Origin of the sequence: Clostridium bowmanii (assembly GCF_018861315.1) — a bacterium.
GTDB lineage: Bacteria > Bacillota > Clostridia > Clostridiales > Clostridiaceae > Clostridium_AD > Clostridium_AD bowmanii.
Window position 1 is genome coordinate 1 of sequence record NZ_JAHLDL010000028.1, and the last position, 57,671, is coordinate 57,671.

The following is a 57,671-nucleotide window of genomic DNA, read 5'->3' on the forward strand; positions in this document are numbered from 1 at the left end:
TACTTGTATTTTCAACAATACTACAAACTTTTAACAAATTATTTAACTTAAATATCTATAATTATTTTTTATTCTAGAAAATGAATTATTAAATACAACAATTTTATAACATCCTATTTTAAATATTGTTTATCACTAAAAATTTACATGCATTTGTTTTATTCATTCCAACAAAATACGCATTCAGATATGCCTAGATATTTTAGCAGTTTTTTATGAGTTTCTGAAATTGGACGAGCGAAGGAACGATACTTTTTACCTTCAAAAGTAAGCACCTTAACACCTAGCCCCGTGTTGAAAACGCCTAATATTGCGACCAAAGATGGTTGCTTCATTTTTATGCCGCCAGGCCCTATTATCATTTCACCTTCTGCCTTCATTTCTCGCCTTACCACATTTTCAGCAACTGATAGTATCATCATCGATATTAAGATAAGGTACGTCAGTGCCTCTATACGCTCTGGTGTATCTAAATATAATGAATTAACAAAATGGGGTGATTTAAGCTGTTGAAACTTTTTTTCAACTCCGATTTGTGTTTTATATTCCCTAAGTAAATCCTCAGCTGTTAAACTAAGATCATTGCTACACAGTATGAATGTACAGGCTTGTTCAAAGTTTTTACGAATTTTTTCTTCATCTTCGGTTACCTCTATTTGTAAAAAATGCTCCATTATGTGTTCAACTTTACTTGTATCCTTGGGTTTGCGACCTTTCTTCTTTTTTTCTGTAACTAGTATTTGCATACTTACATTGTGATATTTGACTTTCTTCAAGTCCTTTTTAAGCAATCTTAAAATTTCTTTGTTAGCATCTTCTTCACATGCAAAAGCAGTCTTTAAATATGCTTTTGAAAGTTTTCGCAATACTTCTTTTTCTTTGATTACTTGCTTCGCAATTGTTCTTTCCTTAATTTTTTCAAGATTTACAGAATAACATACTGCACATTTTAATTTGGTATCTTCATAAGTACAATCTTGTTCTAGTACAGAATATTTACTAACTTTACCTTGTGCCGTTTGAATTTCTATATCTCTCATTTCAGATCTACGATTAAGAGTTTCTCTTATAAAGTCCTTTGCAAGTGTAGTAGTCTCAGGCATTCTTGTTATAAGCTTAATATTTCTACTTTCTGCTTTCTTCAAATTCCCTGCTGTAAAAAGTGCACTATCTGCTATATAATGAAAATCTTCATTGGAAATGTTGAGTCTTTTAAGAACACCTTCAACGTCTTCGAGAGTTTCGCTGTTGTATGTTTTATCATCTTTGTTCCCTGATAATACCTTTGCATCAACTATAACTCCGTTGGCTACGCCTATACCCATTTTTATTTGTTTTTTATCTTGCCTTTTTTGCTTACTGTGACCAAAATCTATTGATATTACACCTTGCTTAAGTTCTTCAGTTTCATATGTTCCCCACATTACCTTTGAAGTTGTGTCATAATTTATATTTATTACTTTTATCCCATAATTAGCAAATGCTTGAGCACTTAGCTCCCCGAAGATTTTCCTTGGTCCAGCTTCATAAAACGCATCTAGAAATTTACCAAATCTATCATCATTAATTTGGCTTAAATCTATAGGGCAATGAAATATTCCTTCAAGATCTTTTTCTTTATAGTATTCATTTAAAAGATATAGTGGATGATGGTCATCACAAATATTTACAATCATCATCTCAGCCATTATCCCGTAAGGGATATCCGTCTTTCTTCCTAAACTTTTCTCCAAATTTAAGTTAAACACTTCTCCTAATTTAAGTTGTTCGCAAAGACCCACCATGAAATTCATTTTACTATCGTAGTACGTTTCAATATCAAGAGATAACATATCATTCATATCCATAAGTTTACTCACCTTCAAAAAGTATTTTATGAATATATTCGACATAAAACTAAAAATTCCTTTTTGTAAATAATTGTAAATAAATATCTTTTAAGTAAATAATTAGTTTCTAAATTCATTCAGCGGAATATAAGGTATAAAGTGTGTTTAATTAACTAATAATAAACCCTATAAATAATTAAAATATAGGTAATAAAATAATTAAATTCGTATCTAAATAAATTAAATTTTTATAAAAAGCACTCACTTTCTTCAAATAAACTAAAAAATATCTGGTTATTAAGCTATATACAGTTATCTAGAGTATATGCTCGACTAACTTAAATGCTTGTGTGTCGATTTTTGTCATAAATTTGAACTTCTTGGCTAAGTTTGTTATGATGTTCAAATGTGCAGTGAATTTAAATAAATGTGTTTACATTTAGTACACACATTGGAAAATAGAAGAGGTGGATAAATGTTAAAAATTGAAGTTAAAGGATTAACCAAAATTTTTGGTAAAAATCCTAAACAAGGAGTAAAGTTTTTACAGGAAGGAAAAACAAAAACGGAAATCTTAAAAGAAACAGGAATGACCGTAGGTGTAAATAGAGTATCCTTTGAAGTACACTCAGGAGAAATTTTTGTAATCATGGGATTATCCGGAAGTGGAAAATCTACTCTTGTAAGATTAATCAATCGTCTAATCGAGCCTAATGCGGGCAGTGTATTAGTAGATGGTGAAGATTTAGCCAAAATGGATAAACATAAATTAAGAGAAACCAGAAGAAAAAAACTAAGTATGGTATTCCAAGGCTTTGGATTGTTTCCCCATCGTACAGTATGGGAAAATGCTGGTTTCGGATTAGAAATACAAGGAATGAATAAAAAAGAAATAAGGGAAAAGGCTCTTAAATCACTGAAAATGGTAGGTCTAGTAGGCTATGAAGATCAATATCCTAGTCAATTATCTGGTGGAATGAAGCAAAGGGTAGGTCTTGCAAGGGCCCTGGCTAATGATCCAGATATTTTATTAATGGATGAGGCCTTTTCAGCACTAGATCCTCTAAATCGTAAAGAAATGCAAGATGAGCTTATAGATCTACAATCATCTATGAGAAAGACAATAATATTTATTACACATGACTTAGATGAAGCACTTAAAATTGGAGATAGAATTGCAATTATGAAAGATGGATTAATTGTTCAGGTTGGTACTCCAGAAGAAATTATGACAAACCCAGCCGATGATTATGTTAAAAAATTCGTTGAAGATGTAGATAGATCCAAGGTATTCTCTGCACAACATGTTATGAAGCGTCCTGAGACTATCGATATCGAAAAACATGGTCCTAGGGTTGCGCTGCAACGTATGAGACAAGCGGGAATTTCAAGTATTTATGTTATTAATAAAAGCAAAGAGTTCTTAGGAGTTGTAACCGCAGATGCTGCATCAGAAGCCGTTAAAAATGGAAATAAAGATATTTATGATATTATGATTACAGATGTTCCTGTGGTTAGTCCAGATTTATCATTAAATGATTTGTTTGAGGTTATACACGATTCTCCTGTACCTGTAGCTGTTGTTGAAGATAAAATATTAAAAGGAATTATAGTTCGAGGCGCAGTACTAGCGGCTCTTGCAGGAAATGAGGTGAATCTTGATGACACAAATACCACAACTACCAATAGTTAAATGGGCTGACCTGCTTGTAGCATGGCTTAGAGAAAATGCTCAATGGTTCTTTGAACCAATTAAAGATACACTTGATGCTGTCGTAAATGGTTTAAGTGATTCTTTAATAGCTATCCCTCCATTAATTTTCATTTTAATTATTGTAGTCTTAACTATATTCTTAACCAAGAAAAAATGGGGCTTACCCCTATTTGCACTAGTAGGACTATTAATAATACAAAATCTTGGATTTTGGGAACAAACTATGCTTACTCTTTCACTTATCTTAACAGCTAGTTCAATTTCAATTTTAATAGGTATTCCTCTTGGAATTTGGATGTCCAAAAACAAGACGGTACAAAGTATAGTAACACCAATATTAGATTTTATGCAGACTATGCCGGCCTTTGTATATCTAATACCAGCTGTTTCTTTCTTTGGAATAGGAATGGTACCTGGAATTATTGCATCTGTTATATTTGCAATGCCACCAGTAGTAAGGTTAACTAATCTTGGTATTCGTCAAGTTTCCGAGGAGTTAATTGAGGCAGCAAATGCCTTCGGTTCAACTCCAATTCAAAAACTATTTAAGGTTCAACTACCACTTGCAAAAAATACAATTATGGCAGGAGTTAATCAAACCATTATGTTATCACTATCGATGGTAGTTATAGCTTCTATGATTGGTGCCGATGGATTAGGTGTTGAAGTTTTTAGAGCTGTTACAAGAAATGAAGCCGGACAAGGTTTTGCTTCAGGCCTGGCAATTGTTATATTAGCTATGATATTGGACCGTATAACTCAAGCACTAAATAGAAAAAGAAATTCTTAAATAATAAATTATTTGCCTGAATTTTCAGCAAATTATTACATAATATAAGGAGGAACAATTTATGATTAAAAACAGTTGGAAAAGATTAAGCATAGTCGCTTTTTCTCTAGTAGCCCTAACTTTTGTAGGCTGTGGTAATAAAAGCGGAGATAAAGCGCCGAAGGCTGGTAAAACTATTGGTGATAAAATGGATTACAAAATCACTGGTATAGATGCTGGTTCAGGTGTAGTTCAAGCTTCAGAGCAAGTTGTTAAAGACTATAAATTAGATTATACAGTGCAAACTAGTTCAGGTGCTGCTATGACTCAAGCACTTGCAGATGCGTATAAAAATAAAGAACCAATTGTAATTACCGGTTGGTCGCCTCACTGGATGTTTAGTAAATATGACTTAAAATACTTAAAGGACCCTAAAGGATCTTTTGGTGCTGCCGAACATATAGACACAGTTGTACACAAAGGCTTAAAAGAATCTATGCCTGATGCTTATAAAATATTAGACCAATTTGTTTGGACTCCTAAAGATTCCGAATCTGTTATGCTTAAAATTAACGCTGGCGGAGACGCAAAGAAAATTGCAAGACAATGGATTACTGACAATAAAGACAAAGTAAGTAAGTGGACAGAAGGTACAAAAAAAGCAGATGGTAAAGAAATCAAGCTTGCTTACGTTGCTTGGGATACAGAAATCGCATCTACTAATGTAATTGCATTAGCATTAGAAGATATGGGATACAAAGTTAGACTTACACAAGTAGATGCTGGACCAATGTGGGCTGCAGTAGCTAGTGGAGATGCAGATGCTATCGTAGCAGCATGGCTACCAAAAACTCATGCGAAGTTTATGTCCGACTACAAAGGTAAAGTTGAAAATTTAGGACCAAACCTAGAAGGAGCTAAAATAGGTTTAGTTGTTCCTTCTTATATGAAAATTGATTCTATAGAAGATTTAACTAAAAAATAAAGCTCCAGTTAAAAACTAAATAAAAAAATGTGATATATTGCTATATATCACATTTTTTTTAGTTCTAAACTATTTAAAAATTTCCAAAAAATAAAGTTATAATTATTAATTAACAATGGAATAATAATTTAAGAATAATAAAAATACTACATTTTACATAAAATCGCATTCTTTACAAAGTAACAACTTAATGTTATAATCAAGTTGTTACTTTGCGATAAATAAGGAATAATTAAGGAGGCTACACTTTGATCGAGTTTAAAAACGTAAATAAAAATTTCAATGGAAAACCTATACTAAAAGATATAAATCTTACGATAGAAAAGGGACAATTAGTTGTTTTTATAGGACCCAGCGGTTGTGGAAAAACTACTACACTAAAGATGATTAATAAATTACTAACCCCCACTTCAGGTGAAATTTTAATTAATGGTGATAATATCAACACTAAAAACACTATAAAGCTTAGACGTAACATGGGTTACGTTATACAACAAGCAGGACTTCTTCCTCATTTAACTATAGGTGAAAATATTGCCTTAATAGCTTCTATAGAAAAAATGCCAAAAGATCAAATAAAATCTAAGGTCATTGAATTATTAAATCTAGTAGGACTAGATCCTGAGGATTATATAGATAAGTACCCTAAGCAGCTCAGTGGAGGTCAGCAACAAAGAGTTGGTGTTGCAAGGGCTCTTGTGATGGATCCTGATGTAATATTAATGGATGAACCTTTTAGTGCATTAGACCCTATAACAAAAGGTCAACTTCAAGATGAGATATTTAATATACAACAAAACTTCAAGAAAACCATAATATTTGTAACTCATGATATGGATGAGGCATTAAAACTAGGGGATAAAATTTGTATCCTAGATGCTGGATCTATAGTTCAATTTGATACTCCAGAGGAACTACTAAAGAACCCTATTAATGACTTCGTACGAGACTTTGTAGGTAAAAACAGAATATGGAATCAGCCTGAACTAATTAAAGCAAAGGATATTATGATAGAAAGCCCTATAAAATCTGTTGAAGAAAGAACAATACTTCAAGCAATTGAAATAATGACCTCGAATCATGTAGATAGTTTACTCGTAGTAGATAAAGCTAATCTTTTACTAGGACTTGTTACCTTAAAGCAAATCAGAAAAAACCCAGATAAAACTAAAAAGCTTAAAGACATAATGATACAAGGAATTATAACCGTAAATAACGAAGATTCTATAATAAATGTATTAGAAATTATAAAAAAAGAAAAGATAAGCTTTGTACCTGTAATAGATGAAAACTTAAAACTGTCAGGCCTTATTACTAAGAGCAGCCTTTTGTCTATATTAAGTAATCAGTTTATAGATGAGGAGGAGGAAGACGATAATGAGTAATATAAATTCTTTTGTAAATTTCGTAATAGCTAGAAAAACTGAAATAATAGATTTATTCTTGCAACATATTCAATTAACTATATTTTCTATTCTACTAGCTGTGGTAATTGCTATACCCCTTGGAATACTTATAGTTAGGTATCGAAAGCTTGCAGCCCCTGTTATTGGGGTTACAAATGTAGTTCAATCTATACCCAGTTTGGCCTTGCTTGGATTTCTAATTCCTGTACTTGGTATAGGAAGCAAACCAGCAATTATTATGGTAGTTATGTATTCACTTCTACCTATTGTAAAAAGCACATATACAGGACTAACTAACATAGATCCTTCGCTTATTGAAGCAGCTAAGGGTATGGGGCTTACTGAAAGTCAAGTACTTCTCAAAGTTAGGTTTCCACTAGCTATGCCTATTATAATGTCAGGTGTTAGAATATCTTCAGTAACAGCAGTAGGACTTATGACTATAGCCGCTTTCATAGGCGCCGGTGGCCTGGGATATTTAGTGTTTTCTGGTGTTTCAACTGTTAATAATAATATGATTTTAGCCGGAGCTATTCCTGCTTGTTTCCTTGCTATTTTTCTAGACCTCATTTTAGGAAAGGTAGAAGACATTGTAGTTCCTATAGGAATTAGAACTACTCCTAGTAAAGGAAGAAAAAATAATACAATTTTCGGAAGCAAAAAATTCAAACTAGGAGCCTTAATATTAGCTCTTGTACTTATTGTTACCTCAGTAGCTTTCAGCTTTATTAAATCCAAAGACACAATTGTGGTAGGCTCTAAAAACTTTAATGAACAATTAATACTTGGAGATATGGTAGCCTCTTTAATAGAAGAGAAAACAGACATTAAAGTTGAAAGAAAATTAAATTTGGGTGGAACTAATGTAGTATTTAGTGCTATGCAATCAAAAAATGTAGATATGTATGTAGAATATACTGGAACAGGTCTTGTAAATATATTAAAAAAACCTACTATTACAGATCCAGATAAAGTTTATAAAGTAATGAAAACTGATTTTGCTAAAAATTATGATATGGAAGTAATGAATCCCTTAGGATTTAATAATACTTATGTAATAGCAGTAAAAAAAGATTTTGCAGCAAAAAATAAATTAAAGACTATTTCAGATTTATCAAAAATAAGTTCTAAATTAAACGCAGGATTTACCATGGAATTTGCGAATAGACCGGATGGTTATCTCGGAGTTCAAAAACTATATAATCTTGATTTTAAAAATTCAAAAGGTATAGATGGTGGACTTAGATATACCGCCCTTGGAAAAGACGAAACACAAGTTTTAGATGCATTTGCTACAGATGGGTTACTTAAAAAGTTTGATCTTCAGCTTTTAAAAGATGATAAGAACTTTTTCCCACCTTATTATGCAGTTCCTGTTGTAAGAGCGGAAACCTTGAAGAAATATCCGCAGTTAAAGGGTATCTTAAAGCTCTTAGACAATAAAATTAGCGATGATACTATGCGAGATTTAAATTATAAAGTAGATAGTGGAGAGCAATCAAAAGTAGTTGCAGAGGACTTCTTAAAGTCTATAAATTTAATGAAATAAATTTATATCAATAAACTTAAAAGAGTGTGATATACTAGCGAAATGGCATATCACGCTCATTTTAACTCTTTTAGGGGACTTCACCACAGATTACTGTAAATTAACTCCCCCTTGGTATAAATATGCATTCTTTACAAACCAACAACTTGATGATATAATTAAGTTGTTACTTTCAAAAATTAAGGAGGCCATATTTTGATTCAGTTTAAAAATGTTAACAAAAATTTTAATGGGAAACCTATATTAAAAGATATAAATCTCACAATAGAAAAAGGACAACTAGTGGTTTTTATCGGACCTAGTGGTTGTGGAAAAACTACTACACTAAAAATGATAAATAAACTACTAACTCCCACTTCTGGTGAAGTATTAATTAACGGTAAGAATATCAACACTCAAAACACCATAAAGCTTAGACGTAATATGGGGTACGTTATTCAGCAAGCAGGACTTCTTCCACATTTAACTATAGGTGATAATATTGCACTAATCGCAAATATAGAGAAAATGCCAAAGGATAAAATTAAGGCAAAAGTAAATGAGTTGTTAAATTTAGTAGGCCTGGATCCTGATGAATACATAAATAAATATCCAAAGCAACTAAGTGGAGGTCAGCAGCAAAGAGTTGGAGTTGCAAGGGCTCTTGTAATGGATCCTGATGTAATATTAATGGATGAACCCTTTAGTGCGCTAGACCCTATAACAAAAACTCAACTTCAAGATGAGATATTTAATATACAACAAAATTTCAAGAAAACAATAATCTTTGTAACTCATGATATGGATGAGGCATTAAAACTAGGAGATAAAATTTGCATCTTAGATACTGGCTCTATAGTTCAATTTGATACTCCAGAAGAACTACTAAAGAATCCTATTAATGATTTCGTACGGGACTTTGTAGGTAAAAACAGAATATGGAATCAACCCGAGCTAATTAAGGCAAAAGATATTATGATAGAAAGACCTATAAAATCTGTTGGTGAGAGAACTATTCTGCAAGCAATCGAAATAATGAAGTCTAGTCATGTAGATAGTTTACTTGTAGTAGATAAAGCTAACTTTTTATGTGGACTTGTTACCTTAAAACAAATTAGGAAAAATCCAGATAAAAGTAAAATGCTTAAAGATATAATGATAAAAGATATTTTAACAGTAAATACAGAGGATTCTATAATTGATGTATTAGCACTCATAAAGAAAGAAAGCGTAAGCTTTGTTCCTGTAATAGATGAAAACTTAAAGCTATCAGGCCTTCTTACCAAAAGTAGTCTTTTATCTATATTAAGTAATCAGTTTATAGATGAGGATGAGGAAGAGGAGGTAGAAGATAATGAATAGTATAACTTCTTTTATAAAATTCGTAGTACAAAGACAAGATGAAATATTAAAATTACTTATGCAACATATTCAACTAACAGTATTTTCAATTTTAATGGCTATATTGATTGCTATACCCCTTACAATACTTATAGTTAGATATAGAAAACTTGCTGCTCCTGTTATTGGTTTTACAAATGTAGTACAATCTATGCCAAGTCTAGCATTACTTGGGTTTTTAATACCCGTAGTTGGAATAGGCAGTAAACCCGCAATTATTATGGTAGTTATGTATTCTCTCCTACCCATTGTAAAAAGTACATATACAGGACTAACTAATATAAGCCCTTCACTTATTGAGGCTTCTGATGGTATGGGACTTACTCAAACTCAAGTTTTATTAAAAGTTCGTTTTCCTCTAGCTATGCCTATTATAATGTCAGGTGTTAGAGTATCTTCAGTAACAGCCGTAGGCCTTATGACCATAGCCGCTTTTATAGGTGCTGGTGGTCTAGGATATTTAGTGTTCTCTGGTGTATCAACAGTTAATAATAATATGATCTTAGCTGGTGCTATTCCTGCTTGTTTACTTGCTATTGTTCTTGACTTCATTTTAGGTAAAGTAGAAAACATAGTAATTCCTGAAGGAATTAGAACAACTGAGAATAATAAAAATGTTAAAAGCAATTCAATATTTAGGAACAAAAAATTCAAAATTGGAGCTATGTTATTAGTTCTTGTACTAATTTTATCCTCAGTAGTTGCAAGTTTTGGTAAAAACAAAAATACAATAGTTATAGGATCTAAAAATTATAATGAGCAAATAATACTTGCAAATATGGTAGCCTCACTAATAGAAGATAAAACAAAATATAAAGTTGAAAGAAAATTTAATTTAGGTGGAACCGCTGTAATATTTAATGCTATGAAATCTAAAAATTTAGATTGTTATGTAGAATATACTGGTACAGGTCTCATAACTATACTAAAAAAACCTTCTATGAGCGATTCAACTAAAGTTTATAATGTAGTAAAAGAAGATTTTGCTAAAACTTATGGTATAGAGCTTATGAAACCTATAGGCTTTAATAATGCTTATATAATAGCAGTAAACAAAGCTCTTGCTGAAAAAAACAATATAAAAACTATTTCTGATCTAAAAAAGATAAGTCCTACACTAAATGCTGGATTTACTATGGAATTTACAAATAGATCAGATGGTTATCCTGGGCTTCAAAAAAAATATAACATAAATTTTAAAAATGTAAAAGGTATAGATGGTGGACTTAGATATACTGCACTTGATAAAAATGAAACGCAAGTTTTAGATGCAAACTCTACGGATGGATTATTACAGAAATTCGATCTTGCACTATTAAAAGATGATAAGAATTTCTTCCCACCTTACAATCCAGTTCCTATAGTTCGCGCAGATTCATTGAAAAAGTTTCCTGAATTAAAGGGAGTATTACTAATGCTTGAGGGAAAAGTTAACGATGAAGAAATGCAAAAGCTTAATTTAAAAGCAGATAATGGAGAAGATCCTAAAACAGTTGCAGATGACTTTTTAAGGTCTAAGAAATTAATAAAATAATAAAAAAAAATATATATTACTACTAATGCATTCACTTCGCTAAGAACTACTAATTTTATTTTTAATTAATTTGCTAAAAAATATAAACTCGCTCTCGCTCAAACATATATTTTTCTTAACGCATATCAATTAAAAATAAAATAAGAAGTTCTAAAGCTTGTTTCAATGCATTATACGTAATATATACTTTTTTTTACGCATAAAAACATTTGTTAGCAAATGAAAATTTCTAAACATTATTTTAGCTCTTACATATATAAAATTTCATTTACTAATAAATACACATAATTATATAATTCCACTCTCTCCAATGATAATTGGAATATATGTCATTATAAATTTCTTTTATTTTATACATAGCTTTTGAACTTGCATCTAATTTATTCATACTACTTACTTTAATTGTTGAAATAAAAGAACCTTTTTCTTTTATTTTTTCCCTGTTACCAAAATAACACATATCATACCAAAGGATTTTATATGAAATTGTATAATCTTTTTCTACTTCTTTTAATTGCTTACCACAGTATTTACAAAATGAATCTTCATCACCAACTTCTTTTCCACAAGCCTTACAAAACATTAGAAGTATCCCCCTTCACACACCCATGGCCAAGACATATTATTTAATTAAAACTAGTATTATCCAACTAACTGCCACAAATGACTACTCTTCCTCTTTCCCATCCCAAGTATGTAACTCAATTCTTTTACCATTGCCTGCATCACTTATTAGTGCTTCTTTAATTAGCATAATAAGTTCAAGGCAACTACGGAAATGTCTTGTTTGCTTTCCGTCTAACCATTGGATCATTCCTTGCCAGCTTGTATTTTGCCGATATTTTATCCTTACTAAGAAGGATGTTGAAGTTTCTATTGATGTACTTACTGCTTTGTTCATAACACACTGTCCTCCTTTTGAGATAATGGAACTCTCCGTATGGCCCATGAGCGAATCTGGTTAGTTGGATTCTGAATTTCTAATCCATCTAATTTCCCATTGATTAGTAGGATCATTTCAATTAAACTTCTAAAATCCTTTGTCTCACAAGATTCACAGTGCTGAATCTTCCCATGAACACCACCACTATCATTTGAACTGATAGTTAAAAGAAAATCCGATACCCCATTTGTGCTATTCTTTAAGGACTTCTTATTGCCCTTCATCTCCATAATTAATTCTCCTTACTTTCACAGCCTATATTGTGTACAAGTAAATGGTAACATATGTTAATCTCAACTTAGTCCTTACTTACTCTCATTTAAGTCTTCAGTTAATCACAAGTTATACTTACATTAATCACAACCCTATCCAATCAATAGGAAAAATTGCAAAAAAAAAGATCATAACCTATTAAAATAGTATGATCTTCTAATTTATGTTTTTATGCTTCAATTTCATTAATTGGCTGCAATGAGGTTTTTATAATTATATCCTTTGATGTATAAACAATTTTGTGCTTATTTAAAATACGAGCTATTACCATATTTGCTTGCTCAAATGTTGGTCCTGGAAGTATGGCAAGTATTTGAGTTTCACTTATCTTTGCCACAACATCTCCCATGCGGAGACCCTGTACTAACATATCAAGTAATGCTCCCGTTGCCTTTTTTAATATTTCACTATCCTGGTTCCTGTTTCTAACCCTAGATATAGTAAGCATTGCCATAAATACAACTTGTTTAGTCCTTGCTGCTCTACGGCCTTCTAATTTATAAAATGCAGTAAATATATCTGGCTCACAAAAGAAAGCACCATCGGGATCTGACCTATCCATCATCATTTCTTGAATAGAATTTAAGTCCAATAAAATATTATCATCCGTGCATTTAATCTGGTGATATAGGTTCCGTAATTCAGTTGAGGGTTTCACACCCATTTCCTTGTATAACATAGATGTTACATATTCATATTGGCTCTGTGCTTGCTTTATATTACCAACCGCAATAAGCGCTTCAATATACAGTACGTGGAGCCTTTCTTCAAATGGATGAATCATCAATGCCTCTTCACATACTTTTAAAATATCCTCATTTCTTCCATAATGTTTTAGAAGATTTGTTAACCTACCTATTATATCCATATAAATGCGATTATAATAGTTTCTTACAGGGGTTACCCATTCATTATAGGATTCCTCAGAAAGATAGTCACCTTTATATAGCAATAAAGCTGTTTGATAGAGTTCAATTGCATAGAGAAAATCCTCATTATTCTCTGCAACTTTGGATTTTTTATATAGCTCCTCAAACTCGTCAACATCTGTCCAGTAATTGAACTCCTTATTCCAACTATAGCACCCTTGTGAATAATTTATAATTGAATCTCCTTCTTTATTTACTCCTTCATAATTTAAAAGCATTCTAAGCCTATAAATAAGGTTTTGTAAAGCTTTTATAGGATTATCACATTCCTTATCAACCCATAAAATATCGATAAAATTTTCTTGGGCAATCCTCTTATTTCTATATGTAAGAATATATTTAAATAAGTTCCACAACTGTTGTGAGCGTTTGCAATCATTTGAAATCACTTTTTTACCTGATTTCACTTCAAAACAACCCAGTGTATATACTTTCAAACAATTTCCATAAGCATTTTCAATGGATTTTAAACTATTAGCTAACAAGTAATCTCCCCCTCGTACTGCTTTTTTGATGACATAAAAAAACTCCATTTTCATAAATGCTTCTATGAAAAAGGAGTGGGTTCACTATTAGCTCATCATATTCAAAGTGACCATTTAAGAATATGTTTCATTGCTTCCAATAGATATATTATTGTGTTCAATTACTATTATATACTTATTATGGTAATATTGTATAATTTTAATAACCTATATTCTCCTTAATATTATAATTTTACTTTATTTTGTGACAAATTAGTCTGAAATCATTCCGTTAATATGTCATATTAATATCATGTTCTTTATGTCAGCATAAAGAAATTTATCAAGCTGTTCTACAGTATCTTTGATATTAGGTACCACATACCAAACTCCATCCATAGTTTTTTACTTTTACACTTAACCTTTGTAATTGAATTGCAATTCAACAACAAAAGAACTACTAAAATATATTTAATTTAATATATTTTAGTAGTTCTTCAGCTAACATTAGCCATATAATATAACTTAATCATTGTCCAAGATGTTACATGCCACCTGGTTGGAAACGTTCTTTGAACTAAGTTCTACTGGTGATTTATTTTCAATTCCCTTAATATTTATAAAATCAACTTCGATAAGTCTCTCCCCACATTCATCGCACTCCTGATTATCACTTGTGTTAGACGTGTACCAAACATGATCACATTTTTCACAAACTAACTTTATCATAATTAAACTCCCCCTAAGTTGGATGGAACTATGTACAACCTCATAATACCATATGGTAATCTTATCCTAGTCCTTGTTCCCTCTCATTTAAATCTTATATTAGTCACATCTTAGTCACAGAGAAATTTAATGATTGTCCAACATACCCCTTGCCACGTGGGTGGCACCGTTTTTCTCTTTTTTTCTAGAATCTCTCATATCAAAAGTATATTTGCCTAAATCTGTTTTTATTACAATTTCATAAAAACAAATACTAAACGCAATAGCCACAACTGATACAATTGGTATCATTATTGGTGAACTATACAACTTGTATCTTAGTAAAAGATTAGATGTCTCTTTTACAAAAATCGGTTCATGAAATAAAAATATTGGGAAAGCATATTTTCCTAAGGTTAATAAGATTTTATTATTTTTTAGTAATGTTGCTATATAAAACCATGCAACTACAGACAATGGAATAAGTATTAAGGTTGTACACATATTATTTATAAAGGAGTCTTTTATAAATAATTCCGCTGACAATAGAACTAAATAAGTCGCTAAAACTATTTTGCCATACTTTTTACTAAGTCCTCTACTACATACCTGTGATCCTAGTTCATATAAATAAAAATAATATATATAATTTATAGGGTTTAAATAATCACTGGCCAAGAGTTTGGTCTTACTTTGAACTACAGAAACTATAATTGCTACAATATATAAAATAATTAGTCTTGTCTTAGACTCTTTTAGATACTTAGTTATAATTGGATATCCTAATACAATAAGCGCATACATGGGAATATACCATAACTGATAAGCATAATTAAATCCCAAAAATATTCTTGCTGTGTCATTTAAAAATATATTTAATAAATTAGATACATTAACTGATTTGTTTACAAGAATATCTTTTACTAAAAGATCACCACATTGATATAATATCCAAAACATGCTGACAATTAGAAATGGCTTAATTACCTTACTAAATTTTTTAGATATCAGTGTAGCATATTTTTTATCTTTATCCTTCATTTCATATTTATATCCAGAAATGAATATAAACATAGGAACTGCAACATGAACTATCTTATCTGCAAGATAAAAGTAAGTTCCACCCCCAATGTAACTTTCTAAATGTAATACTTCTGCTAGATAAAATCCATTACTATGAATAAGTGTTACAAATAAAATTGCAATACCACTATATACTTGTAATTCATTCAAATGCTTTTTTATAATAACACACCCTTTAAAATTAGCTTTTATTATATTATATCAAAATATAATAGTTTTACGGCTATTTTTACAGAATGTTATCTATAAAGTTACATTTAACGACAAAAGAACTTAGTTTTAACTAAGTTCTTACGCATGTTTTATATAAACTTTTAAATTGTATTAAAATAGTGGTGCTTTAGGAGTGGGCTTCACATCTTCATATATATATTTATGAACTTGCTCTGTAGTAGCCCCCATATCCGCAACCAAATACCACACACCATCCATCATTTTCCCTTTGCAGTAGCCATCTAATGGAAATCTTTCCTGATCTAAGGTGGCTATATTAGATGTAAGTACTTTTGTACCAAGTTTTATTATATCCATACTCTTCATGCTCGTCTCAGTATAAGGTAGAACCTTAGACACAACGGATGCAAATTCTGATATTCCCAAGGATTGAATTTTTGTAAGCATTGCCGCTAATACAGTTCTTTGCCTCTCAGTTCTAACAAAATCCCCACCAGCAGTATATCGTATGCGTGAATATGCCACAGCTTGAAGGCCATTTAAATTTTGCAGTCCAGGTTTTGTAACTTGTGATATTGATTTTTTTTCAATGTTAGCTACTTCAGTCATATAGTCTGTTATAAAACTAATTTCATTTTGCTTTACATCTATAGTTACACCACCCATGGCATCTATTATCTTTTCTAAGTTAAAAAAATCAACGGTTACATAGTCTCTAATGTCCAGATTGAAATTTTCATTAAGAGTCCTTATGGCAAGTTGTGGGCCACCATAAGCATAAGCATGATTAATCTTTGTATCACCATGATTTTTTATGTCTACATAGGTGTCTCTCATAATAGAAGACATTTTTACTTTCTTGTGAACTTCATCTACGGAAAGTATCATAATAGAGTCTGATCGGCTTGGTTCATTTGGAGTTCTTCTATCTACACCGAAGAAGGCAATATTTATTATTTTGTTGCTCTCTACTACTTTTATCGGAACTTCTTCTTTTAAAGGAAGTTCCGATTTAATAGGTACCTCTTCCTTCAGAATTACATTTGGCTTAATACCTAAATCCTCATCTGTTTTTAATATTGTTGTAGTGTTTATTTTGCTTAGTTTATAGAAGGTGTAAGTGAAGGTACCTCCAACGACTAATGCAATAATAACAAATACACCTAAAATGAGCTTTATCCAGGATTTTGTTTTGTTTTTGGTTTTATCTTTCATGGTGAGTAGTATAATCACTGATACAAGTGATTAATTTCTTTTTTATATAATATTTCATTTTTATCACTCCATTTAATATATAGTATATTTATTTAGCTACTAAATGTTTACAGAATCACTCTTTTCCTTATTATTTCGTTTTTTTCTTCCACCCTTATTATTTAATGTACTCTTCCTTTCCTTACCATTGGAATAATAATCATATCCATAGCCTATAAATGACTTTTTATCTACCTTATTTAATACAATCCCAATTATCATCGCATTAATGTTTAATAATAGTTGCTTTGATTTTTTACAGTTTTCTATAGTCGTTTCCTCGGCACTTATTACTAGTATTACTCCAACTTTTTCAGTAACTAAGGTAAGAGCATCTGTAAAAGTAATTATTGGAGGAGTATCTATCATTACATAATCATACTTTTTTTCCATATCTTCAATGAATACCTTCATTTTTTGAGATGCTAATAGCTCTGATGGGCTGTAATTAGCTTTTCCAGCAGTAATCACATCAAAGTTTTCCTCAATTTTTATCAAAACTTCCTCCACTTTTCTTCCCTCTAGAACTACATCCACTAAACCTAATTCATTGTTAGTAATATTGAGTTGTCTATGTACACAAGGTTTCCTTAGATCACAATCAACAAGTAAAATACTTTTTCCAGTCTTTGCTATGACTGAAGCAATATTTGTAGAAATTGAAGTCTTCCCCTCTTTAGGTCCTGAACTACAAATTACTATGGTCTTTACTCGTCTGTTCTCCATGGAAAACAATAAATTCGTTCTCATGGACTTAAAAGCTTCTGTAGCTAGAGACTTTGGATCTTTTTCTACAATAAGATTCTCCATTTTATTTTGTTTTGGAATTAATCCTATTGTAGGTAGATCTAAATATCGTTGTATATCATCCTCATTTTTAATCGTGTTATTTAAATAATTAATTAATAAAACTAATCCAAATGACAACATTATGCCTATAATAAATCCTATAGCAATGTTAAACTTTTTTTTAGGTGCTATCTCAAACTCAGGAACTAGAGCCTTGTCCATTATTTTTGCACTTCCTGAGGGTAAAAGTTTTTGTGATTCTTGAATAAATGCCTGTGATAAAGCATCCGCACCTTCTGCAGCTGTTTCGGGAGTCCCACTTTTATAAGATATCTCTATTATTTGTGTACCTATTTTTGGTGTAATACTCAGGTTCAACATAAAATCTTTAACAGCTATGTCTAATTTTAGATTTTCAATAGCATTTTCAGCTACTATTCTAGATTTACCAATTTCACTGTAGGTTTTTATTAAATCCTGATACATAAGTACTTCACTTTGAGTAATTTTATCCGCATTATCCTTTCCAACAATGACAGTAGAATTAGCTTCATATACGGGCTTCATTACATAAAAGCTTAATAATCCAGCTATAATCATTGGACAAATTATTATAAATAATAGAAGAAAGATTCTCTTCCTAATTATATTTAAATAATCTTTAAAATCTATGTCCTCTTCTTCTCTCATGATATTCCTCCATTAATGTTACTGTTCTTGTTACTGTTCTTGTTATTGTTTTACATATATGTATTATATTATTATAGTCATTTTTTGTCAAGTATAGTTTTATTATGAATTTTTATACATAGTCTATAATTGTATTCCATAATAAATAGATATTTTATAATATTAAAAATTCACTAAAAGGCAATGCTCAAAAGTAATAAGCTAATATTTTTACATTGCTTTAGTACCTTTTGATAACTGCCTTCCCCATGTTAAAAATGAGACTCTTTAATTAATGGAGTTAAAATATGCACACTTTATTATCTCTACCTCTTAGGTCTATCGTCACTTACAGTCACAACAATTAAAATGATTGATAATAAAATAATGCAAGCTAAAACAAATTTAAATATACCATTAATATTATTAAATACTGATAACCCTGTATGTGAATCATTAATGCTACTATATATCACTAATGACTTGGGCGGTATTATATCTGTGAGGTTGTTCAGTACTTTATTAAATACCTTATCATGACTTATAATTTCTGCTTTTACATCTGCCTGTATTAATTTAGGATCATATAAATAACGATATAGCCTTTTATTAATATCTACAGATAAGTTCACACTTATATTCTTCTCTGAATTACTACCATTAACAACAAGAAAACTCCAATTACCATCTAGTTGCTTGCTAGCAGAAATATACACATCGCTACTACCTGTGGTTTCATAAACTTTTGTACCAATTCCTCCCATGAACTTACTTATCATACTAAAAGCATAAAAACTTGGCCTAGGCTCAATACTCTTGGGCAGCCAATAACAAGTTCCCCATTCATGTATACCATTATAAAATGAATCTTCATTGCTCATCTTATCAAGCGGATATGGATACCCTTGATCAAATAATAACCATAACATTGATGTAGCACATCCAGCATTCATAAACCCAGCTACTGCCTGACCAATATAATTCCCATATAGTGGTGATGCTCTTAAACTTTCATCCGTATCCCCATATTCATCAAACCACATTGGTTTATTTATAAGTTTAGCATAGTCAACCATTTTCTTAGCTTCATGATAGCAAGCATTATAATCCTTTAAATTATAATTATGCCCACTTAAAATATCTATTTCATTACTACAATCCATCGCTGCCTCTTGAAAATTTTCACCTCCATTACCATTATTAGGCCCAACTATTTTCACGAGATTTCTTCTATTATCCTCAACTAATTTCGTATGTACATTTTCAATAATCTTCTTGTGCCAATCCCATAGAGATATGAATTCAGAAGGTTTTCCTACATCCAAATAGTCCTGAGACCCTTCAGTGAGGAGAATAACATATTTTATATTTGTAAATCCCCTAACATTTATCAGTTGATTCAATGATTCACTTACCCACTCAGAAAATCTAGGCAAGTATGTTTCCCACTGGCCACTTTGTCCTCCCCACCAAACATCAGCATTATTCCCACTAGACCACCAAGGATTAATTGCAATATCTATATTTCTATCTTTCATTTCTTGGCACCAAGCATAAAATGCCTTCATCTTAATTGAATTCCAGTCGAAAGTGTTCATTAGATCATCTCCACAAGCAAAATCAGGTCTATACCAAGTTCTCGCTATATGTAAATTCATATTTTGTACTCTATTAAATTCTATTTTTCTATAATTGTCATTCATACCTTTACTCTCTTCCTCTGGCATATATGCAAATCCATGATAAACTGCATTTACACCAAGAAAATTATCTTGTATAACATTAGTGTTATTAACTGATAGTACTGATGTTGCTTGTACTTGATTTGGTATTATAAATAATGTAGTAATGATAAGAATTAATATAATCAGACAATTAATCCATAACCTATCTAGATTCAACATACCCTTATATACTTTAAAAACTTCTTTTATAATACATTCACCCCAATTCTCCTTATCTATCTTATATAAAATAAACCAATGTTGTATAATTTTATTCCTTAAATTTCTTAATTATTACTAATCTAAATAATGTATAGAAAGAGAGCCTTTCACTCTCTTTCTATTTTTCTAATATACTTTTCTAAGCTTGAATCAATCCAAATCCTTTCCAAACACCTGGTGTACCTGCCGTAATACACACCCATCCAATATAACCACTAGCTTTAGGGCTACTATTATATACTAAAGACCCTATTGCCCAAGTACCTGTTGTTGGAATTGCAGCTTTAGCAATAATTGTTACCCCACCCATACTTACAGGACTATTTATATTTGCAGCATTAACTATTGAATTATCTTTTAATAATAATCCTCCCAAAACAGCGCCACCACTTACAGGAAGATTCATTGGAGACTCTTGCCATAATTCAGTCGCAGGGTCATATCTATCAATTCGGAAACTTTTATCTAAACCATTTTGTCCATATGCCCAATTTTTTAAACTGTCTCTATGAATTTCTATCATTGCATCTTCCATTCCATTTAATTGTTGTGCTATGGTACCACCTATTTTTAGGTATTCTATTGGGATTCCATTAACAACTTTTAAGTTTACATATACACTCTCATCATGATCATCTTTCACATCAATCTGTTGTTTAGAACAAATTATATTAATTATACAATCAGTACAATAATTTAAATGTACTCCAATATTTTGTGTTTTATAATTACCACTATCATCTTGCCTAAAGTCTGTGCACATACAGCCGTTTAATAATACATTTGAACAAACATTTATATCAAACCCATTTTTAGTAAGATCTGATGTGGTTTGTTGATTTAGGGAAGTAATTCCATTACAATCTGCTACGCAGCCTTGTAAGGTCATATCCCTGCAAATTTCCAAATACCAACCATGTCCAAAACTTTCTTGTGCCTCACAATCTGTGAACGTGTTTCTTTCTCCATTATATATAAGCCATCCTGCTGCATCATGAGACGAACGGTCTTTTGTATTACATTGAAATGTTTTACAACTCACCCATCGGTTGGAACTCCCATTTTCATAAAATCCTGCAAGTCCATTTCTCCAGCTTGTTATACAAACCATATTATTATCTGAACCATCATGATAAAATCCGAACCCCCCACAATAATCTATAGTAACATTTATATATCTCCCCTCTCTATGCTGACCTCCATATACTCTAAATCCATCTTCTGGTGCTTCCGTAATATGAATGTTTTTGAGAAATAAATGGCTATCATCACCATAAATTAACCTAGCAAAATAAACTGCATGTCCTTTTGTGTTATTGGTTTTATTCCCATCTATCTTTAGTGATTCTAATCCACACCAACCCGTATATTCATCAAACACTTTTATAAAATTAGCATTAGTGTTGCTTTTCATTTCAATCACAGAAGATTCTCCATCACCCAAAAGTCTAACTCTTTCTTTAAGAACTATAGATGACGCAATATAGGTATTTGAATAAAAATATACAGTACCCCCACCATCCACAAACGCAGCATTAATTGCATTTTGTATTGATAGTGTATCATCTGTAACACCATCACCTTTTGCTCCATAGTCTCGTACATCATAAATTGACTTTTTCGCTTTATCTGCAAGTAACAAATTAACTTTAGAGCTTGAATAAACTGTAGTTGTAGATGGAGTATCATCATTAATTGAAACTCCACCATGACTATCTACATAAGTTTTAACAGCCTTTTGACTTGGTATTAATAGATTACTATTTGAGAGTAATTTACCATCAACACTAACCGATACTCCTGAGTCCCTTTGTCCTCCAATATTATTTGAAAAGGTCACAATGTTATTAATTGTAGTGGTAGCTATCTTATCAACCTTTCTACTATCTGATGGGTGTATATGATCTGCTCTTGGAACATTACTCGAAGTACCAACAGCAACGCTTCCATTAGTTTTTGTATTTGCAGTATTGGTTTCATAACTTTTGTTAAATGCTGTGTTTTTTGTGGTTATCAAAGGCTCCTTGCCACTAAGCGAATTCGCTGTTGCAGTGCTAATAGGTTTGCTTGCATCACTGGTATTATTCACATTACCTAATGAAACTTGCGCGGCAGTTAATCCTATTAATTGACTTCCATTTATTGATGGAAGCTTGCCAGTACTGTCTTGTTTTACAATTTTATTTGCACCAACACCGGAATTTAAAGTTAGAACTGGTGTTGTCGTAGGTGTTACTATAGTAATATCACTATTTGCTGAAGTTACACTCGTTACTGTTCCGGCTGCATCTGTAGCAACTAGTAAATCTAATTTATTATCCATTCTATCATCTCCTAAATTTATACATATATATACATAAGACTAACCCCTGTGTTTAGTAAAAGCAAATTTTCTTTAGCTTTATAATCATTATATTAAAGTTAATAATTCATGTGATTTCTATCTTGATATAATATAAAAATATTTATCTCCTTAATTGTAAGTTTATTGCTTAAGTGATAAAATAAGTAATATAAAGGTATTAACAAGGAGGTTATTAATGAAAAAAATTTTTCGACTTCTATTTACAATTAGTTTTTTAATTATTTGTTTGTCTAGTAACACCTTCGCAGCTTCAGCAATAGTTGAGGCTGCAACCTCTTTACCAAAATTATTTATAGACACTCCAACCGATGGAGTAACTATAAAAACTTCAGAGACTCCGCTCTCCATTGACGGTTGGGCACTTGATCCTTCTGGCATTAAAAGTGTACAAGTATATATTGATAATATATATAGTGGAGATGCAATTTTAGGAATATCTAGGCCTGATGTAAATACTGCTTTTCCTGGCTATATAGATGGTGCAACTAGCGGTTTTAATTATACCTTAGATATATCATCATTCTCAAAAGGTAATCACACTATAACTGTAAATAGTATTGGAATGAGCGGAGAGGTATTATCACAAGAACTTCAAATAACCATAGCTTTACCCTCAAGAGCATTTATAGACACTCCAACAGATGGTTTAACTATAAAAACTTCAGAAACTTCACTTTCCATAGATGGTTGGGCTCTTGATCCTTCTGGCATTAAAACTGTCAAAGTATATATTGATAATATATACTTTGGAGATGCAACTTTAGGAATCTCACGACAAGATGTAGATTCTGCTTTCCCTGGTTATATAGGTGGTGCAACTAGCGGATTTAATTATACTTTAGATATATCAAAATTATCAAAGGCTACCCACACTATAACTGTAAACAGTATTGGTGTGAGTGGAGAAGTATTATCACAAGATATTATGATAACTTTGAATTTACCCTCAAGATCATTCATCGACACTCCCGCAGACGGTCTAACTATACCAGCTTCAGAAACCACTCTATCCATTGATGGTTGGGCCCTTGATCCTTCTGGCATTAAAAGTGTCCAAGTATACATTGATAATACACACGATGGAGATGCAACTTTAGGAATATCACGACCAGATGTAAATACAGCTTTTCCTGGATATGTAGGTGGTGCAACTAGTGGCTTCTCTTATACTTTTGACATTTCTTCATTATCAGGTGGTAATCACACTATAACTGTAAATAGTATTGGTGTGAGTGGAGATGTATTATCACAAAATATTATAATAACTACAAATTTATCCTCAAAAGCATTCATAGACAATCCCACAGATGGTTCAACTATAACAACTTCAGAAACACCACTTTCTATTAATGGTTGGGCGCTTGCTCCTTCTGAAATTAAAAATGTACAAGTCTATGTTGATAATATATACAGTGGGGATGCAACTTTAGGAATAGAAAGACCAGATGTATTCGCTGCTTTCCCTGGGTATGTAGGTGGTGCAACTAGCGGTTTTAGTTATGCACTTGATATATCCACCTTGTCAATGGGCAATCATACAATAAGCATAAATAGTAATGGGGTTAACGGAGAAGTACTATCACAAACTTGCATAATTAATTATAATGTACCTACTGACCCTCTTATAACAAAAATTTTTAATTCACCAGCTTCTGATACAAGTGTGATTTTTGATTGTTCACAGTTTGAAAGTGTATTTTTAAAAGTAACAAAGTCTTATGATACTCTTATATATGTGCACGGTGAAATTTCCCCTGGTGTTTATACCTCTGACCCACTGCCATTAATTAATTTAAACACAGGTAATTCATTAAATTTCGTATCAACTTCGGGAGTTTATTCTATTGATACTAAGCAGTTTAAGAATATTAAATTTATGAATATAAATGGTTGGAATGGAAAAAGTAATTTAACTGCATCTGTATATATTCAAGACCCTTCACAAGGACAGCCTGTACAAATTATAGGAGATTATAATAATGCAGCACCTACTCCAACAGTTCTAAACACGATTGCTTCATTAGGTAAATTGCTAGCAGTTAAAGATGGCAAATCATATTCAGTTGTTGGTAATATAATATACCGTTCTGATAATTGGGGTGTTGACGAGTTTTCAACAAATGTATGCACCATTATAGGCGCAACTGATGTTTATAAAATGTTGATACTTGATAATGGTAATGTTTTAGTATGGGATAGGGGTGGTAAAATATTTTTATCAACAGATAATTTTGCTACCTTTAATGAAGTGTTTGATATGTTAAATTCACCAACACATGATTTATTTGGGGCCAAAGCTTATAAAAACTATGTAATGTTTACCCAATATAGTAACACAATAGGAGCTGCAACAAAGGCATATATTAGCGAAGATTATGGAGTAACAATAAGAGAATGTTTTGATATTGTTAAACAAGATGGTTCTATTGGAGATGGCACTACAAAATTTCATACCCACGATTGTGCTATAGATCCCTACGAATTAAATTCAGACGGTATGCCAATGTTATGGGTATCTACCGGTGATGGTATGGATGCTCAAATGATATTTTTCAGCAAAGATATGGGAGCAACTTGGACTAAATCGTCAACTAATGGAGATGCTCCTACGCAAATAACCCAAATAATTCCTTTAAAAAACTGTGTATTATTCCTATCAGATTCAAGGATAGTTTCTGTATTAAGATATGATAGACCAACTACAAAAACCAAAACACAACAAAATTTAAGTTTTGAAACTGCCTTTTTAATTCAACCGGGATGGGGTAAAGATGCAAATACAGAAGTTCCCATCGGCTGCACTGCAGCTATAGATTTTGAAAATTCAAAAGCATATTTTGGATTTTCGTTAGTTGCTAATGCCTCTAGTGGAAATGTAACTAATGATGCTTTATTAAAAGGTCAAGTTTATGCTACTGATGGTTATAAGTTCTATGAGATATATAAAAATGATTCATTAGTAGCTGGTTCAGGAGTAACTGCAGTATACGGGGTAGACTCAGATAACGATAAAAGCATAGTTGCAAGGATTGATGGGATTAATTCAATTCGTTTAAGTGCAAAAATGTGGGATTAATAAAAAAGAGCTTTAGCTCTTTTTTATTTTGTAGACCCTAGTTAATTATTCTGTAAACATTTAACTGATTTAGTTATACAAACGTTTCATTTTACATAATATGTTATAACTGTAGATAGTTTAGCTTTAAATTTAATGAATTGATAATTAAAGGAGGTACTACTATTGGATTGTACTAGAGAAGAATGGATTTCTCATACAAAAGCTGTAGCAATACTCTTAGTTGTTATTGCTCATATGTTTAGGGGCCTTATTTCAGCTAACCTGTATAACTCTGCAGGTTTTAAATATATAGACTTTACTTTGGCTAGCTTTCTTATGCCACTGTATTTTATTTTGAGTGGGTATCTATATGCTAAAACAAAGCAAATTAATTGTTTCAGCAAATATAAAAAAAATGCCTTCAATAATGTATTAAATTTAGGAATACCTTATTTTGTATTTACAATAGTGCAAGCCACCATTAATATTTTTTTAAGTTCAAAAACTAATGGTACTGTGAGCGTAATAAATATATTAAGAATACCAATTAGCCCACTATTCCAATTTTGGTTTTTGTATGCATTACTAATTGTATTATTAATAATTCCACTGTTAGAACTATGGTTTAAAAATCAATATCTTATATTAGCAATATTAATTATATTAAAACTAGCATCACCCTATGTAGTAACAAATATTTATTTAATAGATAGCTTTTGTGTTAATGCCTTCTATTTTTATATGGGAAAAATATTATATTTAAAGAATAAAACCATTGTAAGTAACCATAGGGCTTTAACATTCTTTTCTCTAATATATGTTTTTTTAAATATATTAGTTTATACTAAATTCAGTTATATCCATAATAGCTTTATAATCAATATTTTAGAAATAACGCTAGCATTAACAGGGTCACTGTTTGTAATTTTTGTTACAAGCCTTTTATGTACAATTAATAATTTCATTGTACATATATTGAATATAATTGGCAAATATTCTTTTCATATTTATTTGCTCCATGTAATTCCAATGGCAGGTATTCGTATTATTTTATCTAAAATTTTAAAATTAGATAATCTTGTGTTGCATGCAACTTTAGGGTTAGTTTTTGGTATTGGGTTTCCTATCCTTGTTGGATATATAGCATATAAAATAAGTATGTTGAATTTCTTTTTCCATCCAACAAAATATATTCATAGGGGCAAAGAAAATTCAATAAAAATCATACCTAGTGTATGGTCACAGTAGTCTTATTAAATAAGCGATAAATAACTGTTTACATAGACAGTTATTTATCGCTTATTTTCGTTCTTCCACATTTATATCAAATTACTTATGCATTATACCCTCAACTATTCCCTGTAAGTGCTTAAATTCCTTAGTTTTAAAGTATATACCTGCAAATATTACATTAGGAATAATCAAACAAAACACTCCTCTTCCAGCTACACTTAAAATTGTATATGTAGTAAACATAGAGCAAGCTAGTAACGTTATTAGTGCTGCACCTAATGTAACCAATGTATAGCACATATATTTTATAAAAAATGTTCTAAGCGGCTTTTGAAACCCTCTTTTATATAGTACATATGGTTCTACCCAAAAGGATGTTGTCATTGTACTTATTAATGTACCTAAAAATACCCCTGCAATACCAAATTTTTTAAGTAGTATAATAGAGATCACCAAGTTTATTAATGCCTCAAACCAGGGTTTAAATCTATAATTCCAAAACAATCCCAAAGTGGTGTTATACATTAAAAGTGTTTGTCTCATCCCCATTACAAAAAAATTCAGTACAATCATAATTACAACATAATCATCCATTATATACTTGTACCCTATCCACATTTTAATAAAGGGATTAAACAACACAAGCAATGCTATACTACAAAACCCATATAACCAAAAATTCATAAAAAACAATATATTAAATACCTCATGAGATTTTTCATTACTTTCTATAGCATTTAGATTCCCAATACTGGCGGTTAAGGCTGTAAATACTTGCCCCAATATACCATTTAACATACCAATAATCATAACATAGTTAGAATATAACCCTACCCAATATACTCCAACAAATCCAGATATCAATATATTATCTGTACTACTAACTATTACTCCTCCTACCTTGTGCGACATCATAGCACCAGTATTTTTAAATATGTCTCTTTTAGTTTCCTTATCTATATATTCTCTTTTGTGGTGTTTTAAATAAGGATACATTTTATCAGCCTTTCTTGAAATGGAAAAATTAAGTAAAAAACTAAATATTACCTGGACACCTAGATATAACAAATAATTCTTTGTAACTAGGAGTACAATCATTTGAATAATGTTTTGAACAAAAGTGTATCTAACTTGGTTTATAGTATTAATATAATTTTTTTGATCAGCCATTATGAGTGCACTCTTATAGGCAAAAAAATAGGTAATAACCGAATTTGTTAAAAATAATAGATATATTATTTTTAAATTAGGTATATTAGGTTTATCCTTAATTAAATAATTTAAAAAGGGAAGCAATATAAGCCCAAGTATTGCAACAACGCAGCCAATAATGCGATACGCAGTTGCATAAAGGCCCATTATAGCCTTTATTTTTCTTTTATTTTTTTCTGCCAAAGGCTTATACATACTATATGTTATGGCACTTCCTACCCCTAGTTCCGCTAATGATAGCATAGAAAGTATGTTCCCAAATAGTCCATTTACACCTAAGTAATTGGCACCTAAAATATAAATAAACAAGGTACGACTTACAAAACCCAGTACAGTGCTAAACAACTGCCCAATTAAACCATACGCAGTATTTTTAATAGAGTTTTCAGTTCTCATTTTATAAATCCTTTCAACCTTTAAATTTGTTTATATTTCAATAGTCTACTATATCTATTAAGTTTAAGCTAAATTTTCCCAGGTCTGTTTTCAAGCTTTTTACCATACTTAAAATTAAAAATGCTTAAAATTAGTGTTACCATAAAGATCATTTCGAAGGTGCTAAATATCTGAGTATACAGTGCCATAATTGAATAATTAACAGCCATTATTAAAAAAACCAGAAAATTAACTACTTTAAATTTACTCGAAAGGTTAAGAAGTTTAATAGAGCAATAAGCATATAAGAGAATAATGGATCCTAAATAGATTAATCCCCCTTGGTAAGTTAAAATAGATATTTCACTCATACCAAAATGTTGCGGCAACATACTATCTCCATAGGTTACACTACCTATTCCAGCACCTAGTTTATACCCATCCCCATATTCTAGTGCATATTTAAACAATACAATTCTTTCCTCATCTTCCTTCTGACCACTTTTCCCTGTAAGTTGCTCATATTTTTGTTTAATCCTCGAATTAAAAAAGTCGTTAACCTGCTGATTATCATTGTATATATATATTCCACAGGCTGTGGCCACTAGTATTATAGCAATAAATTTTACGAAATTTTTAATGTTTATTTGGGATAGTTCTTTTATAAAAAACTGCAAAAGTATTATAGGAAAAAAATAATAAAATGCTGTATTATCACAATATGAAGATATTATCACCATAAAAATTATTTCACTTATCATCATCCAGAGTATCAACTCTTTTTTATTTTTTTGATAAGTATAAATATTTATTAGTGTTAATGCTACCCAGTAGAATGTCATTCTATGTGTCCCATTTACACCTATTAATCCAGTTATTTGATCAAAATATAGTGGATTACCATCTGTAAATCTCATCATGAAACCTATGCTACTTACTTGTTTTATAATAATTGGAACATTTATAAAAAAATATAAATTAAGAATTACCGATACTTTTTTTATTACTAACAGCTCTAGTGCTTCTCTCTTATTCTTAATAATAAATTCAAAAAAAATAATGATAAATATATTTGAAAATACAGTAAATACATTCCTTACCATGTAAGTAGATATTCCATTCTCACTTATATTTAAGCAAATAATTCCAAGATTTAATAAAACAAACATAATCCCGAAGATTCCACTCTTTGAATTATATTTTTTCTTAGAATCTACTACAACAATTATAAAATATATAAAATAAATGATAAAAATATATTTATAAAAACTTCTATTCCATAGCCAAGTAAGTAAAAACATTTGAAAAAAACTATAGACTATAAATAAATTCTCAAAAAAATTCAGTTTAAATCTTTTTCTAACTGATATATCTTGATGCATTATATTCACCCACTCTTCCAACCCGAAATATATTTTTATAATTTAAAAATAGCATTATATAGTTTATATATTTGATGTGAATTCTCTTTTGATGTAAATCTTTCAATAGCATATTTATAACCATTATTTCCCATTATTTTAATTTCATTGGAATTATCAATAAAATATTTAATTTTTTCTGATAACTCAATATAATCACCTGTTTTATATAATAGTCCGTTAAAATTGTCCATTATAAGCTCTCCAGTAGCCGTATTATTAGCCCCTATTACAGGGTTTTTGTTAAGCATAGCCTCTATAGTAACTCTACCAAAACCCTCGCTACCCGAGCATACTACTTCAAGGCAAATATCTGTTCTTAAAGAATCTATGTCCCTTCTAAACCCCATTAATATTACATTTCTTTCAATATTATTTTCTCGAATAAATTCTCCTATCTCTTCAACATAGCCTGCAGTAGGCTTTCCGACAATAAGCAGCTTAACTTCCTCATAACCCATATTTACCAAATTATTCACCGCTAGCACAGCATCTTTTGTTCTTTTGTGAAGAGCTACATCCCCAACTATCATAATCTTAAAAGGCTTTAATGTTTTTACGTCTTCTGCATTCTTTTTTAAGTTTCTAATAGAAATCCCATCATATATAAGGGTAAGTTTATCTTTACTAAAGTTTCTAATATTTTCATCATATAGTGCTTTAGATATAACTATTATTTTTTCTGAATACTTATTAGCAAAACTTAAACATTTATTCCTTGATAAAAGATATTTAAAATTCAATCCACTTTCAGCAAACTCTCTTACATGCAGTATATGGGGTATTCCAGTATATTTACTTAGCAATAACCCAAAATTAACCACACTTGTATTTGAGTGAATTATATCTATTTTGTTTTTTATAATTATCTTAGAAATTTTTCTCGCATTAATGACGTTGATAATATTTTCATATAAAAATTTTACTTTACTTCTTATTCTAATTCTCTTATTTAGCCAGAAATAATAGGTAACGATAATTAATTTAACCTCTCTTTTAGTTAGTTCTTCATAAAAAGCTCCTTCTTTAGATATAACTGTTACAAAGACGTTATCACCATTTAATATCATTTCATCAATTAATTCTAATAATGCAATTGTCGCACCACCTAATTCCATTTCATGAGATATATATAATATGTTCAATTACATATGCTCCTCTGTTCGTTTTTCCCCTTAAAAAAATGATAACTTTTTATAGCTTTAATTACATTTTTAAAATTATATCTTCCATTAAATATACAATGAACCATATATATATTGGTATAAATGGTGGCTATAACCCTGTACTTATCTTTAAAATTTCTTTTTATGAATAAATATCTATTTCTACACATGTAGAATTGATAAATTTCTGATAAGGCGACCGTTGAAGCACTTACCTTATGATAAATTACGGATTTAGGGCAATACAGTATTTTATAGCCTGCCTTACTTACTTTCATACAATAATCAGTATCTTCATAATATAAGAAATAGTCCTCTGATAAATATCCTACTTTTTCTATTACTTCTTTATTAATTAACATCATGCACCCTGTGGCAAAATCCACATTCTTTTTCCTATCATATTTACCATCATCAGTTTCTCCACACCCGATTTGAAAAGATTCACCTTTAAGGTAATTAATCCCACCACCAGCATACCATATCTTCTTAATTCCGGAGTTGTAATAAATTTTACCAATTGATATACCTGGCTTATCCTCTTCCTTAAGTGTTTCATCCATTAAATTAGTTAAAAATTCAGCTTCCACCAAAGTATCATTATTTAAAAGCAATACATATTGTGCGCCTTCATATACCGCATACTTAATTCCAATATTATTTCCCCCTGCAAACCCTTTGTTACAATTTGTCTGAATTATTTTATACTTTTGTAGTTTCTTTTTAAATATTTCTTCAGATCCATCCTTGGAGTTATTATCAACTATAACTAATTTATAATTTTCATAATTTATTTTTTCTATGCTTCTTACACATTCTATTGTGTCTTTATATCCATTATAATTTAAAAGTATTATATAAATTAATGGTTCTAAATTATTCATTTGCACCTTACCTTTCCATAAGTTTACAATAGTAAGTGTCCCTATTATTTTTATTAAGCCTATACTACTATAGTAGCTCCACTAACTTTTGAATATATAACTTATCCATAAAATTTTCAAGGTATAACTTTCTAGCTTCATCATTATAATTATGAGCCTTATTATTTTCAATATAATCTTTTATTCCTTTGATGTAATCTATGGCACTGTTACATAAAAAACCTGAACCACTATATTTTTCTATATCATAGCCTTCAAATGCCTCTTTGGTTCCAAAAACTGTTTTACCAAACATAAAGGCCTCTGCAACTTTTACCTTCATACCAGCGCCTTCAAATAATGGAGCAATAACAAAATCACAATTATAATAATAACTATCAATATCCCCAACTGTGCCTTCCACTTTAACTTTACTAGAAATACCCTCAAACTTATCTTTATGCTTCTCCATATTTTTACCTATTACTATAAGGTTTAAGTCCAATTGCGGTAGCACCTTACTAATAAACCAATTCATCGCATTAACGTTTGGAAAGTAATCTCCTACCCCTACAAATAAAGCTACTGGTAACTCTTTATGAGTATGCTTATTAGCTATTTTCTCATTGAATCTATCCTCCATAGTAACAGGTAAATTTAAGTCGCTCTGTTTGTTGTAAATTTCATTTAATTGAGCAGCATCTCTTTCATTTATTGTTATAATTTTATCGGCATATATTGAACTTAATCTTTCATTATATATTGTTGCTATATACTTAGGATAATATAGGAATCCTGAATTTTTCAAATCTTGCTTTGCTAATCGATATTTTATATCATGATAAAAAATTATCACTTTTATACTAATAAATTCTTTTTTTATTTTTTTTGCTAATTTCCCATACATTGAATTATCTATATATATGATGTCATAACAGTTCCTTCTAATTAAGTTTTTAATATCCGAAACTATGAACCCATTCAATACAGGATAATATAAGTTCATACAATTAATCATAGAATATATTTTGTTAGAAGGTGAATTATAAGTTTTTATAGCGCCTTTGAATTTTTCTGGATATTTATTCCCAATGACAACCAAGTCAACATTCAAGTCTCCTATAGCACTTTTGATTAAGTTATAGTTTCTTTTACTCACATTGGCAATACCTGTATTAGTCAAAGACATACCATCACTAATGAATAAGATTTTCATATTCTCTCCTTTTCTAACCATATCTGCAGAAAAGATTAAAACTTATTATTAAGAATCTTCTCATAATAATTTTTATACTTTCCCATAACATTTTCTAATTTGAATTTTTCACAATAGGTGTTATATGCATTTTCTCCTAAATTATTAAGTTCTAAAGAATTGGAATACAAATGATAAATTGCATCAGCTAGTTGCTTGGAATTTCTAGGTTCAACTAATAATCCATCAACATTATTTGTTACAACCTCATTAGTCCCCTCTATATTAGTGGCTATAATTGTTTTTTTTTGAGAAAACACCTCCATCGGAAGTAATGGCAATCCTTCCCTCAGAGAGGGCAATATAACTAGATCTAATTGATTAATTATATTTAATACATCTTTTCTAAACCCAAGAATTATAAACATGCCTTTTAAATTGTTTTCTTCAATAATATTAATAATATTCTCCTTCAAATCACCATCACCGACGATAACGTACTTAACTTTAGCATCTGTTTTTAACAATTCTAATGCTGCTTCAATAAAATATTTAATTCCCTTTTCCTCAGCTAATCTACAAATAGTCCCTACTAAAAAATATCCTTCGGCTTTGCATTTCTTTAACTCTCGAATTTCCCTATATTCAAAGCTTTCATTAGTAACTCCGTTATATATAACTATTATTGCCTTAGCCTTTACATTAAAATAGTTTAGCAGATTATTTTCAACTCCATTGCTAACAGCAACTATATTTATATTTCTAAGTATATATTTTGCTAACCATTTCCTATTCTCTTGTAATACATGTGCAGTATGAATTACTTTAACACCTGTTAAAATCGATAATATCTTAGCATAAAAGGTACCCATTCTATGTTGACTATGAACTAAAGTAATTTTTTCAACGTTTATTATTTTATATAGCTGAAATATAATTCTAATTATATTAACTAATGATTTATTCTCAAAGTCTCCTATTTTATAATGTTTAACACCTAATTCATTCAATTCTCTTTCGTAATTTCCACCTAAAGAGCAAACTACAACCTTCTTAAATTCATTTTTAAAATAATCTGATAATTGTAATACAACCTTTTCTACGCCCCCATATCCCATTGATCTTGTTAAATATAAAATGCTACTATTTAAGATTACGGTGTTCAAATCTAGCCCCCCAAATTTAAATCAATAACTCATCTGCAATTATTGTAAATTTTCTTACAAAGTTACTGGTACAACTAACTTCATCTATCTTAATATTCATTACCAGTTCACTGTAATTTACTATAATATCTTCTAAGCATCCAATATCAATAACTGTTAATATTCTGTTTTCAGCCTTCATTCTTTTACTAAAATATACTTGATGATCGTCTACATGTTCCTTAAATTGCTTTTGTCTAGGCACTACTATTGGTATTTTATTATACTGCAAGGCCAATAACATGCTCCCAGGTCCTCCATGAGTTATTATTATCCTAGCTTCCTGTGCTAATTCACTCATCCTCTCAAAACCAATACCCCTCTCATAGCTACAATATAGAGGTAAATATTTAGTATATCCTAGTTGAATTTTTACATCTTCTAAAATTATTTTTTCACCTTTAAGTCTATCTATTTCTTTAATTAATCTATCAAATGAATCTTCATGGGTTCCTACAGTAACAAATATCATATAATTCCTCCTATATTTATTCCACTAGAGTAAGATTTTTTTTGTTCTTCCCATTGTAGGATAAACTTGTCCGTTATAGGATAGACTAATTTACCTGTAATTGTTGGAATATCAATTCTATCGTATACTTCTATATATATAAGCTTTGCCCCCAATAATTTTCCTATATAGAAAAAAGGAACAGCTACTGCAGCTCCAGTGGAAATTATCAAATCTGGTTTTTCCTTCCTTAGTACCTTTATAGCCAAATAAGTGTTACGTATAAGGTTAAATATATTTCTGTTAGTTGGAAAAAAGCAAAAGTATTTTTTCTCATTTTTAAGTAATGATGTCGAATCCTCTTTATCAAATGTCACCCAAAACCTATCATGCTTTATCCAATACTCTTTAAGTAACCATAACTGTGTCAAATGCCCACCACTTGAGCCAACTAAACAAATCTTCATATTGTCTCCCCCCATTTATTGAAAAATTATTTTTTCCTTTATTTATTAAGGCATTCAGGTACTTTTCTCATTCCTTCATATATGCCCATCCTTATTAAATTTTCATCTGAAGCTCCCTTATCTTCTCCATTCCACACTTCTTACCAACAAATATCATGTCATCATTTTGAACCACAAATATATCTTGAAGTCCCGAGATTACAATAGGTTTACCATTACTAATAATAATGGTATTGTTACAATTGAATTTCTTCACATTACCCACACAAACATTATTAAACTCGTCTTTTTCACTGTATCTCTCTACAGACTCCCAACTCCCTACATCATCCCACCCAAAATCTCCTGGAATAACGTATATATCCTTTGCTTTCTCTATAATCCCAAAATCTACAGATATACTGTCAACATTATTATATTTTTCCTCTAATACTCTATGGTAATCTTCTTCTCGAGTTGCTGCTATTTCACTTAACACTTCAAACGTATTTATCAAATACTTCCTTGTAAGTCGTAAAATATTAGTAGCTTTCCAAATAAACATTCCACCATTCCAAAGATAGTTTCCATCTGCTAAATACTCTTTCGCCTTATGTATATCTGGTTTTTCCACAAATTTTTTCACACTTTTAATCTCACAACCATTAATCACAGAATGTATATGGCTATATTTTATATATCCATAGCCCGTTTCCGGTCTATCTGGCTTCATGCCTATTGTAACTATTGCCTCTTTATTCTTATCAACAAATTCATTAGCTGAATTTAACACTTCCAAGAAATTCTTTTCATCCTTTATTAGATGATCAGATGGTAGCACAGCTATGGTAGCATCTTTATATATTTTGTTAATATGAAAAGCTGAAAGAGCTATGCAAGGTGCGGTGTTTTTACCTACTGGCTCTATGATAATGTTTCTATTAGGTAAGTTAGGTAATTGCTCTCTTACCAAATCCATATATTTCTTACCTGTTACTATAAATATTCTCTCTATAGGAATAAGTTTTTGTAATCTTTTCACACTCATTTGAATCATTGTATCTTCACCAATAAGCTTCAAAAACTGTTTTGGCTTTTCCACCGTAGATAAGGGCCAAAATCTAGTACCTTTTCCACCTGCCATTATCAATGCACAAAGCATACATTACCTCCCTTTATCATAATCATTTTTCTTACACCAAAACTGCAATCACCTTGCCCCGTCATCCCCAAACAGAACTCCTACGGTCTTAAAGATAAGGCTTATATCTATCCATGTATTTCTCTCTTCTAGATACTTAACATCCATCTCCATCCATTCATTAAAGCTAACATTACTTCTTCCACTTACCTGCCAATAACAAGTTAAGCCTGGTTTTGCAAGCAATCTTTGGTTTTGAAATGTGCTAAATTTTTCTACTTCTTTTGGTAAACTTGGTCTTGGTCCCACTAGTGACATTTCTCCCTTTAATATATTAAAAAGCTGAGGTAACTCATCTATGCTTGTATTTCTTATGAATCTTCCTACTTTAGTTACTCTTGGATCTTCTTTTATTTTAAACATAGGACCTGTCATTTCATTTTTATCTTGGAGCTTATCCAGAAGATACTCTGCATCTGTACACATAGATCTAAATTTATACATCATGAATCCTATGCCATCCTTACCAACTCTCTCCTGTGTAAAAAAAATAGTTCCCTTTGAATCTAACTTAATCATAATTGCCACCACAATCATCACAGGAAGTAGTAGTAAAATTCCACACAAAGCACCTATAACATCAAGGATTCTTTTGACTATATAATAGCTTATGTTCTTCTCATATTTACTATTAAGTTCTTCCTCTATCGGCTTTAAGTTTGTGCCTAATTCCTCCATATGCATCCCCCTTTTTACAGTATTATAATCCCCCTATTACTATCATTTATTAAATGTTAATATTGTTTTATTTTAATGTGCACATACTTAAATAATATTACATCCTATTTAAATCGATAATTATTTGTTAATTATTGTAATTAATACTATCATATTCCAGTCATATTTTACTCTTTGTTCACTCTCATTTAAGTCTTAGTATAATCATAATTCAAACTTATCTCAGTCACATCCCAGTCACAAACAAAAAAAATTTGGATAAACCATAATGCGTTCATTATATTTAATTTGCAAATTTTAAAAGAATATCATTAAATATTAAAGAACCACCAAAGTAATACTTTCGTAGTTCTCATGGATGGATCTTCACAATCTACTCGTTTCCCCCTTTGTCATCCCAAGTATGAAACTCAATTCTTTTACCATTGCCTGCATCACTTATTAGTAGTGCTCCTTCAATTAGCATCATAAGTTCAAGACAACTACGAAAATGTCTTGTTTTTTTTCCGTCAAGCCATTGGATTGTGCCCTGCCAGCTTGTATTTTGCCGGTATTTTATCCTTACCAAGAAGGGTGTTGATGTTTCTGTTGATGTTCTTTTCGCTTCATTCATAACACACTATCCTCCTTTTGAGATGATGGAACTTTATGTAAGCCCCATGAGCGAATCTGGTTAGTGGACTGTTGAAATTTCACTCCATCTAATTTTCCGTTAATTAGTAGAATTATCTCCATTAAACTTCTAAAATACTTTGTCTCCTTGGATTCACAGTGCAGAATTTCCCCATGAACACCACCACTACCATTTACCGTAATATTTAACATGAAATCTGATACACCATTTATGGTATTTTCTAAGTCCTTCTTTTTATCCTTCATTTCCATAATCAATTCTCCTTACTTCGATACCTTATATTGTGTACAATTAAATGGTAACATATGTTAATCTCAACCTAGTCCTTCTTTACTCTCATTTAAGTCTTCAGCAAATCACAAGTGACTCTTATATAAGTCGCAACATAGACAAAATAATAAAAAATCGCACAAAAAAAGATCATAATCTGGTTAAAACATTATGGTCTTCTCTCACTCAAATTTGACACAACATCACCCGTACGTAGTCCCTGTATTAACATATCAAGAAGTGACCCCATTGCCTTTTTAATTATTTTACTGTCTTTGCTCCTGTGATTTGCCATTGATATAGTAAGCATTGCCATAAATACGATGATAATAATTTCTAATAGGAGTTACCCATTCATTATAAAAGTCCTCAGAAAGATAATCACCTTTGTACAGCATTAAAGCCCTTTGATAGAATTCAATTCCATTAATAGAATCATCATTTTGCTCAAAAGCCTTTCCTTTATTATACATATCCTCAAATTCAAAGTGACCATATAAGAATATGCTTTATTGTTTCCAAAAAATATATTATTAGATTAATTATCATTATATTCTAATTATGTAATTAATTTTAAAATTTAATATACTATATTTCTCTTATTAGTATAAGTATCTTCCATTTTATTTATACTATGTTAAAATTGTTGTAATAATATATCACATATATGTATTATTATACAAGATGATATCAAATTATGCATTGTAATAGTCTTTGTATCTATTATCTTTTCTAAGTTATAAAAGTCAAAAAAGATATTTTTGTTGTATTCTATAAATATCTTTAAGATGAATTCTCAAAAAAAAACTGTTGAATTATATTTAAATATAATTCAACAGTTCTATAAAGCAATCAATTAGTATTATCTTTTGATTTTTAAAACAGTGGTGCTTTAGCTACCGGCCTTATGTCCTCATAAATAAATTTATAAAGTTGCTCCTTAGTATCTTTCATATCGGTAACCAAATACCATACTCCATCAATTATTTTACCTTTGCAGTAGCCATCTACAGGAAATCTCTCCTGCTCTAATATTTTTATCTTTGAAGTAAACACTTTTGTACCAATCTTTAATATGTCCGTACTTTTCATGCTTGTTTCAGTATAAGCTAAAAGTTCAGAAACAACAGATGGAAATTTAGCTACACCTAATGATTGAATCTTTATGAGCATAGCTGATAGTATAGTCCTTTGTCTTTCAGTTCTCACAAAATCTCCACCATCAGTATACCGTACCCGTGAATATGCAACTGACTGAAGGCCATTTAATGTCTGTGGTCCTAATTTGTTAATTAGGACTATTGATTTTTTCTCCAAATTACTAACTTCAATTATCTTGTCATTTATGAAACCAACTTCATCTTGTTTTATATCTATATTTACCCCGCCCATAGCATCTATAATTTTCTCAAAATTAAAAAAATCAACGGTTACATAATCCCTAATTTCTAAATTAAAATTCTCATTAAGCGTTCTTATGGCAAGCTGAGCACCACCGTAAGCATAAGCATGATTGATTTTTGTTTGACCATGACCATTTATTTTTACATAGGTATCTCTCATAATAGAAGACATTTTTATTTTCTTATGTTTTGAATCTATAGAAAGTATCATTATAGAATCTGAACGACCTACTTCACTTACATCCCTTCTATCTAAACCAAAAAAAGCAATATTTAATATATCATTATTGTCTTCTTCTAAAGGAACTTTTTCTTTTGCAGGAATCTCTTTTGCAGGTATTTGTTTTCCAGGTATTTCTTTTAGCGGGGCTTTAGGCTTAATACCTAAATCCACATCAGTTTTCGATATTTTTGTAGTATTGATTTTGCCAAGTTGATAAAATGTATAACTAAAGGCTACTCCAGTAACTAATAAAACACTAACAAATATACTTAAAACGATTTTTATCCATAATTTCATTTTTTTCATATTTCCACCTTCTTAATTACTTTTTACATACAAAGTTTACTACTTATCCTGACATATATAATTATAATAAATATTCCTTAATTGCTTCTTGCCAAGTTCTGGTTATATCTCCAGTGGTTAATTCCAGCATATAATTTCTAAGTACTGAATATTCAGGTCTTTTTGCTGGCCTTTGCAATTCATCGGTACTGCAAGGCAAAACTTCTGTAGCAATACCTTTAAGTCTAAATATTTCTTTAGTAAATTCATACCAAGTGCTTTCTCCTTTACAGGTACAATGATATAGTCCATAATTCTTATCTTCTACCAGCTTTATTATAACTCTAGCTAAATCAACTGTACTTGTAGGTGTTCCCCTTTGGTCATTAACTACTTTTAACGTCTTATTAGTTTTGCTTAAATCTATCATAGTCTTTACAAAATTTTTTCCATCTCCATAAAGCCATGCAGTCCTAACTATATAATGCTTAGAATTAAGATTCTTAACTAAGATTTCTCCCTGAAGCTTTGTCTTACCATAAATAGTTTGTGGGTTTACTTCATCAAATTCTGTTAGTGATTTATTCAAATTACCTCCAAACACATAGTCTGTTGATACTTGAACAATTTCTGCACCAATTTCATTTGCAGCTGTAGCTAAATTTTTAGGTCCTATTGTATTTATCTTATATGCCATCTCTATTTCTGTTTCACATTTATCAACAACGGTAAGTGCTGCGCAGTTGATAATTACATCTGGTTTATTTAGATTTACAAAACTAAATACATCTTTTGTACTTGTTATATCTAAATCTGATGAATAAGTAAGTATTAAATCAATTCCTTTTTTCTCTTTATATTGATTAGCAAGCTCTCTACCTAGTTGCCCATTACCTCCTGTGATTAATATCTTCATAGTTTTTTCTCACCTATCTTTCTTAAGAAGCTCCTCTTTTTGCAAAAACGACAAGTATGGTTTTAATCATTATCTTAATGTCTAACCCCACTGACCATTCATCAATGTATTTAGTATCTAAATGCACAACTTCATCAAAATCCTTTATTGCGCTTCTTCCACTTACTTGCCACATGCCTGTTATACCAGGTTTAATACTTATTCTTCTCCTATGATAATTTTTGTAACGTTTTACTTCTTCTACTGTAGGGGGTCTTGTACCAACTAGACTCATGTCCCCTTTTAAAACATTAATGAATTGAGGAAGCTCATCAATACTTGTCTTTCTAATAAATTTGCCTACAGGGGTTACCCTAGGATCATCCTTCATTTTAAACATAAACCCATCTTTATTTTCATTTTGAGCATCCATATCTTTTCTCTTTTCTTCTGCATCAATATACATTGATCTAAATTTATATAGTTTAAAAATTCTACCGTTCATTCCAACTCTATTTTGAGCAAATATTATTGGTCCAGGAGAATCAATTTTAATAGCTATAGCTTCTCCAATCCAAAATACACTTGAAATAGCCAAGCCCACAATAGCTCCAATTATATCAATCACTCTTTTGATAAATAATTGAAATTTATTTAAGGAAACTGAATGGAAGGTTATCATAGGCAATGTACCTAAGCTAGCCACATTTACCCTTGAAAATTTTATTTCTACTAAATCTAGAATAACCCTAGATGTTATCCCCATTTCTTCTGCAATTAAAACATATTCTTGAATTTCTTTAAAATATTTTATTGGCAGTGTGAAATAAATTTCATCTATAACTTCATTCAACAAAATATCTTTAAAAGTTTCCTTATGAACTAAGACAGCACATTGATTTAAGCTTTTGCTTTCATCAATACCTATAAATCTAGCCACATTAACTTTAATATTAGTTTTATTAATATAATATTTGAATTGTTCATACATAGAGTTTGCCCCTATGACCAAAACCTGCTTAGTGCTTTCACCGGTTTTGATTTTAAACACATACAAAACTAAGTATTTTTCTATTAACATAACAATAATGGCTATTAGAAAGAAGTTAAAAAACAAAATTTTATTATACATATTTTCCTTAATAGCATACATTAATGCCACTATTATACTACTAGAAAATAAAGACGCCCCTAGACTATTCTTAAATATTCTATCATAATATGTAAAAGTAGTTACGTTGTACATACCATTTGCAGCCATGACAAATATCCAGATTGGTATATATATAATGATTATCCAAGAGTAATCACCTACTCCATTTAGTACTGTTAAATCCGAGCTGACAATATAAGCAATATAATATGCTAAAATTAGTGCTAATGCATCAGTAATAAGATGAAACAAATCAAAGAATGCCAACTTATTAGAATTATGCATAGTATTCCTCCTTCATATGCTATTAGGTGGGAGTTAATGTAAATCAAACTTATTTTATTTATAATATAATACCATGATTACCTTTTTTCTACAATATATTTTCTATTACACGCCTATGTTTCTACAAGTAATTACAAGTAACACCCCATGTTATCTTTTGCCCTGAAAACCGACAAAATATGTTCTAAAGTGTTTTTCTAGAAAATATTTTTTTGAGTGGTTCTCTTACTAACTGTTTTTCGTAATGGTTAGAACCAAAATTCCATATTATAATTGCATAGGCAGGTAAAAACACTACAATAAATATAATCATTGATACAATTGACTTTACAACAATGAATTTTAATATAACCAAACTTATTACTCCCGTTATAGTTATTGGAATAAGAAGTTCAATAAAGTTAATCCAATATCTCTTCATCTCAAGACCTACTCTAGAATAATATATATTTATTACTATTATGTTAATTAATGTTCCTGCTACCGTACCAATTGCACAACCTACACCACCATACATTTTTGCTAAAGGTATGCTAATCACTAAATTAAATAGTGCAACTATAATGTATAAAATGGATCGCAACTTATGTTTATTTTTTGCCTGTAATATTGAAATCCCCAGCACTTGGCATATAGGGATTATTCTAACGCACATAATCATTAATGCTATAACATATGCTTTATCATAATCTGTCCCTGCCCATTTAATAACAAATTGTTTTCCAATTAATATAAATCCGATAATTATTAATCCTACTATTTGCAATTGAATACGAGCTACTTTAATAAATAAATCTGTAATTTCTTTATTACTTTTATTCTCGGCTACCATCTTGAATACTTTAGGCAATAAAAAACTACTTATAACCACTGTAAAACTACTAAAATATTGATTAAATTTCATTGCAACTGAATATATTGCCACTTCCTTACTATTACTTACTATTCCCAAAATAATAGTATCTGTACTCCAATATATAACGTCAACAATTGATGCTAAAAATATGTAAAATGAATATGAAAACAATTCTTTTAGAATTGGAAACTGAAATTTCTTAATTATAACTTTTATTTTTAAAACTTTTAAACAATATATCATGGCAGCAATATTAGCTAATAGTCCTACAATTGCCGTAGCTAAAGTAAGCGCCACCGAAGTCATTCCATTGAATAGTATCAGCAAAGTGATTACCGGTGTAATTAATGTCATTATCATAGAAACAATCCTTACAAATAAGAATCTTTCATATGCTACAATAATGGCCTCAAATACCATAAATGGAAATGATAATGCTACATAAAAAACGGATATAAGCATCATTATTTCAACCTTATTAATTTCAATACCAGTTAACCCATTAGTAAAAATATACCTACTACTTAATGCAATTGGAATTCCTATTATTAATACAATAATAGCAATAACCGAATATATAACAAGAAAAGTACCATTTAATGTATATTCCTTTTCTTTATCATTTTCCACTCTGTATTTAGTAATATATCTTACAATTGCATTTGAAAATCCAAGATCCAAAAGTGTTAGATATGGTATCATAGAACCTGCTAGTGAATAAATTCCAAATTCACTTTGTCCTAGCAACCTGATAGTAACGGGAGTTATTACAAATGAAAGAACTATACTTATAATAGTTTGAACATATGATAAAACTACGCCTGCTTTTATTTGTGTTTTCATTTTCTCCTACCTTTAACAACCTTAAAATAAATTTTTCTTTTAATTTTATGTATGATAGATCTATTTTTTGGAGTTATTTTTGTAAAATTAATTTTCAATATCCAATTAAAAATATTATTATTTTTCCAAAGTTCTTCATCTTCTTTATATTTATTCTGTAATGCCGTCCATGATGATCCTGTTGCCTCTGTGATATTCCACACATACTGCCAATTTTCTTTAATATTTAAAATTGTATTATCTGTTACATTAAACCCATATTTATTGGGATCTATTCCTTCTGCAATTAGTCCCATAATCGTTCTACTACATTTTTCACATACACTACAGTTCTTTCCACCTTTAGATTCCCAGCACACTCTTATTGTAAACTGATATTCGTGATTTTTAAGGTGATCTCCAATAATTTTAATTTTATCCTGCCGGTTATTATCAAATCCCTCATGAACAACGCTGCAACTGCCCATTCTTACTTTATTATCTATATTAGGATGAGAAGCACATGATATCTCCGAATATACCGTACTAAGTGATGCAGGCATATATACCTGTTTTATTTTATAAATGTATGCAAATGGTGCAATATGTCCTATAAGTCCTATACCATGTTGGGCTCCGCGCCACCAGCCTTCATTCATGTACTTATAGAAGGCTCTATCTAATTCTGATTCATTAATAAATATACGGAAATTTGATTTAATTAATAAATTCTTAAGCCCTAGTTTTTCCCCAGAATCCACTACTAGCTCTTTAACCCTCTCCCATCCTTCTTCATCATCTAACGTAATATCTGTTCCCCAAAGAGTTACGAGCATAGGTTTCTCATTCAGTCTAGTAATTAATGTTGCAAAAGAATCTACCCCTCCACTAAAAAATGTAGCACTCTTTTGTTCATACTCATAGTTATAATCAATTATCTTATGTGCACTAAATTTTCCTTTTAGATTGTTCAACTTATGCCGATCAACATAACCGTGTTTAATTTCTTCAATGCATTCGTAAAAAGATTTGTCTATCTCGTTTACAATTATTTCTGAATCACTAAACCAAGCAATCGGAAGCAAGTTAGTTAAAAGCGGAATTATTGCTATTCCTTCCGGTACATCCTCTATGTTTTCTCCATATTCTACAAACATGTTAACTTTAAGATTAAAATACCGCTTAACATCACCTTGTATATCTAAAAAGTATTCTACCCTATCACCATGAATTTTAACCTTATCCACACTTATTACGCTTCTCTCCACAATAACATCCCCCCCCCGTAACCAAAAAAAATCATGTTATTCTTTTTTCATTTTACTAATAATCTTTTGATAGTATTCCATAGCAAATGAGCTGTCATATGGAGTAGTCTCACTGTTTCTAAGTTCCCTAATATCCTCTTCTATTTCATCTATATTTTCTACAAATTTGATATAGCTTAAATGTTTTAACCACTGGTAGGTCCCCTTAACTTTATGATTATAGTTACCAATAACTATACATGGTGTAGATGTTATTGCAGCAAAAACCATCCCATGCAATCTATCAGTAATGACTAGCTCTGCTTTTCTAAATTCACTAAATTTTAAATTTAATTCTTCTTCCCTTTGTTCACTTAGAATAGAATGATTTACAACAGTATCTGTAGTTCTTATATTATTATAATATTTTTGTACGATACTTCTAATGGAATTCTTTTCCTCATTGGTTAAAGTGCTCTCCATATCACTTCGAGTACACATCAATGCGCCTTTTCTTTGGATAGTTAAGTCTGTTTTATTTAAATACATAACAATATCAGGTGTTAATATTACATTATTATTTTGAAAACCCTGTTTCATTAAATCAAAGGATACTTTTTCTCTTGCAACTATAGTTAAACTTTTATGTTTATTATAGATTTTCTTAGAGATTTTAAGCTGTTTTTCACCAAACTTATCTTTCTTAAAATAGATTGTTTGTGGGAAAATGATAATATTATTATTAGGAAATTTCGAAATAATTTTTCTCCTTGCTTCCTCCTCCCAAAAATACTCGTCCCCTAAATTACCACCTCCACAAAATAGTAATATATCATTTTTGTTTGTACCTTTTCTTAGGGACTTCATATTTTTATTAATATCATCAGTTACAATTTCAATAATTCTATAATTCAAAAAATAGTCTTCAACTATTTTCCTTTCAGCATAAGCAATGGCATGATCTCCTAAATTACCATGGTTAGGAGTTCCAAAAATAAAAACTCGTTGTATATTTTTACTGTTATCATATAAATGCTTTGTTTCCACATATCCATTTATATACTCCATATAATCATATATTTTATTAGAAATAATTTTTTTTAAGTTTAGTTTCATTATTCTATTCCTACTTTTCTAATTTATTTGATATTCAACCTTTTTTAAATATAGATAAAAATGAATCCTTAATTTGATTCAAATAAATTATAATCGCAAATCTCACATAGTTTTTACTAATAATTGCTTTACTTAATTCTCTTATATAAAAACTGCTTTCGTCATTAAAATTTTTATGAAATTCATAACTGATCAAATACAATCTATCCACTACATTTTTAAATTTTACAATTCTATGATCTTTTTTTCTCAGATTAATAATTATAAACATTATTTTTACCAACAAGCCTTTATATTTCTGATAAAGCTCCTCTTCAAAATTGTTATAACTTTCTAGTCTTTTCATTTCATTTATCATATAGTTAAAACCATTTATTACATCTAAGGATTTACTACTAACATAATGAGTTATTGAATTTTCTCTTTGAAGATAATAATATCCCACATTATCAATTTGAACATATTTGTCTGATTTAGAAATTAAAATTGGTGTTGTAGCATAATCCTCGTGCCATAATCCTTTTGGATATCTAATAGTAAACTCAATAAATAATTTTTGTCTATATATTTTATTCCATGCCATATCTGTTATTTCATCTATAATACCTTTATTCTCATTTATTAAGATATCTTGATACTTTTTATTAGTTTTGTTATCCGGCTCAAAAAATACAATTTCCTCTTGTTTATAATAAAAATTTTTATAATCACATTCTACGATATCTGCATTTTTTAAAATTGCTGTTTCATATAAACTCTTGAACATATCAAGGTTTACATAATCATCAGAATCAACAAAGCCAATATATTCACCAATAGCTTTTTCAATACCAAAATTTCTAGCTTCACTTAATCCGCTATTAGTTTTTATGTACATTTTAACCTTTTGGGGATATTTATTTAGATAATCATCTATAATCACTTGACTTTTATCTGTAGACCCATCATTTACTATAATAATTTCAATTAGATCCAAAGTCTGGTTTACAAGTGAATGTAGGCATTTATCCAAATATTTTTCAGTATTATAAACCGGAACTATTATTGAAACTTTTATAATAATCACCTCTTAACAAAAAACTTTCTTTTTATTTTAATTATTGCTCTATTAATTTTATGTTCTAATTTACTAATTTCATTAAAATAATGACCATCTACAGCTACAAGCCATTCGTCATCATCTAATTCACAGCAATCTACTTGATGCATTCCATCTTTATTCCATTGTTTTTCAATTCCTGTCCCACTTAAATCCAATTTAATTACCTCTTCATCATAATCTTCAATTGTAAGTTTAGTAACCTTATGCATATTTACATTTTTACCATAGTAGTCAAGATCATTTTGTGAGAATCTTATAATATCATTATTAAACAGGATTATTCGTCCTGCTGGTCTAGCTTTACTAGAATCACCAACAATTAATGGGCTCTTAGGATGCTCTATCCATCCATATTTTAAGTTTTCAGAGTAATATAAATGCAAGTTACAATTTCTATTACCCTTTGAATCCATTTTTTCTGCAAATATCCAAAACTTATTATCATAAGTGATTATTGAGGCATCCCCATAGTTCCCCTCAATTAAATCTGTAACGCATTCCCATTGATAAGGAAAGCTTTTAGAATAATATAATTTTATATATCCAGACTCACCACACTCTGGAATCATATAATATTCTTCTTCATGTTTAAAAACATATGGATAGGATAAATGATATTTTTCTTTTAAAACTACTTTATCATATTTCCATTCAAGGCCATTCTTACTTGTTGCTAAGCCAATACAACCCTTTTGTTCTAATTTATCTAGTAATTCAAAAAACATATAATATTCATCATTTTCCTTTACAATAAATGGATCTGCAATAAACTCTGCTTTAATACCCCTAATGTCATTTTTAGTTAATACAGGTTCCTTAAATTTATCTGATTTAAGTATCTCCATTAAATTCTTACCTTTATAAGTGCTTATTGACCAAACAGGACTTACGTGTTTTTCTCCTTTAAACATATTCCCCCCCCTAAAAACAATTTGATTATTTTAGTTTTTTACGTTGTTTAACATTAAATCTCATAATTAGTATTTTAATTATTTGCCTACTAGAAAAATATTTATTAAATACAAATTTAGTATAATGAGTCTTTATTAAAGATTTAAATTCATTTTTTATTACTTCAAATTTTATACCTTGTATATTGTCCTTATTAGAATAATTAAAGCCATAATAGTCAAGTATATTATTCAAGAAATAATATTGATATTCCCCCTCATGCCTCATTACTAAATTTCTCTTTTTAAGTATATCACCAATCATTTCTACTGCTAATAAATGATCCTTCATATTTTTCACACTTAAATCATTAGTAGTTGATCCTGGTCTTTGTACATAATAATAATATTTATTATTAGTAAAACCAATTCTATTTGAATTAATTATTAAATCAAATACAGTAGGGATATCTTCATATTTCATATTTGTAGGATATCTAATATTCTCTTCCTTAAATAGTCTACTATGAAATATTTTATTCCATGAAAATCCTCCAATTGTATTACTTGTAAAAAACTCTTTTATACACTTATCTGAATCAATTATTTCTGACTCAACAAATTCAATATCATCCCCAATGATTTCAATACCCTTAGTATCTACCCATCTATATTTGCATATTAAAATATCCAAATCATATTTATTAGCTTTTAAATACATATCCTCAAACATATTCTTCTCAATATAATCATCACTATCTAGGAAAGCAATATATTTACCACTACAAACATCTAATGCATCATTTCTAGCAGCCCCCTGTCCTTCATTCTCTTTGCTTATTAAAATAACTTTATCATTGCCCGCATATTCTTTTATTATACTTAAACTATTATCCGTAGACCCATCATCTACTATAATGATTTCTATATCCTCTAATGACTGCAATAGAACACTTTCAATGCATTTTCTCACATATTCCTGTGTATTATAAACAGGGATAATCACACTTATTTTTATTTCCTTAGACATAATGAGCACCTACTTTAATTATTTTGTTATAATTAAATTTATTCTTTCCCAATCATTCTTTTTCAATCATTTTTTTACCTTGTAATAAATTTTTACAAACTAATTAGTTCCTCTATTGTACTAATTATTGCTTTATAATTAAAATTATTTTTTGCCGTTTTACTTTTTTCTTCATAATAGTCTAATTTATTTCTATTTTCAAATATATAGTGCAAGGCTACTTCCAATCCTTCTTTAGAGCTCTCACATAAAAGTCCATATTCTCCATTTTGCAATATTTCTCTCGGTCCCGTTACATCCGTCGCTATAACAGCTTTACCCAGAACCAAAGCTTCCGCCACAACAAGAGGATATCCTTCCGATCTGGATGAACATACAAATAAATCTGCTTGCTTTACATACGGATAAGGATTATTCATAAAACCCCTTAATTCAACACTTTTACTTACTCCTAACTTATCTATAAGCTTTTCTAAATTAGAACGTTCATTTCCCTCACCTAATATCACAAGCTTATGTGGATATTGTTTTACTAGTGTAGAATGTGCCTTAATAAGGCTATCATAACCCTTTTCTACACTTAGTCTTCCCACAGATACTACAGTAAATTCGTTATATTCAACTTTAAACTCCTCAGATTTTTTTAAAATTTCTTCTGTAACTATAGGATTAAAAATTATATGTTTATTAACTTCATTATTTTTAAATAGTTCACTGAAAGCATCTTTGGCATCCTTTGATACAAATACTAAATTATCAAACTTATCATAGCATTTACCTTCTTCATTAGTCCTATACAAATCCTCAGTCCAATGAAACTTATGTAAATCAGCATGTACCCAAGCAATTTTTTTACTTCTTACATTTGTGGAATTCGCAATTAAATTTGTTGCTCCACCTTCCATAAATGCCACTTCAACATCATAAGTTCCTTTTATGTATAGTTTGTAAATCAATTTAGGGGCATATTTAAGTAATTTACCTATAATTGTATTTGCATTATTTGAATGAAACTTTTCAGTTAGAAAATTCAACTTAACCCTTTTATTAACCTCTTTAATGTACACTCCATTTTTTTGAAAAACGAAAAGGCTTATATCAAACTTTTCATAATCTATATTATTTAAAATATTTACTAAAACTTTTTCGGCTCCACCACCGGCTAGGTTAGGCATTACAAACAGTACTTTTTTTTTCATAATATACTCCTTTTATTCCTAAAATTAAGCAATTTTAATATTTACTTTATTGGTTTTATACTTGTTTTCTAGCTTTATTAATATTCCAGACAATGCCCAAAAGAAAGACCCTATTTGAATTGTATTAAACCCACTATTATAAATTAGAGTTATTAAAATACAAATTATACTACCCATGTATGCAAAAACAAAAATCCTATCTTCATAAGTTATATTTTGCTTGTATATTTTAATACTTTTAAAAAACATATTTGCTAATATTAATACAAAGAGAGCTAGCCCTAAAAATCCATTTTCCAATTCATAGTATGGTATAAAAAACCAATAATAATTTAACATATAATATTTTTTATAATATTCACCTTGTAAACTTATATTTTGACTTGGTGATGCATTTCCAAGTCCAACTCCAAATATTTTTTTAAAATTATCCGTTAGAATAATATCATTAATATCTGATATCCCACTGATCCTGTTTACTGTTTGTCTAGTTGAATCATAGGAACCAAATAATGATTTATTAACATATTCTATAGAAAATAACTCGTCCACACTTGCAAAGTCATTATATACTTTCAAATAAAATCCCATTAATATAGCTACCATAATTGGGATCAATATGCCTAAGGTTATAATTTTTTTCCTTTTTATTTTAAATTCATTATAATTAAATAATGATAATATTAGCATTATATATATCATAATAGGAATATAAAAAAAAGCAGCTTTAACTGAACCTAATATAAGTTGAATAAATATAATAATCAAATAAAAGATTAATGAATATATTTTCATTTTTTTATGAATATAATTAGAAAGAAAAAAGCAACAACAAATCATTAAAAATATTAACATTAACCCAGTACCGCTAACTCCAAAGAATCCTGAAACATTATCCATATCGGTGATTGTGTAATATTCAAATAGAGTCACTATAAATTCAAGTACAACAAAATACTTCAAATATTTTGTTATACTTGAATAATCTACTTTAATATCTAAATACTGAAAACCTACAAATATAATAAAATATCTATATATGTTTCGAATCCCCCAAGAAAACTGTAATAGTGAATAATTATTTATAGCAAATGAAATCAAATGGCAAAGCAAAATTAGTAATATAATATTTAATATACTATTATTTATTCTAATTTTATATTTTACAAATGAATAAATTATCTTTATAAATATTAAAAGTGTTAATGCATCTGGAATATATTGAATCATCTGGGGAAGGTTTAAATTGAATATTAAAAATGCATTAAAGACAGAAACAAATATGGTTGTAAGTAATAAGATTTTATCGTTAGTCATTAGAATTATCATTGCAGTGACTAAAATCACTAATAAGTTAAATATATTCAAAAAATCAATGTTTAAAATAAAGCTAATTGAAAAAATCAATCCATAAATAATAATCAAATATTTTTTTTTATTTTCTTTAAAATTCATATAATACCTTCCTATCTATACATAAGTTTTTATATTCTTTCTCCAATTGAAATTAATGTAGTAACCTAGCACCATTTAATTACTATTTCTGCAACAATAAATTATTTCTATATTATAACATCTACTCAGCTTGAGATACAATATAATCTACAAAATAACCCGTAAATCCTTCTATATTTTTAGTCTTTTGGACACGATTATACACAAATTTATAAATATAATATATTCCCAAATTTAACTCTTGACTAGCTAATATATATATGGTATATTCAAATTACTAAATATTGTATATATATTAGTGTAAATTGAATATAGTTGAGTAAAACTATTACCGATAATAGCAAACTTATTGAAAAATAAGGACGCAAAGCTATAGGGCCTTTCGCACGAATGGCAGCCTAGCCACCGAAATAAGAGTTTTTGTTTTTTTGGAAAATATTATATACAAGTACCATAAAACCTTTTTTTACCGACAATAGCAAACTTACTGAAAAGTAAGGACGCAAAGCTAAAGGGCCTTTCGTAAGAATGGTAGCCTAGCCACCGAAATAAAAGGAGTGTATTGATATGTTAAAAAGAAGTTCAGTAAAATTAAGTTTGGTGATGATATCGATAATGCTATTTACTAGTACAAATGTTAATGCTGCTACAAATTACAATAATCGTATAAGCCGTGTTACAAAATCCACTAATAGTACAAGTCGTATTACAAAGTCGAATAATAGTACAGCCCCTGTTACTAGCACTATTTCTTATAACAACTCAATAAATATTAAAGATTTCGGTGCACATTCAATTGATGAAGTTGGATATTCTAAATTTGACAGCAGTGTAGCAATCAATAAAGCTATACAAGCAGCTAAAACAAGCGGTTCTACTTCAGTAGATTTTGGTAGTGGTAGATATTATGCAAAAGATATAACTCTCGAAAGCAATATGACCTACTTTTCATCTACTAATTCTGCAGAATTAATATCTTCTCCCGATATTAAAGTATGGGAAAGTATCTTAACTGCTGAGAATAAAACACAAATTGTTTTGAAGAATTTAAAATTAAATGGAAACTGGGATGTTGTTGCTGGAGATGACATGAGTGGTTCTCCTCTTGTAGCATTCACCAAAAGTGATCATATAACTATTACCGACTGTTATTTATATCATAATAAGTACTTGGCAATTCTACTTCAATTTAATTGTGACTATATAACAATAAAAAACAATACAATATATGATACAGATTGTGGGATACTTACAGCCCATGATGCTAGCAATAATCTTACAATAGATAACAATTTAATATATGGAGATAAATATCAATATTCAGAGCCAATTGCAATCTTTAATACAAACGCTAAAGGGCTAGCTCATGATATCACTATAACAAACAATACTTTACATGATAAAAAGTATGCAAGTGGCATATTAGTTATGAATGCAACAAAAACTCTTATTAAAGGTAATACAATCTATAACACTGATCAGGGTATATGTATTGGAATGTCTAGAGATCTTGAAGACATAACTAACGCCGTTTCTAATAAAGTTACTATTACAGATAATAAAATAAATAATTGTATCTCAGGTGGTATTATAGCAGAACTATCAAATTCATTGATATCTAAAAATATAATATCTGATATAATTGGAAGTGGTATTACTCTTACTTCCCGTGGTGATGGGTTATCTAGTAGCAACTGCATAATTATTAACAACACATTAACCAATATTAACTCCAAACTAGGGCAACAAGAACCTGCATTAAGACTTCAGAATAGCTTGAACTGCACAATCGATAAAAATACTGTTAGTGATAACAGAACCAAAGCTATGCACTACTTTGTAATACAAGTACAAGGATCTGCATGCAACAATAATATTATTCAAAATAACACTAATCTAGGAACCACAAATAAAGATGGCTATCAAATATATGTACAAGATGCAAATAGCACTATTGTAAGAAACAATAAAGCCACCTTTTTAGATCAAGGTGCAAAAAAAGATAATACATCAATAACTTCAACAATATTCACTAATATGCTGACTGCGAAACGTTAATATTATACCAATCAGTTTTAGATACATATATATGAAAATATAAATACAGAGAACAAGCGAAAAAGTTTAAAACTTTTTCGCTTATTCTCTGTCTAACTCTACTTAACAATGGAGTTTATATATGGCTGCAAATTATTTAATACTATGTTCTTCCAATTATAATCCTCTACTGATTTTACTATTTCGCAAGAATTATAATTTTCATAATTATTTATTATTTTATATAATCCATGACAAAATTCTTCAGGAGTATCTTTTATAATTACTCCATTCACTTCTTTTACGATTTGTGCATTTTCAAATGTGTTTGTAGCAAGGCATGGTAATCCTGCTAGTAAATATTCGAAGGTTTTTGTTGGGGGTTGGAAGTTAAAGTACTCAGTAATTGGGACATAAGATATTCCTATATCTGCCTTACTGACAATCTCCATAGCACTATTGTGATCCAATCTTCCATGAAATCTAATAATATCTGATAATCCAAAATCATATATATATTTCTTTATTAATTCTTCATCCTCTGAAATATGACTATCTCCAATGATGTCATAAGTAATGTCATAATCTTCATTACTATATTTATCCATAAAGTATTTTATTCCTATTACTGTTTGCCATATATTTCTTCTAAAAAGTGTGCCAACATAGACAGCTTTAAGATTTTTACCTTTTGGCTTTTCTACTGGAATCTTTTCACTTTTTAAATCTAAATCCCCGCCTAAAGGTAACCAATGAACAGTCTTTGTTTTAATGCCTATTTGCTGTTGTAATCCTTTTGAAATAATAGAAATGTTTTTAAATATACTACATTCTGCCTTTAATAAAAAATTCATTATCTTTCTTTTTATATAATTTGTACTTATTGAACCAGTCCTTATGTCAACATTATAAACAAATTTATTGCCTACAAATAATTTAACAATACTGCACCCTATGAAATAATCAATAAATATTACATCTGGATTAAACTTATCTGCCAACGTTTTTGTAGATTTTATAAATTTTATTCTTTTCATATATTTATTATCATTCTTTATGTATTCAACTTGTATGTTATCTTTTACTACTTTAGGTAGTCCATTATCTACACATACTACTCCGATTTTATATATGTCACCTAAATATTCGCAATACTTTGAAGTATCAATAAGATATCCAAACTGATTATTTGATAAAATTAATATTTTTTTCATAACTATAATAACAACTTATTATATATTTTTTCTATTGCAATTAAATGAGTATTACTATTATAATTCTCTTCAACTGCTTTTCTACCATTCTTGCCCATTAATATGCATTTTGAGTCATCATCTAACAATTCCATTATTTTTTTACTTAGTTCTACTTCATTCCCACTTTGAAACTTCACTCCATTTTCATATACTAATAACTCTGGTATGCCGGCAATATCAGCGCCAATTATAGCTTTCCCGTAAGCCATACATTCTAGCATTGACATTGGTCCATTTTCATACCATTCTGATGGTATGACCATGAATTTACTATTACGTATTAGCTCTTTAAGCTCTAACCCACTTTTAAAACCTGTAAATTCAACATTCTTCACTGAATTTCTTTGTACATAATCTTTAAGTTCCTTTTCCAAAGGACCAGTTCCAACAATAATTAATTTTGATTTGTTTATATTTCGCATGGCTCTTATTAATGTAGATATGCCTTTTTCTTCTGATAGTCTACCTACATAAATAAAATAATCCTGAAATTCATATTTAGGTTCAAAGTCTGAAGCATTTATAAAATTAGGTATATGTACTACTTTCTCTTTGGGTATCCCAAATTCAATTAGCTTTTCTCTATAAAAATTACTTGGTGTAATAAACATATCAATCATATCATAACTCTTTAATAACTCATGAACATAGCCTTCTATAACATTAACCAAACTAAATAGCTTAGAGTCCTTAACACAATTATTTACAAAACATTTATAATATCTTTTCCCTTTACATTCTTCGCAAATTCCCTTGCTATTGAACATTTTATAATTTAAACAAACTGATTTCAAATCGTGAACAGTATATGCTATTGGTATATTTCTCTTTTTAAGCGGATATAAAATAGATGGACTTAATTGATGCTGAAATATATGCAAATGTGCGATGTCCGGATTTGTATCTTTTATAATCATGCTAATATTTTTTTTTGCATTAAAATTGAAGATAATTTTGTATGCATTTTTTATTTTTGTTATAAAATTTGTATTCATATATTCTATATTGTTTATAAAATACTTTTCATATGAATTTTTGAAATTCTTTACATCCTTCATAGATAATGGGATTACAGTATGCCCATTTTTCTCAAGCACCTCTTTTAAACCAAAGTAATAGGTTTCACTTCCGCCTTTTATATAATAAAATTTATTTACAGCTAAAATCTTCATAGATCCCCTCTCACAAATGAAAATAACTCTTCATATGCTTTAACTATCTTGTCCCAAGAATATTCTTGTCTAATTCTTTCCTTAGCCTTTAATGATATTTCATCTATAAATTCATCTTTATGATTATCTACTTCATCAATTAGTTTGCTCAAATCCCCTAAATTTTTATTAAAATAAAAGGCTCCATCTTTACCTACTTCTTTATTAAAGTTTACGTCTAGTAAAAGATTAAGTGAAGTTGAAGCTAATGCTTCCAGTAGTGATGGATTAGTTCCTCCCACTTCATGTCCGTGTAAATAGCCATAGGCTTCTTCTCTAATCTTTTTTAACAATTGGTCATCGTAAACAGTTCCAACAAACTTGACTCTCTTGTCCCCGGTAAATTGTGTGGTTATTAATAATTTATCGTAAAATTTGTTTTTCTCTACATTAGTTATTATAACTAAATCCCTTTTAGTCGAAGATTTCATAAATTCTCTTATAATAACTTCATAATTATTTTCTGGTACAAATCTCCCTACTATTAAATAATATTGTTTTTTATCAATATTGTAATCATTTAACCATTTCACTAGCTTTTGATCATTACCTTCTAATTTAGATTTTTCTACATCTGCTCCGTAAGCAATAAAAACAGTCTTAGGCTTATACTTTTTATATTCAGTTTTAATATAATCCTCAATACCTACAGAATCACATACTAATAAATCCGCGTGCTTTACCATTAATCTTTCAGAAAGTTTCCAATACACTTTTATAAATCCATTCCATTTAGTTCTCTTCCATTCAAGCCCGTCCGGATTTACATAAACCTTTATACCTGATTTCTCCAATCTTTTCTTGCATAACCATAAACATGGTCCTATCCTACAAGCTAATATACAAATTACGCAATTAGACAAGTTATTTTGCTTTATATATCGTTCACACTTTCTCAATGCATGTACGTCGTATAGTACAGCCTTAGCACTTCCAATATTTATTCCTTTTATATTAAAACATCTTGCTCCATTATGTTCGAATTCATTTTCATTGTCACTTAAACATGCAACATGATATTTAATATTATTATTT

General features: G+C 29.7%; 48 protein-coding genes and 2 riboswitches (1 of these 50 running past the window's edge). Of the genes, 10 read left to right on the forward strand and 38 right to left on the reverse strand.

Annotation, left to right across the window (positions count from 1 at the left end; all coding sequences use genetic code 11):
• Positions 1-158 precede the first annotated feature (158 nt).
• Positions 159-1,847 (reverse strand): IS1634 family transposase, encoded by a 1,689-nt coding sequence (locus KPL51_RS16835; RefSeq protein WP_216163888.1) that lies wholly within the window; start codon positions 1,845-1,847, stop codon positions 159-161.
• Between the two features lie 457 nt (positions 1,848-2,304).
• Between KPL51_RS16835 and KPL51_RS16840 the strand changes: the two genes are divergently transcribed.
• The 7 genes from KPL51_RS16840 to KPL51_RS16870 all read left to right on the forward strand — a co-directional run bounded on the left by KPL51_RS16840 (position 2,305) and on the right by KPL51_RS16870 (position 11,166).
• Positions 2,305-3,522, forward strand: a complete 1,218-nt coding sequence (locus KPL51_RS16840; protein ID WP_216163890.1) for a quaternary amine ABC transporter ATP-binding protein — start codon at positions 2,305-2,307, stop codon at positions 3,520-3,522.
• On the forward strand, positions 3,491-4,333 hold the full coding sequence (locus KPL51_RS16845; protein ID WP_216163987.1) for an ABC transporter permease: 843 nt from the start codon (positions 3,491-3,493) through the stop codon (positions 4,331-4,333). The genes KPL51_RS16840 and KPL51_RS16845 overlap by 32 nt, the downstream gene beginning before the upstream one ends.
• Before the next feature lie 61 nt (positions 4,334-4,394).
• On the forward strand, positions 4,395-5,297 hold the full coding sequence (locus KPL51_RS16850; RefSeq protein ID WP_216163892.1) for a glycine betaine ABC transporter substrate-binding protein: 903 nt from the start codon (positions 4,395-4,397) through the stop codon (positions 5,295-5,297).
• Positions 5,298-5,545: 248 nt separating this feature from the next.
• Complete coding sequence (locus KPL51_RS16855) at positions 5,546-6,682, forward strand: ABC transporter ATP-binding protein (protein ID WP_216163894.1); 1,137 nt, start codon at positions 5,546-5,548, stop codon at positions 6,680-6,682.
• On the forward strand, positions 6,675-8,252 hold the full coding sequence (locus tag KPL51_RS16860) for an ABC transporter permease/substrate-binding protein (protein ID WP_216163896.1): 1,578 nt from the start codon (positions 6,675-6,677) through the stop codon (positions 8,250-8,252). Before KPL51_RS16855 ends, KPL51_RS16860 begins: the two co-directional genes overlap by 8 nt.
• A gap of 195 nt (positions 8,253-8,447) precedes the next feature.
• On the forward strand, positions 8,448-9,593 hold the full coding sequence (locus KPL51_RS16865) for an ABC transporter ATP-binding protein (protein ID WP_216163898.1): 1,146 nt from the start codon (positions 8,448-8,450) through the stop codon (positions 9,591-9,593).
• Positions 9,586-11,166, forward strand: a complete 1,581-nt coding sequence (locus tag KPL51_RS16870; RefSeq protein WP_224854418.1) for an ABC transporter permease/substrate-binding protein — start codon at positions 9,586-9,588, stop codon at positions 11,164-11,166. Before KPL51_RS16865 ends, KPL51_RS16870 begins: the two co-directional genes overlap by 8 nt.
• A gap of 271 nt (positions 11,167-11,437) precedes the next feature.
• Here the strand turns inward: KPL51_RS16870 and KPL51_RS16875 are convergent, their stop codons facing one another.
• The 10 genes from KPL51_RS16875 to KPL51_RS16920 all read right to left on the reverse strand — a co-directional run bounded on the left by KPL51_RS16875 (position 11,438) and on the right by KPL51_RS16920 (position 22,721).
• Positions 11,438-11,749, reverse strand: a complete 312-nt coding sequence (locus KPL51_RS16875; protein WP_216163900.1) for a zinc ribbon domain-containing protein — start codon at positions 11,747-11,749, stop codon at positions 11,438-11,440.
• Between the two features lie 84 nt (positions 11,750-11,833).
• Positions 11,834-12,067 (reverse strand): hypothetical protein, encoded by a 234-nt coding sequence (locus tag KPL51_RS16880; RefSeq protein WP_216163902.1) that lies wholly within the window; start codon positions 12,065-12,067, stop codon positions 11,834-11,836.
• Positions 12,064-12,339, reverse strand: a complete 276-nt coding sequence (locus KPL51_RS16885; protein WP_216163905.1) for a hypothetical protein — start codon at positions 12,337-12,339, stop codon at positions 12,064-12,066. Before KPL51_RS16885 ends, KPL51_RS16880 begins: the two co-directional genes overlap by 4 nt.
• Before the next feature lie 212 nt (positions 12,340-12,551).
• Positions 12,552-13,796 carry a bacterial transcriptional activator domain-containing protein gene (locus KPL51_RS16890; RefSeq protein ID WP_216163907.1) on the reverse strand — a complete coding sequence of 415 codons (1,245 nt, stop codon included), beginning with the start codon at positions 13,794-13,796 and terminating at the stop codon, positions 12,552-12,554.
• A 504-nt stretch (positions 13,797-14,300) separates the two neighbouring features.
• Complete coding sequence (locus tag KPL51_RS16895; protein ID WP_216163909.1) at positions 14,301-14,504, reverse strand: hypothetical protein; 204 nt, start codon at positions 14,502-14,504, stop codon at positions 14,301-14,303.
• A gap of 126 nt (positions 14,505-14,630) precedes the next feature.
• On the reverse strand, positions 14,631-15,716 hold the full coding sequence (locus tag KPL51_RS16900; RefSeq protein ID WP_216163911.1) for an acyltransferase family protein: 1,086 nt from the start codon (positions 15,714-15,716) through the stop codon (positions 14,631-14,633).
• Positions 15,717-15,890: 174 nt separating this feature from the next.
• Complete coding sequence (locus tag KPL51_RS16905; protein ID WP_216163913.1) at positions 15,891-16,955, reverse strand: LCP family protein; 1,065 nt, start codon at positions 16,953-16,955, stop codon at positions 15,891-15,893.
• Positions 16,956-17,054: 99 nt separating this feature from the next.
• Positions 17,055-18,473 (reverse strand): tyrosine-protein kinase domain-containing protein, encoded by a 1,419-nt coding sequence (locus tag KPL51_RS16910; protein ID WP_216163915.1) that lies wholly within the window; start codon positions 18,471-18,473, stop codon positions 17,055-17,057.
• 305 nt (positions 18,474-18,778) lie between these two features.
• Entirely contained in the window at positions 18,779-20,356 is a 1,578-nt protein-coding gene (locus KPL51_RS16915) for a glycoside hydrolase 5 family protein (protein ID WP_216163917.1), read from the reverse strand.
• 181 nt (positions 20,357-20,537) lie between these two features.
• Positions 20,538-22,721 (reverse strand): glycosyl hydrolase family 28-related protein, encoded by a 2,184-nt coding sequence (locus KPL51_RS16920; RefSeq protein WP_216163919.1) that lies wholly within the window; start codon positions 22,719-22,721, stop codon positions 20,538-20,540.
• Between the two features lie 217 nt (positions 22,722-22,938).
• Between KPL51_RS16920 and KPL51_RS16925 the strand changes: the two genes are divergently transcribed.
• A complete protein-coding gene (locus KPL51_RS16925; protein ID WP_216163921.1) occupies positions 22,939-25,839 on the forward strand; it encodes an Ig-like domain-containing protein in 2,901 nt (966 codons plus the stop codon).
• Positions 25,840-26,004: 165 nt separating this feature from the next.
• Positions 26,005-27,069, forward strand: coding sequence for an acyltransferase family protein (locus tag KPL51_RS16930; RefSeq protein ID WP_216163923.1), 1,065 nt, complete (start codon positions 26,005-26,007; stop codon positions 27,067-27,069).
• A gap of 81 nt (positions 27,070-27,150) precedes the next feature.
• Here the strand turns inward: KPL51_RS16930 and KPL51_RS16935 are convergent, their stop codons facing one another.
• The 24 genes from KPL51_RS16935 to KPL51_RS17050 all read right to left on the reverse strand — a co-directional run bounded on the left by KPL51_RS16935 (position 27,151) and on the right by KPL51_RS17050 (position 52,132).
• Complete coding sequence (locus KPL51_RS16935) at positions 27,151-28,662, reverse strand: oligosaccharide flippase family protein (RefSeq protein ID WP_216163925.1); 1,512 nt, start codon at positions 28,660-28,662, stop codon at positions 27,151-27,153.
• A 68-nt stretch (positions 28,663-28,730) separates the two neighbouring features.
• A complete protein-coding gene (locus tag KPL51_RS16940; RefSeq protein WP_216163927.1) occupies positions 28,731-30,023 on the reverse strand; it encodes a hypothetical protein in 1,293 nt (430 codons plus the stop codon).
• A gap of 35 nt (positions 30,024-30,058) precedes the next feature.
• Positions 30,059-31,207 (reverse strand): glycosyltransferase, encoded by a 1,149-nt coding sequence (locus KPL51_RS16945; RefSeq protein ID WP_216163928.1) that lies wholly within the window; start codon positions 31,205-31,207, stop codon positions 30,059-30,061.
• Positions 31,204-32,112: a glycosyltransferase family 2 protein gene (locus KPL51_RS16950; protein WP_216163929.1), complete on the reverse strand. Its 909-nt coding sequence runs from the start codon at positions 32,110-32,112 to the stop codon at positions 31,204-31,206. Before KPL51_RS16950 ends, KPL51_RS16945 begins: the two co-directional genes overlap by 4 nt.
• A 67-nt stretch (positions 32,113-32,179) precedes the next feature.
• The gene (locus KPL51_RS16955; RefSeq protein WP_216163930.1) at positions 32,180-33,307 is read right to left on the reverse strand and encodes a glycosyltransferase; all 1,128 of its coding nucleotides are present in this window, start codon (positions 33,305-33,307) and stop codon (positions 32,180-32,182) included.
• Between the two features lie 35 nt (positions 33,308-33,342).
• Positions 33,343-34,452, reverse strand: coding sequence for a glycosyltransferase family 4 protein (locus KPL51_RS16960; RefSeq protein WP_216163931.1), 1,110 nt, complete (start codon positions 34,450-34,452; stop codon positions 33,343-33,345).
• Between the two features lie 16 nt (positions 34,453-34,468).
• On the reverse strand, positions 34,469-34,963 hold the full coding sequence (locus KPL51_RS16965; RefSeq protein ID WP_216163932.1) for a glycosyltransferase: 495 nt from the start codon (positions 34,961-34,963) through the stop codon (positions 34,469-34,471).
• The gene (gene pssD / locus KPL51_RS16970) at positions 34,960-35,409 is read right to left on the reverse strand and encodes a PssD/Cps14F family polysaccharide biosynthesis glycosyltransferase (protein WP_216163933.1); all 450 of its coding nucleotides are present in this window, start codon (positions 35,407-35,409) and stop codon (positions 34,960-34,962) included. Before pssD ends, KPL51_RS16965 begins: the two co-directional genes overlap by 4 nt.
• 94 nt (positions 35,410-35,503) lie before the next feature.
• Positions 35,504-36,550: a mannose-1-phosphate guanylyltransferase gene (locus KPL51_RS16975; protein WP_216163935.1), complete on the reverse strand. Its 1,047-nt coding sequence runs from the start codon at positions 36,548-36,550 to the stop codon at positions 35,504-35,506.
• 48 nt (positions 36,551-36,598) lie between these two features.
• Positions 36,599-37,267: a sugar transferase gene (locus tag KPL51_RS16980; RefSeq protein WP_216163937.1), complete on the reverse strand. Its 669-nt coding sequence runs from the start codon at positions 37,265-37,267 to the stop codon at positions 36,599-36,601.
• A gap of 373 nt (positions 37,268-37,640) precedes the next feature.
• Entirely contained in the window at positions 37,641-37,880 is a 240-nt protein-coding gene (locus tag KPL51_RS16985) for a hypothetical protein (RefSeq protein ID WP_216163939.1), read from the reverse strand.
• Positions 37,877-38,152: a hypothetical protein gene (locus KPL51_RS16990; protein WP_216163940.1), complete on the reverse strand. Its 276-nt coding sequence runs from the start codon at positions 38,150-38,152 to the stop codon at positions 37,877-37,879. Before KPL51_RS16990 ends, KPL51_RS16985 begins: the two co-directional genes overlap by 4 nt.
• A gap of 285 nt (positions 38,153-38,437) precedes the next feature.
• Positions 38,438-38,644, reverse strand: a complete 207-nt coding sequence (locus tag KPL51_RS16995) for a hypothetical protein (RefSeq protein ID WP_216163942.1) — start codon at positions 38,642-38,644, stop codon at positions 38,438-38,440.
• 403 nt (positions 38,645-39,047) lie between these two features.
• The gene (locus tag KPL51_RS17000) at positions 39,048-40,103 is read right to left on the reverse strand and encodes an LCP family protein (RefSeq protein WP_224854422.1); all 1,056 of its coding nucleotides are present in this window, start codon (positions 40,101-40,103) and stop codon (positions 39,048-39,050) included.
• Between the two features lie 61 nt (positions 40,104-40,164).
• The gene (gene rfbD, locus KPL51_RS17005) at positions 40,165-40,998 is read right to left on the reverse strand and encodes a dTDP-4-dehydrorhamnose reductase (RefSeq protein WP_216163944.1); all 834 of its coding nucleotides are present in this window, start codon (positions 40,996-40,998) and stop codon (positions 40,165-40,167) included.
• A gap of 22 nt (positions 40,999-41,020) precedes the next feature.
• Positions 41,021-42,415, reverse strand: coding sequence for a sugar transferase (locus tag KPL51_RS17010; protein ID WP_216163946.1), 1,395 nt, complete (start codon positions 42,413-42,415; stop codon positions 41,021-41,023).
• 184 nt (positions 42,416-42,599) lie between these two features.
• Positions 42,600-44,114, reverse strand: a complete 1,515-nt coding sequence (locus KPL51_RS17015) for an oligosaccharide flippase family protein (RefSeq protein ID WP_216163949.1) — start codon at positions 44,112-44,114, stop codon at positions 42,600-42,602.
• The gene (locus KPL51_RS17020; RefSeq protein ID WP_216163951.1) at positions 44,111-45,361 is read right to left on the reverse strand and encodes a hypothetical protein; all 1,251 of its coding nucleotides are present in this window, start codon (positions 45,359-45,361) and stop codon (positions 44,111-44,113) included. The genes KPL51_RS17015 and KPL51_RS17020 overlap by 4 nt, the downstream gene beginning before the upstream one ends.
• Before the next feature lie 36 nt (positions 45,362-45,397).
• Positions 45,398-46,456 carry a polysaccharide pyruvyl transferase family protein gene (locus KPL51_RS17025; protein WP_216163953.1) on the reverse strand — a complete coding sequence of 353 codons (1,059 nt, stop codon included), beginning with the start codon at positions 46,454-46,456 and terminating at the stop codon, positions 45,398-45,400.
• A 34-nt stretch (positions 46,457-46,490) separates the two neighbouring features.
• Positions 46,491-47,522, reverse strand: a complete 1,032-nt coding sequence (locus tag KPL51_RS17030; protein ID WP_216163955.1) for a glycosyltransferase — start codon at positions 47,520-47,522, stop codon at positions 46,491-46,493.
• Positions 47,519-48,469 carry a glucosamine inositolphosphorylceramide transferase family protein gene (locus KPL51_RS17035; protein ID WP_216163957.1) on the reverse strand — a complete coding sequence of 317 codons (951 nt, stop codon included), beginning with the start codon at positions 48,467-48,469 and terminating at the stop codon, positions 47,519-47,521. Before KPL51_RS17035 ends, KPL51_RS17030 begins: the two co-directional genes overlap by 4 nt.
• Before the next feature lie 25 nt (positions 48,470-48,494).
• Entirely contained in the window at positions 48,495-49,478 is a 984-nt protein-coding gene (locus tag KPL51_RS17040) for a glycosyltransferase (RefSeq protein WP_216163959.1), read from the reverse strand.
• A gap of 92 nt (positions 49,479-49,570) precedes the next feature.
• On the reverse strand, positions 49,571-50,677 hold the full coding sequence (locus KPL51_RS17045; protein ID WP_216163961.1) for a glycosyltransferase: 1,107 nt from the start codon (positions 50,675-50,677) through the stop codon (positions 49,571-49,573).
• Positions 50,678-50,701: 24 nt separating this feature from the next.
• Positions 50,702-52,132 carry a hypothetical protein gene (locus tag KPL51_RS17050; RefSeq protein ID WP_216163963.1) on the reverse strand — a complete coding sequence of 477 codons (1,431 nt, stop codon included), beginning with the start codon at positions 52,130-52,132 and terminating at the stop codon, positions 50,702-50,704.
• Between the two features lie 329 nt (positions 52,133-52,461).
• Positions 52,462-52,542, forward strand: a riboswitch (cyclic di-GMP riboswitch).
• 57 nt (positions 52,543-52,599) lie between these two features.
• Positions 52,600-52,680, forward strand: a riboswitch (cyclic di-GMP riboswitch).
• A gap of 19 nt (positions 52,681-52,699) precedes the next feature.
• On the opposite strand from KPL51_RS17050, the gene KPL51_RS17055 reads away from it, so the two are divergent.
• The gene (locus KPL51_RS17055; protein ID WP_216163965.1) at positions 52,700-54,190 is read left to right on the forward strand and encodes a right-handed parallel beta-helix repeat-containing protein; all 1,491 of its coding nucleotides are present in this window, start codon (positions 52,700-52,702) and stop codon (positions 54,188-54,190) included.
• A gap of 98 nt (positions 54,191-54,288) precedes the next feature.
• Here KPL51_RS17055 and KPL51_RS17060 read toward each other — a convergent pair whose 3' ends face one another.
• The 3 genes in view from KPL51_RS17060 to cps2T are tightly spaced (at most 2 nt apart) and all read right to left on the reverse strand, a layout consistent with a single transcriptional unit that may run on beyond the window.
• Positions 54,289-55,383 carry a glycosyltransferase gene (locus KPL51_RS17060; protein WP_216163967.1) on the reverse strand — a complete coding sequence of 365 codons (1,095 nt, stop codon included), beginning with the start codon at positions 55,381-55,383 and terminating at the stop codon, positions 54,289-54,291.
• A gap of 2 nt (positions 55,384-55,385) precedes the next feature.
• On the reverse strand, positions 55,386-56,597 hold the full coding sequence (locus KPL51_RS17065) for a glycosyltransferase family 4 protein (RefSeq protein WP_216163969.1): 1,212 nt from the start codon (positions 56,595-56,597) through the stop codon (positions 55,386-55,388).
• Positions 56,594-57,671, reverse strand: partial view of a beta 1-4 rhamnosyltransferase Cps2T gene (cps2T, locus tag KPL51_RS17070; RefSeq protein WP_216163971.1) — the 3' portion only. It continues 92 nt past the right edge of the window; only the last 1,078 of its 1,170 coding nucleotides appear in the window; its start codon lies off the right edge, out of view; the stop codon is at positions 56,594-56,596. The genes KPL51_RS17065 and cps2T overlap by 4 nt, the downstream gene beginning before the upstream one ends.

Excerpts from the sequence above, each read along its gene's own strand:
- KPL51_RS16835 (WP_216163888.1), bottom strand. The coding sequence starts at position 1,847 with ATGGATATGAATGATATGTTATCTCTTGATATTGAAACGTACTACGAT.
- KPL51_RS16840 (WP_216163890.1), top strand. The coding sequence starts at position 2,305 with ATGTTAAAAATTGAAGTTAAAGGATTAACCAAAATTTTTGGTAAAAAT.
- KPL51_RS16845 (WP_216163987.1), top strand. The coding sequence starts at position 3,491 with ATGACACAAATACCACAACTACCAATAGTTAAATGGGCTGACCTGCTT.
- KPL51_RS16850 (WP_216163892.1), top strand. The coding sequence starts at position 4,395 with ATGATTAAAAACAGTTGGAAAAGATTAAGCATAGTCGCTTTTTCTCTA.
- KPL51_RS16860 (WP_216163896.1), top strand. The coding sequence starts at position 6,675 with ATGAGTAATATAAATTCTTTTGTAAATTTCGTAATAGCTAGAAAAACT.
- KPL51_RS16870 (WP_224854418.1), top strand. The coding sequence starts at position 9,586 with ATGAATAGTATAACTTCTTTTATAAAATTCGTAGTACAAAGACAAGAT.
- KPL51_RS16875 (WP_216163900.1), bottom strand. The coding sequence starts at position 11,749 with ATGTTTTGTAAGGCTTGTGGAAAAGAAGTTGGTGATGAAGATTCATTT.
- KPL51_RS16880 (WP_216163902.1), bottom strand. The coding sequence starts at position 12,067 with ATGAACAAAGCAGTAAGTACATCAATAGAAACTTCAACATCCTTCTTA.
- KPL51_RS16885 (WP_216163905.1), bottom strand. The coding sequence starts at position 12,339 with ATGGAGATGAAGGGCAATAAGAAGTCCTTAAAGAATAGCACAAATGGG.
- KPL51_RS16895 (WP_216163909.1), bottom strand. The coding sequence starts at position 14,504 with ATGATAAAGTTAGTTTGTGAAAAATGTGATCATGTTTGGTACACGTCT.
- KPL51_RS16905 (WP_216163913.1), bottom strand. The coding sequence starts at position 16,955 with ATGAAAGATAAAACCAAAAACAAAACAAAATCCTGGATAAAGCTCATT.
- KPL51_RS16910 (WP_216163915.1), bottom strand. The coding sequence starts at position 18,473 with ATGAGAGAAGAAGAGGACATAGATTTTAAAGATTATTTAAATATAATT.
- KPL51_RS16915 (WP_216163917.1), bottom strand. The coding sequence starts at position 20,356 with ATGTTGAATCTAGATAGGTTATGGATTAATTGTCTGATTATATTAATT.
- KPL51_RS16920 (WP_216163919.1), bottom strand. The coding sequence starts at position 22,721 with ATGGATAATAAATTAGATTTACTAGTTGCTACAGATGCAGCCGGAACA.
- KPL51_RS16925 (WP_216163921.1), top strand. The coding sequence starts at position 22,939 with ATGAAAAAAATTTTTCGACTTCTATTTACAATTAGTTTTTTAATTATT.
- KPL51_RS16935 (WP_216163925.1), bottom strand. The coding sequence starts at position 28,662 with ATGAGAACTGAAAACTCTATTAAAAATACTGCGTATGGTTTAATTGGG.
- KPL51_RS16940 (WP_216163927.1), bottom strand. The coding sequence starts at position 30,023 with ATGCATCAAGATATATCAGTTAGAAAAAGATTTAAACTGAATTTTTTT.
- KPL51_RS16950 (WP_216163929.1), bottom strand. The coding sequence starts at position 32,112 with ATGAATAATTTAGAACCATTAATTTATATAATACTTTTAAATTATAAT.
- KPL51_RS16955 (WP_216163930.1), bottom strand. The coding sequence starts at position 33,307 with ATGAAAATCTTATTCATTAGTGATGGTATGTCTTTGACTAATACAGGT.
- KPL51_RS16965 (WP_216163932.1), bottom strand. The coding sequence starts at position 34,963 with ATGATATTTGTTACTGTAGGAACCCATGAAGATTCATTTGATAGATTA.
- pssD (WP_216163933.1), bottom strand. The coding sequence starts at position 35,409 with ATGAAGATTTGTTTAGTTGGCTCAAGTGGTGGGCATTTGACACAGTTA.
- KPL51_RS16975 (WP_216163935.1), bottom strand. The coding sequence starts at position 36,550 with ATGCTTTGTGCATTGATAATGGCAGGTGGAAAAGGTACTAGATTTTGG.
- KPL51_RS16980 (WP_216163937.1), bottom strand. The coding sequence starts at position 37,267 with ATGGAGGAATTAGGCACAAACTTAAAGCCGATAGAGGAAGAACTTAAT.
- KPL51_RS16985 (WP_216163939.1), bottom strand. The coding sequence starts at position 37,880 with ATGAATGAAGCGAAAAGAACATCAACAGAAACATCAACACCCTTCTTG.
- KPL51_RS16990 (WP_216163940.1), bottom strand. The coding sequence starts at position 38,152 with ATGGAAATGAAGGATAAAAAGAAGGACTTAGAAAATACCATAAATGGT.
- KPL51_RS16995 (WP_216163942.1), bottom strand. The coding sequence starts at position 38,644 with ATGTATAATAAAGGAAAGGCTTTTGAGCAAAATGATGATTCTATTAAT.
- KPL51_RS17000 (WP_224854422.1), bottom strand. The coding sequence starts at position 40,103 with ATGAAAAAAATGAAATTATGGATAAAAATCGTTTTAAGTATATTTGTT.
- rfbD (WP_216163944.1), bottom strand. The coding sequence starts at position 40,998 with ATGAAGATATTAATCACAGGAGGTAATGGGCAACTAGGTAGAGAGCTT.
- KPL51_RS17010 (WP_216163946.1), bottom strand. The coding sequence starts at position 42,415 with ATGCATAATTCTAATAAGTTGGCATTCTTTGATTTGTTTCATCTTATT.
- KPL51_RS17015 (WP_216163949.1), bottom strand. The coding sequence starts at position 44,114 with ATGAAAACACAAATAAAAGCAGGCGTAGTTTTATCATATGTTCAAACT.
- KPL51_RS17025 (WP_216163953.1), bottom strand. The coding sequence starts at position 46,456 with ATGAAACTAAACTTAAAAAAAATTATTTCTAATAAAATATATGATTAT.
- KPL51_RS17035 (WP_216163957.1), bottom strand. The coding sequence starts at position 48,469 with ATGTTTAAAGGAGAAAAACACGTAAGTCCTGTTTGGTCAATAAGCACT.
- KPL51_RS17040 (WP_216163959.1), bottom strand. The coding sequence starts at position 49,478 with ATGTCTAAGGAAATAAAAATAAGTGTGATTATCCCTGTTTATAATACA.
- KPL51_RS17045 (WP_216163961.1), bottom strand. The coding sequence starts at position 50,677 with ATGAAAAAAAAAGTACTGTTTGTAATGCCTAACCTAGCCGGTGGTGGA.
- KPL51_RS17050 (WP_216163963.1), bottom strand. The coding sequence starts at position 52,132 with ATGAATTTTAAAGAAAATAAAAAAAAATATTTGATTATTATTTATGGA.
- KPL51_RS17055 (WP_216163965.1), top strand. The coding sequence starts at position 52,700 with ATGTTAAAAAGAAGTTCAGTAAAATTAAGTTTGGTGATGATATCGATA.
- KPL51_RS17060 (WP_216163967.1), bottom strand. The coding sequence starts at position 55,383 with ATGAAAAAAATATTAATTTTATCAAATAATCAGTTTGGATATCTTATT.
- KPL51_RS17065 (WP_216163969.1), bottom strand. The coding sequence starts at position 56,597 with ATGAAGATTTTAGCTGTAAATAAATTTTATTATATAAAAGGCGGAAGT.